Here is a 57,383-nt window from a genome sequence, read left to right as displayed (position 1 = left end):
CGAGCCACAGGGCTGCCCCGCCGGCGAACGCGAGTGCCCCCGCTCCGAGCACGATCGCCGCCGTCACACCGAACCCATCGGCGACGGCTCCTCCCGCCGCGGCACCGAACGGAGTGCCACCCATCGCGATCATCCGAGCTGTTGTGTTCACCCTTGATTGCAGATGATCGGGGGTGAGGGTCTGACGAACGACGATGCCGTTGACGACGATCATGGTGTTGGCCCCTTGATAGACGACCAACAGAACCAGAGACAGTGCCAGCACCCCAGCAAACGACCACGCAAGCATTGCGGCGAACGCCACCACGACACCCACGCAGGTGATCACACCGGTACCGACTACTCGCTGGATGCGTGCACTCACCAGGCTGATCAAGAACGCACCCAGAGCGGTTGCCGCATAAAGTGATCCGAGCCTCGCATCAGCGTCGTTCAACCCCAGCTTCCGCACCCCGACGACCACCATCAGACCCACCACCACCCCGTTGGCGACACTCACTCCCACACCTACCGCGGTCAGTGCCCGAACCACGCGATGCCGACGGATGAATGTCAGGCCCTCGAGGACAGACGTGCGCAACTTCGCGCACACCGGAGACGATGCCTGCCCGGGCAACGCGATTGTCGACGTGACCACTGTGGCCACCAAGAAGCACACTGCATCGATCGCAATCGCCCCCGGCGCACCCAACGTCGTTGCGGCTACACCCCCGAGCATCGGACCCGCGATTCCGATCACCGTGCCGACGCTCACCAGCCTGCCCGTCGCATCAGCGATCGCGTCACGACCTACCAAGGCCGGTACTACACCGAAGGATGCGGCATCGAAGAACACGAACAACGTCGAGACGGTGAACGCCACGATCATCAGATGCAACATCGTCACCGACCCGATCACGTGAGCCGCCGGGATCGTCGCCAGAGCCACAGAACTGGCGAGCTGGGTAGCGAGCAACACGGTTCGACGATCGAATCTGTCGGCAAGAGCGCCGGCGAGCAGTCCGAATAGCAGGTAGGGCAACGACTCCACTGCGAAAGTCACGCCGGAGAGCAACGGAGAACCGCTGAGTTGATACACCAGCATCGGCACCGCCACGGTGGACATCGCATTACCGACCCACGCAACGGCACGCGCGAGCACGAAGCGAGAGAACGGCGTCATAGGCTCGGAGGTGGAGCCAGCAGCAGGGTGCTCGGATCGCTCGGATCTCGAGCAGGTGCGTATGTTCGCGCAACATCACGCCACCGGGGCAGACCGAAGTACGGAAAGGCCGCCGGCGCGTTGGGTATCAGGCCCGAGGCACAGACTCTCGCCACCCGCAGCGGCGTCAGCGCCACGTCCGTGGTGGTGATGTCGCAGACGACCACCTCGTGGCCCGCTATCGCGAGCGCGCTCCGCATACCGTCGGCGGTGCCGCGGGGAAGCTCGTCGATCGCTACCGTCTCCGCCGGATTCGTGAAGCGGGGAAGATACGCGGCCTGAGTACGGGGATCGAGCCACACCTGGGCTTGCGCGCCCAGGTCGCGGATGTGTTCACTGCGCGCTCCGGCGGCATCGAGGTAGCTGCGATCGGCGCGGTGGTCCAGGTAGAGACCCGGCGACAGCACCCCGGCGCGCATCGACCCGAACACCCAGCCGTCTGCCTCGACCAGTCCTCGGGTGAAGACCCAACTGTGGATCGCTTCGAGAACGGCCTTGCGTGCCGTCTCGACCGGGTCCAGCTTCGCCGAGAAGCCACCCGCGACGATTCCGAGTTCGAGATCGTGAACAACGGCCGCTACCACCGGAACTCCGAAGTACGACGGCAACTCGAGGAGATGACACCGCAGTCGTGAGTCGCCGAGGTCTGCCGCGAGTCCGGGCACCGATGCCGGATCTATGCCCCGCGCAGGCAGGTTCAAGTGCCACCACAGCGACAGCGAATCTCGCTCCACGAGCTCGAGCAGTCCACGTGTGGCCGCGTCGTCGAGCCCCTGTCCGGTGGCGATGCCGGCGTAGTTCAGATGATGAATCCACGGGTCCTTCCTGCGAGATCCACCGCGCCAGTTGAGGTACACGTACGAGGCCGGAACCGCGACACGCACCCCGTCCCCCGATATCCCGTCGACCCAGGCAACTCGCAAGTTCTCGGTGAAACGCTCGAACGGAAAGCCTGCCGAGTTCAGCTGCCAGGGCGCGAAGAACTCGAATGTCTCGTTCCCCCAATGGCGGACACCCTCCGCGCGCAGTTCTGCAGGCGTTGCGTAGCGCAGCGTGTTCGGTACGTAGTTTCCGCAGTACCGCTCCACTGCTTCGCCGATCGCCGCAATCCGGGCCCCTGCGGGATCCGCGAAGGTGGTGCCGAGCGACACCAGGTCGCACGGCCACTGTCCGAGCGCACGGGTATCGGCGATCTCCGCCGTCAGTCCGACGTACCGTTCCGGCATCCCGTCGAGCCTCTCGACCGGATGCAGCGCACGGATCAATCCGGTGAAGGGGTCGACCAGATCGTCTGCGCGGAAGGAGACCTCGCTCATACGGGCATCTCCAACTCGATGCTGCGCACGGTACGTTGCATCGGCACCACTCGGGTTCCGTACAGATGGTCGTCGTCGGTGTGCAGATCGCGGGCATATCGTGGGAAGGCGTGGGCCGAGATCATCAGTGTCAGTTCCTCTCCCTCGTGAATGTGTGTGGACAGCGGCGCGAGATGCACGACGGCGTCGAGGGACATGCCATGAGTCAGTTGCTCCACCCCGCCGCCGCGCCGGTGGGCGACGAGCATCGCGCCCCAGTGCCGGTCGCAGTCGTCGCTGTCGACGCGCACCACGGGAGTTCCGACAACGGCTCCAGCGCGCCACGGCACCGGACGGACAAGGCAATCGGAGCGTGTCGCCAGGCCACGAACATCGGTGCCGGGCGTACAGGAAGGGAAGGGCTGCAGAGGATCTGCGACGAAGCTGCCACCGGGCAGCTCGATCGTCGCTTGGGCACTCGGCCAGGTCCCCAGCCGCAGCGGACCACCGGGGTGACCGTACAGCTGCGCTCCGGTCCACGGCCGACCGTCGAGCGCCGCACCCAGCCATGCGCTCATGCGCTCGGCGCGACCCGACCCCCGCATCGAGTGATCCCACGGTCCGAGGGCGAGTGCCGACGGGCCACCCCACGACGACCAGAGGTCGACGGTGTCCTGGCCGAACCAGTCCGCAGTCCCACCCTGCGCCAGCAGCGGACAGTGTTGTGCTGCAGTGTGTTTCCTGCGTTCTGCATCCGACCTGTCGGCCTCCAGGACGGAGCGCCACGAGGGTATCGGGGGGCTCGACGAGCCTCCGATGTCGGACACCGGCAGCGTCTCCAGCAGATCCGCCGATGCCGAACTCTCGCGAGAGTGGGCCGCATCGCCGTGCTCGGACCACCAGCCGAGGCGCGACTGCAGGTAGAAGGCCCGGTCTCGATTTCGCGCCGTCTCCCCCATCCCCAGAGCGGGCACGACGACCGATACGCCGGCTATTCCCTCGACTTCAGATGCAGCGAGAGCCGTTTCGGTGGCACAGTGCGCTCCGTAGGACGTGCCGTAGAGGAACAGAAAGGGGGCCTGCGACCACCACGCTTGTGCGGTGATCCACTCGACGCAGGCCAAGCCGTCGGCCCCTTCACCGTGATACGGGTGAAACGACCCGGTGGACCCGTATCGGCCGCGCACGTCCTGTACGACCGAGGTGAATCCGCGCGCGGCCCAGCCCGCAGCCTCGGCGAGGTGAGCTTCGCTGTTGTACGGAGTGCGAATCGACAGCACGGCACGCGGACTCCGCGCCTTCACGACGAAGGTACGAAGTCCCCCGATCTTGTACTCGCGCCCCGTCATCGAGGCGGTTCCGGTACAGGCAGAATCGGGTGCCGAGTCACCCGCAGCGTACGGAGGTCGATCGCCGTCACACAATGGTCGGCCGTGGGATCGATGACCTCCGCCAGAACCTGAGCCGCCACGAATTCGGCCGCCGCGTCGGACACCGGATGGATCGACGAGGTCAGACGCCGCCCGCCGGCGCGAGGGGCATAGCCGTCCTCGATTCGTTGCCTGTTCCGACGGGAGGCGGCGCGCCGCATCGTCACATCGGTCAGCCGCACCCCCTCGGGCACAACGACGTAACGATTGCCGTCACGGAAACAGGAGATCGACCCACCGGACCCCAGAGTCTCGACGCCGTTGTCACTCACGGTGATCGATCGAGTCGCCGCATGCCCTGTGAACATACCGACGCGTCCCAGCATTCCCACCAGCGCAGCAGCAACAGAGCCGCAGCCGAGCACCGCAACCTTCTCGACCGACGGATCGGGAACGACATGGCCTGCGGTGAGCAGCGCGGACAGCGCCGTCTTCGGTTTCGCAGACGCCGGTGCCGCGGAGCCGGCCAAAGCTTTTGCCAGTTGGTCGAATTCCTCGCGGTCGAGCGCGAGAGCGAAGTGTTCGTCGTCGGCGGTGCGGAGCACGAATCCCGAATTAGATTCGTACAGTTCGGTTCTGGGTGCAAGTTTCATGGCGACGGCCCGGCCGGGGCCTGCACATCGTGGTGTGCAGACCCCACCGAGATCAGTCCTCGGCTTCCTCGAAGGGATTCTCGACCAGGGCGTTGCTGTGGCCCGCGGAGTGCGTCGCCAGGGATACCGGTGACTGGATCGAACGGAACAGCTCGTTGTCGTTCATGGTTCTCCTTCTTCGATGGGCAAATCGGTTGCGGTGCAACCGATCGATGGACTCGACATCGTCGAGGTGTCCGACCCTACGTCAAGTGATAATGATTTTCAATAAGGGCTACGAACTTTGAAGCTCATCGGCCACAGTGGCGAGCACCATGCGCAACGAGATCGTTCCGCGCCCCGTTGCCCATACCCCGGCGTCGACCTCGATCACCCGATCGTTGCGGGCCGCCGCCACACCCGACCACAACGGATTGCTCGCCAGCCGGTCCGAGAGAGGCTCACTGTCGGAGCCCGACGAAAATGCCTGCGCGAAAACCACATCCGGATCCACCGACGCGACCTGCTCCACCGATACCGTCGCGAAGGCATCGGTTCCCGCCTGCCACGGATAGTCACTGACCTCCGCGAGAATCGAGCCGACAGGGGTGTCTACGGAATCGACTCCGAGACTGCCCGGTTCGCCGTACATCGACAGCGTCGTGAGACCACTCCACTTCCCCGCGGCCGCGTCGACCTCGGCGGTGAACGCCTCGGCAGCGGCGTCCGCCTCCTGCTGCCGATCCGTCACACGACCTATGGTCCGGAGGAATTCGACCGAATCCCGCCAGGATGTCGGGTTCACCAGGTACATCGGTGCCACTTCCTCGACGGCAGCACGCAACCCGTCCTGCACTCCCCCGAGTCCGATGACGAGGTCCGGTTCCGAGAGCGCGATGTCCTCGACGTTCTCTTCACCGAATCCGCCCGTGATCTTGCGCATGTCGGCATTCGGCCCGGCGTAGCGGGGATCGGCCGCAAGTTCCTCACGGTAGGCGACTGGGGTCATGCCCACCTCCTTCAACGCGTCGACGCACATGAGCGTCAGACACGCGATTCGCTCGACGGGTGCATCGAGTTCGATCACCGTTCCGCTGTCGTCGGTGACCGTGACCGCAGAAGCTGCGTCGACGTTGCCCGCATCGGCAGTACTACAGGCCGCGAGCGCGAACACCGAGAGTGCGAGTGCGCCGAACGATCGAGAAGAGCCGGACAACTTGCGCATGGGAACTCCTTTGCAGAATGATGTGTCCGAAATGATAACCATTACCGATAGAGGGGTTCACGCTGCGGGTATCTGCGCCTGCGTCGCCGTGATCGTGCTGGCCCTGTGCCTGGGTGAGCCGACTCTCGATCCGGCGCGCGCGCTCCACGCCGTGCTCGACCCGTCGAATCCCCTCCATCCGCACGTTGCGCTCGTTCGACTGCCGCGTGTGCTGTTGGGTCTGGTGAGCGGTGCGGCCCTCGGCCTGGCAGGAGCATTGATGCAGGATGTACTGCGCAACAGGATTGCCGGTCCGGAGATTCTCGGCGTGTCCTCCGGTGCAGCTGTCGCGATGACAGCCGTTGCCGTGTTTGCCATTCCGTTGCCGCTCACAGCTCTTCCCTATCTGGCATTGGGCGGCGCAGCTGTCGCCGGCATCGCGGTGATCACCACCGTCGGACCGACCAGCGACCCGCACCGGGTGGTACTGCTCGGCGCCGCGGTCAGCGCCCTCGCGTCGGGACTGGTCATTGCGCTGGTCAGCCTGGGCACCGAAGGGAACCTGCCACTGCTCTTTCGGTATCTGCTCGGCAGTCTGGGCGAGCGAGGGTGGAGCCATCTCGGTGTAGCTGCACCCTGGCTCGCCGTCTTCATCCCGTTCGCTCTGCTCATGCGGCATCGGGTCGCTGCCCTTGCACTCGGGGACGATGTGGCTGCGGGACTTGGCATCTCCGTGGTACCGACCCGGCTGACCGCACTGGTGTGCGCCGCTGCGCTCACCGCCGCGGTGGCCTCGGTGTGCGGTCCGGTTGCCTACGTCGCGTTGCTGTCCCCACATCTGGCTCGATGGGCTTTGCACACGACCAGTTCACGGCGGATATTCCTGCTCACGCCCGTCATCGGCGCATTCCTGCTCGCCGCAGCCGACCTGGCGTCGCGAATCGTGCTGTATCCGATCGAGATTCCCGTGGGTATCACGACAACGCTTCTGGGCGTTCCGGCACTGCTGATCGCTCTGCACAGACAGTCCGCCACGCGATGAAGGCTCGACACCTCGTGGCGATCGGGATGACCTGCATCGCCTGCCTGGTGATACTTCACCTCGTCTCGGGGCGCAGCGAGCTCGGAGCGGCCGAGGTGATCAGGGTACTGACCGGCACGTCGGAGGTGCGAGCACACGAGATCATCGTTCGGAACTACCGTCTTCCGCGAGTCCTCGTCGGATTGGTTGCCGGCGCACTCCTGGCACTGGCCGGAGTGTTGCTGCAGGCGGTCATGCGAAACCCACTGGCCGAACCGTCGACGACGGGCGTGGGATCCGGTGCGGCACTGGGCGTTGTGGTGTCGATTCTGGTGCTGCCCGCCCCCGGTACCGCACCCCTGGCGTCACTACTCGGTGCTGCAGGCGCCGGACTGGCTCTGTACCTCCTGGGCCGACGCTCACTGGCGGTCGCGGGAATCCTCATCGGCGCTGTACTGTCCGCGGTGACCTCACTGCTGCTCGTCGTCGATGCACAACCGATGGGCGTAGTCCTTCGATGGCTGATCGGCTCTCTCAATGCCAGGACTATCGACGATTGGAATCGATTGTGGCCCTGGGCAATCGTACTGATACCGGCCGGGCTGCTAAGTGCGTCACGCGCCAATGCACTCGTGCTGGGCGACGCGACGTCCACCGGCCTCGGGATTCGCCCCCACAGGACTCGAATCTTGCTGCTCGCCATCGCGGTACTGGCAACGGCAACGGCCGTCACGGCCACGGGTGCCGTCGCGTTCGTCGGCTTGATCGCACCTCACGCCGCGCGGGCCGCGCTCGGCGGCGACCACAGGGGACTGATTCCGGTCAGCGTGATCGGCGGTGCCGTGTTGCTGTCCTCCGCAGACCTACTCGCCTTCAGTGCGTCGATCGACATCCCAGGCAGCGGACCGGATGTATCAGGGCTTCCGGTCGGGGCCGTGACGGCACTCGTCGGCGCTCCCTATCTCATCTGGCTGATCAGAAAGGACACCCGATGACGGGGTACGTCACCACACCGATTCTCGAGGCCGTCGATCTCGGGCTCGGGTATCGCAATCGGACGGTCTCGGAGCACCTCGACATCGCCATCGAGAAGGGAACGGTCACCGCGCTGGTCGGCCCCAACGGATCCGGCAAGTCGACGTTGCTGATGGCCTTGGCCAGGGTCTTGGCCCCTCGGCACGGACAGATACGGCTGAACGGCACCCCTCTGCGTGATCGGTCGTCGATCGAGACGGCCCGACGACTCGCGATCCTGCCCCAGACCGCCAACGCACCGCAGGGACTGCGCGTCCGAGAGCTCGTCGAACAGGGGCGATATCCGAGGCTCGGGGCACTGTCGATGCTCAGACGGCACGACGACGAGGCCATGCACACAGCGATGTCCTCGACCGGAATCCTCCACCTCGCCGACCGCACTGTCGATTCACTCTCCGGCGGGGAGCGTCAACGCACCTGGATAGCAATGGCTTTGGCGCAGGAAACCGAAATTCTGCTACTGGACGAACCCACCACGTATCTCGACGTGCGTCATCAGATCGATGTGATGGAGTTGGTCGTCGATCTGGTCGCGAATCGCGGAAAGACCGTGGTGATGGTGCTGCACGATCTCAATCAAGCGGCGCGGTACTGCGATCGAATCGTGGCCATGCGGGATGGTGTCATCGTTGCCGACGGTCATCCCCGCGACATCGTGACACCGACGCTGCTCGACGACGTATTCGAGATCCGCGCCCGAGTAGTGGCAGATCCGGTTGTCGGTAGGCCGATGTTCATCGCCGAGTGAGCTGCGGGTTCAGAGCTTTCCCACGACGGCGATGATCAACTCGGCCAGTTCGCCTGTCGCTTCCTCGGGTGCGATTACGCCCGAAACCGCCGCTTGTGACAGCGCTTCCGCTGCACCGAAGATCGCGGTGATCGACGATGCCGAGATCCCGCCGGAGCCGCTGTACGGCTCGAGAATCGACCGGCATCGATCGGAGTACGCCCGTTCGGCCGTTCTCTTGACCTGTTCGAGTTCGGGCGAGCCCTCCAGTGCCGCCAGCACACCCGTCAGCTCACGCCCCTGTGCCAACGCGCAACCCACGTACGAGTTGGCGATGGCCTGTGCGCGTCCGTTCAACGAGGTGGGCGCGGAGCGGAGGGATTCCTCGAGCATGACCGTTTGCCGGTCGTCGAATTCGGTGAACAGGGCGGCCAGGAGTTCTGCACGCGAGGCGAAGTGGCTGTACACCACGGGTTTTGCGACGCCGGCATGTTCGGCGAGTCGGCCAAGTGTCAGAGCGTCGGCCCCTTCCGCTCGCACGAGAGCCCACGAGACCTCCACCAACTGGTCGTATCGGTCGGAGCGAGACAGTCGCGTCCGGGCCATCGGGCACCTCCTTGCGCTATATACGAATAGTAACCTACTCTTGGTACATAGCCGTTTTCACCTCACTCCAAGGAATCAGCCATGACCGCACTCGTCGTAGTCTCCCATTCCGACCCCGACTCCCTGACCCACCACGTCGCCCGATCCGTATCGGACGCGATCCGCACCGCAGGTGGCACCGTCGAGACGGCCGATCTCGCCGCGGAGAACTTCGATCCACGTTTCACCGGTGGCGACCTCGATCTGTTCCGGGGGAAGGGAAACACGCCCGCGGACGTGCGGGCCGAACAGGACAGAATCGACCGCGCCGATCACCTGGTTCTGGTCTTCCCGATGTACTGGTGGTCCATGCCTGCCCTGCTCAAAGGGTGGATCGATCGCGTCTTCGTCAGCGGATGGGCCTACGACCTCACTGCCGACTACGGCATCGTCAAGAAGCTGGATCGACTCACCATCCACCTGGTCTCTCTTGCCGGCGACGACGCCGACAGCTTCGAACGCCACGGCGTGTACGACGCGTTCCGGACGCAGATCGAACGGGGCATCGTCGAATACTGCGGTGCGACAGTCGGATCGACGACTTTCCTGCACGAAACCGATACCAGTAGTCGCGAGGCACTTGCTGCAGAGGTCGCCGATCTCGCTTCTGCCGTTGCCGCCCGAGTAGCCGACCGACAGCAGGCCCTCACGCACTGACAACCCCATCACCTCACGCGCCGCGAGTCATTCCCCCAACTTCGCGACCAACCATTCCACCGTCGACTTACGAACTGCCTCGGCGTGATCGGTGAACAGCTCGAAATGCGATTCGGGGTAGGACACGTACTCGACAGTGTCGACGTCAGCGAACGCTGTGCGCACTCGAGAGGGCGGAGTGATGGTGTCGGATTCGGCAAGTATCGCGAGAACCGGAACGGTGAGACGGGCTGCCGCCTTGCGGGTCGACCACCGCAACATGGCCGGTAGCGAAGCGACGGTCACCTCGTTGCGGTAGTTCTCCGCTCCGCGCGCCATCTCTCGAGACCATTCGTAGGCTCCGTCCGAGTTCATCGTTGCCACCTCCCCCGGCCGTCCGGCCGCCGGAACGGTCAGTCCCGGCCTGCGGAACAGACGTCGTAGTGCGTCCCGAACGACGACCGGTGCGAGCCCGAGATTGCCGGCGGGAGTGAGGTGAATGAACGGGATGATCGCGGCCACCGCCTTCACTCGCGGATTTCGCGCGGCCACAGCAATGGCGTGGCCTCCGGACATGCTGGTTCCCCACACAGCAATTCGCTCGGAGTCGATGCGTGGGTCGCGATCCAGTGCGTCGAGCGCGGCATGGAAAGAACGCAGTTGCTGAGGTGGATCGATGTGCTGACGTCTGTCGCCTCCGCTCGCGCCGAACCCCGGGTAGTCGAATGCAAGTGACGCCACCCCACGGGCGGCGAGGTCAGCGCTGTAGTCGGGTATCAGCATCTCCTTGACTCCGGCGAATCCCGGAGCCGTGAACACTGCCGGGAACGGCATCACCTGCTCGCCCTCGGGCAGACTCAATACTGCGGCTACCTCGAAACCGTCCACCGCGAAAGTCGTTCGTTCCTCGATCATCGTCCACCCCTCGGTCGGAGATCCCCCCGCCGAATTCGACGGAAACTACGATAGTAGTCCCTAAATTCAGTACGCGAACGACACTGGAGAAGATCCGAGAACAGAACACGGCATCGACGTCAGAGCTCGAGCAACCTACGAACTCCCTGATGGACGTCGGCACGCGTCGGTGCCCGAACCCCAGCGGTGACGTGCGCGAGAAGCACACCGTCCGCCCAGGCCACAAGCTGAACCGCCGGGTCGGTGGAGGTCTCTTCGGAACCGACACCAGCTGCAGCACAAAGCAACTCGGCCAGTTCCGTGAAGCGGCCGCGCGCGGCGATCAACAATGGTGCCAATTCGTCGGATCGCGACGACTCGAGAATCAGCGTGTAGCGCGCGACGAGTAACGTGTGGTTGGCCGGCAACAACCACGCGTCGATCACGTCGGCAAAGAGATCCGCGGCTGTGTCCACAGTCCACGGACCTGACTCACGATCGGCCATGACATCCTGCACGACCACCATTTCCCGCTCCACGAGCTCATCGAGCGCGGCCTTCAGCAGATCGATGCGCCGACGAAAGACATTGGAGGTCGAACCAGCAGGGATACCGAGCGCCTTGTCGAGACGACGGTGAGTCAAGCCGTGCACACCGTCGGTCGCCAGCAGTTCGATCGCCCCATCGGCCAGAAGCCGTCGACGATCGGAGCCTGGGGAACCGCTCACCCGAGTCACGAGCTCAGTGTATGGAGAGCCATCCTGATACCAGGATCCGCACCGGAACAGGGTCATCCTCACCTCCGGCTGATGCTATCTCAACGAAATCGAGTTCGTCGCCGTTCGTCGTCCGGCGTGGGCGCTCACAGACCAGGCGGTGTGACCCCATCGAGTTCTTTTGCCTTACTGGACGGAGCATTGTGCACCGACAGAAGCCGGTCGGCAGCGTCCGGTCCGGAGGTTTGAACCGATATCCGAAACCCGCGACCTCACCGCTATCGCGAACGACGCGGGACTTTTCGACTGAGGGCCGTAGCCGATCGGGAGCGCGGCGACGGGTCGGCACCGAGCCGACCTCGAGTCCCGTTGCGACGGATCAATTTTCGTTTGGACGCAATGCTTGTCGAAGCTGAAATGATGGACTCTCCGGAAGATCAGGTGGGAGTGAGGCGAAAGATCGGGAACCGTCGCCCCTCTGCTGTCTCGACGTACTTCGCGAAGCCCTCGGACGCGTCCAAGAATTTCTGCCAGTTCGCGTCCCACTCGTCGTCGGGGATTTCCGACACGGTCACCGAGATGGTGCGGACGGTACCGTCTCCGGGAACCTCGACGTCGATGGCGGGGTGGGCGCGGAGGTTGTGCACCCAGGCAGGATCCTTGGGTGAGCCGGCTGCCGACCCGACGATCAGCCAGGTTTCGCCCTCCGGGATCGCCATCAAGGGGTTCAACCGAACTTCGCCGCTCTTGGCACCTATGGAGTGCAGAACGACGAGCGCATCGCCGAACCCCGCCGTGGACACATGTCCGCCGTTGCTGCGGAACTCGTCGATGATCATCTGGTTGAAGTCGGCCATACAACGAGTATGACGCGCAGCACGTCGCACCGGACGTGATCGCATCCTGCGATTTCCATCGATGAGAACCAAAGGTTAGCCTGTGCTCATACGCACCTCGGTGCGCACCGCCGTCGGGCGATCCCCGACGGCTCGTTGCTGTCTGAACCCGAAGGACAATCTCACATGCTCGATGTTCGTCGCCGCGCAGGCACCCTCGCCGCCGCTGCCGCCCTGGTCGGATCGCTCGTCGCGTGCGGAGCATCCGAGGAGGTACCGGACGCGGCCGCGGAAGCCACCGATGGTGGGACGTCCTATCCGCTGACGATCGAGAACTGCGGCGAAACGGTCACCTTCGACTCCGCCCCGCAGCGCGTGGTCTCGCTCGACCAGAACTCCACCGAAATCCTTCTCTCACTCGGTGTGCAGGACCGTATGGTGGGCACCGCGTCCTGGACCGATCCGGTCCGCGAGAACCTCGCCGACGCGAACGCCTCGGTTCCCCGACTGGCCGACAACGCCCCCACCTACGAGGTCGTGGTCGATACCGAACCCGACCTCGTCACCGCATCGTTCGGACGCCACTTCGAGCAAGGTGGCGTCGCTCAGCGGTCACGCTTCACCGAAACCGGTGCCGCCACGTATCTTTCACCCACCGACTGCGACGCCGGCCGCAGTGTCAACGGAGGCAACACCCGAACGACGCCGCTCACGATGGAGTCGCTGTACCAGGAGATCACCGAACTCGCAGCGATCTTCGACGTCAACGAGCGCGGTGCCGAGTTCGTCGACGAACTGAAGACCCGCATGGCCGACGCCACCGCTACCACGGCCGAATCGGATGTCTCCGTGGCATTCTGGTTCGCGGACACCAAGAGTCCGTACATCGCAGGCGGACGGGGATCGGCAGATCTACTCGCCAGATCGGTCGGCATGACGAACGCCTTCGCCGATACGGACGACGACTGGCCTGCTGTCGGCTGGGAGACCATGGTGGATCGGGATCCGACCGTCCTGGTATTGGGCGACCTGGCGCGCAACCGCTTTCCCGGTGACCTGCTCGCCGACAAGATCGCATTCCTGGAGTCCGACCCCGTCACCAGCACGATGGCCGCCGTCCGAGACAAGCACTACATCTCCTTGCACGGTGCAGAGATGAACCCGTCGATTCGGGCCGTCGACGGCGTCGAAAAGGTGTCGGCCGGACTGCGCGACCTGGGACTGTCGTCCTGACCGCGACCATCACCCGCCCGCGCATCGCCCAGCGATCGCAGACCTCCCGCCACCTGTGGCGTTGGGTGGCTGCCCTGCTGGGCGGTGTCGTGCTGTGCGTGGTGTCGATCCTCGTCGCCATCACCCTCGGGCCGGCGAACATCTCACTGGTCAACGTGCGCGATGTGGTGCTCAACCATCTCGGCGTCACCGACATCCCGGTGAAGGTATCGAAGAACGCGATCATCTGGGAGGAGCGACTCCCCCGTGCGCTCGTTGCTGCAGCCAGTGGCGTCGGACTCGGCATCTGCGGTGTCATCATGCAGTCGCTCCTGCGTAATCCGCTGGCGGACCCGTTCGTGCTCGGTGTCTCCTCGGGTGCCTCGACGGGTGCCGTCGTGGTCGGCGTTCTCGGTATCGGCGGGGCCGCACTCGGGCTGTCCGGTGGTGCGTTCATCGGGGCGCTCGTCGCGTTCGGACTGGTGTTGTTTCTCGCCCGAATGTCCGGCAGTGGAAACGATCGCGTCATCCTCGCCGGTGTCGCGACCACTCAATTGTTCTCGGCCCTGACGTCTTTCGTGATCTTTGCGTTCGCGGACTCGGACGAGACGCGCGGCGTGATGTTCTGGCTCCTCGGTTCGTTCGAGGGTGTGCGATGGAACGACGTCGTGCTGTGTGTGAGCGTGGCCGGCATCGGCGCGGTGGTGTGCTGCTACTACGCGTATGTGCTCGACGCGTTCGCGTTCGGCAACTCGGTGGCGTCTTCGCTCGGCTTCGATGTCAAGAGGGTCCGCTCGGCTCTGCTCGTCGGCACCGCCCTGATCACCGCGACGTTGGTCAGCGTGGCCGGTGCCATCGGTTTCGTCGGCCTCATTCTTCCGCACGCAGCGCGACTGTTGGTGGGTCCCAACCACAGCCGCCTCGTGCCCACCACTGCCGTCATCGGCGCGATCTTCATGGTGTGGGTCGACGCCCTCTCCCGAGTCGCGTTCGCCCCGACCCCACTGCCCGTGGGCGTCGGGACCGCGCTGGTCGGCGTTCCCGCCTTCATCGCAATCATGGCCCGTAAGAGGGGAATTCGATGACACTGCACGCGTCGAACGTCTCCTGGAAACGCGGCGGCGCTCTGGTCGTCGACGGAGTGACGCTGCACCCCGCGCCCGGCCGAACGGTGGGGTTGTTGGGACCCAACGGTTCCGGAAAGTCCTCACTGCTCCACCTGCTGGCCGGGGCGGTATCGCCCACCTCAGGCGTCGTCGAACTGGACGGCACCGGGCTCGCTTCGCTCAAGCGCAAACACATTGCCCGCGCCGTCGCGGTCGTCGGACAGCACGCGCACACCGACGTCGACGTGACGGTCGGCGATGTCGTGCGTCTGGGACGCATCCCGCATCGGGGGGCGTTCGGTGGATGCGACCTGGACGACTTCGCCGTGGACGATGCGCTCGCGCAGACCGGACTCACCGACAAAGCGGATCGATTGTGGCGCACGCTCTCCGGCGGTGAGCAGCAGCGGGCGCATATCGCACGCGCTCTCGCCCAGCAGCCCCGCGAGATGTTGCTGGACGAGCCGACCAACCACCTCGACATCCATCACCAGCTCGAATTACTGGCCCTCGTCGCTCGTCTGCCGATCACCAGCATCGTTGCGCTGCACGACCTGAACCTGGCCGCGATGTTCTGCGACGAGGTGTTGGTGCTCCACGACGGCAAGGTCGTCGCAGGAGGCACACCTGCGGACGTGCTGACCGAAGAACTCATCGCCGAGGTGTATCGAGTGCGGGCGCGCGTTTCGGTGGACGGCGACGACGGACGAGTGCACATCCGCTTCGATGCAGCGGCCCGGTACGAGACCGTCGATGGGAAGCAGGACACCAGCGTGACAGCGGTTTCTCGCCTCTGATCGGCATCGGATTGCAGTCCCCCGGGGATTGGGTGCCACGATTCGTGGTACCCCTGAACCATGAGCGAATCCATCAGGCCTGAAGTGTCGACCACGAGCCTGCCCGCATTCGGGTTCGAGTCGACGTTGGCCGACGAGGTTCCCGGCGTCACCCTGCCGTGGCAGGGGGCCCACGCACCTGACCCTCGCGTGCTGATTCTCAACGACGGCCTGGCCCGGTCACTCGCACTCGACCCGGCGTCCTTGGCCACCGCCGAGGGGGCAGGCGTGCTGTCCGGATCCATTCCTCCGGCCGGGACCGCCACCGTGGCGATGGCGTACGCGGGTCATCAGTTCGGCAGCTTCCAACCACTGCTGGGCGACGGCCGAGCACTGCTGCTCGGCGAGCTTCGCGACGATCAGGGGCGTCGAGTCGATCTGCATCTCAAAGGGTCCGGAGCAACGCCGTTCTCACGTGGTGGCGACGGACGGGCTGTGGTCGCAGCCATGCTGCGCGAGTACCTGATCAGCGAGGCAATGCATGCCTTGCACATCCCCACCACCCGCTCACTCGCGGTGGTCACGACCGGGGAACAGGTGGTGCGCGAAGGAGGTCCGCAACCCGGAGCGGTACTCGCCAGGGTCGCGTCCAGCCATCTGCGGGTGGGCACGTTCGAGTTCGCTGCCCGGCGTGAGGGGCTCACACAGCCCCTCGCCGACCATGCCATCGCCCGCCACTACCCCGCACTCGTCGAGCTGCCTGCCGAGGATCGCTACCTCGCATTCTTCGAGGCCGTCGTCGAAGCCCAAGCATCGCTTGTCGCGCAATGGATGTCGGTCGGATTCGTACACGGTGTCATGAACACCGACAACACGACCATCTCCGGCGAGACCATCGACTACGGGCCGTGCGCTTTCCTGGACGCCTACGATCCGGCTACGGTGTTCAGCTCCATCGACCACGGCGGACGCTACGCCTACGGCAATCAACCCGCAGTGCTCGGCTGGAATCTGGCCAGATTCGGCGAAACGCTACTGCCACTGGTCGATTCGACGCCCGATACCGCAATCACAGCTCTCACAGCGGTCCTGGACACGTACGGGGAACGCTACCGCCGGCACTACGCGGCCGCGATGTCCGCCAAACTCGGACTGGGAGACGGGGTCGTCGACGCGGAGTTGGTCGACGACCTGCACCGGGTGCTCACGGACCACCGCGTCGACTGGACCCTGGCCTTCCGCGCGCTCGCGGACAACCTGCGCGGGCACTCGTCACCGTTCGACTCCCTCGTTTCGCCGGACGCGTCCTCGACGTGGCTGAACCGTTGGCGAACTTCGGTTTCGGCACGGGAACAGGACTTCTCGTCGATCGCCGACGCCATGGACCGCGTGAACCCCGCGTACATTCCTCGTAACCATCTGGTGGACGCCGCACTCGGATCCGCCACAGCGGGCGATCTCGAGCCGTTCGAGCGTCTGCTCGACGTCGTCACGTCACCGTTCGACCGACGCGAGGACCGGTCGGACTACGCCCTGCCTGCGCCCGAGAACTTCAGTGCAGGATTTCAGACATTCTGCGGTACCTGAATCAGATCGTCGACCACTACTTCAACACGCCTGCCGAGGCCGAGTTCCGTTGTGCGAGTACTGCAAAAGCGTCGCTCAACTCCGCAGGGCCGACCACGTCGACATCGGCGTCGAAATGATTCAGAGTTGCCGCGAGAGCTATCCACGACCATGACCCGCCCGTCAGACCACATCGGTCGGGCCCCAGATCCTCGACGACACTCTCGCCGGCGAACGGCAGAACCTCGCGGGCCGGTCGGTGCAGAATCACGGTACCGACGCACGGCCATCGGTTCACCGAATCGGAGCCCTTGAACCTGGCCGAGACGAATTCCGCCGCATCGCCGCCCGGGATCGGTCGCGGCTCGAACCGTGGGCCGTCGGGCGTTCGTAAGGTGATGCGATCGGCACGGAAGACGCGCCAATCGGCGCGATCGCGACTCCACGCGACCAGATACCACCGTCCGAGCGAGGTGACGAGGTGGTGCGGTTCCACTGTGCGGGGCGGTTGCGCCTCGGCGTCGCTCCGGCCCCCGTAATCGAATCTGAGCACTACGCGAGACCGCACCGCGGCAGACAACGCAACGAGTACGTCCGTCGACACCGGGGCCGGATCGGTACCGCCCGGTGGATGAGTGATCGACGTGAATTGGAGTGCATCCACGCGATGCCTCAGCCGGGAAGGCAGCACCTGCCGGACCGTGGACAGGGCGCGCACTGCCGGTTCTTCCAATGCCGCGCCGACCGATCGCAGCGCCACCGTGAGCGCTACCACCTGGTCGTCATCGAAGAGCAACGGCGGCAACTGGTTTCCCGCGTCGAGGCGGTAGCCGCCCTCGGGACCCATCGACGCAGCGATGTTGTATCCCAGCTCGCGGAGGCGGTCGACGTCGCGTCGAACCGTGCGTGGGCTGACCTCCAAGCGCTCGGCGAGCACGCTGCCCGGCCAGTCCCGAGTGGTCTGCAGCAACGACAACAGGGTCAGCAGTCGGGAGGTGGTCGCCGTCATCTTTCCGATCGTAGGCGGAGTGGAGGACAGAAACTGACCTACATGACTGCCACAGTCGAATCACCGGGGAACGCCCCCGCACGTCGACAGCAGCAGGAGTACACGATGAGCATCCTCACCACCACCCACTTGAACTTTCGCGGTGACGCCCGAGCGGCCCTGGAGTTCTATGCGTCGGTATTCGGTGGACAGACGGCAATCTCGACCTACGGCGATTTCGGGATGCCCAAGGACCTTCCTGGGGCCGACAAGGTCGTTTTCGGTCAGGTGGAGAACCGGGACGGCTTTCGGATCATGGCCTACGACATTCCCGGCCGGACCGCCGATTCGACCGAGGTCACCGGCCACACCTACCGTGAACACGGCACCACCGTCACCGATCAGCCCTTCTTCGTCTCGGTCCGGGGCCACACCATCGACGAGGTACAGGGCTACTGGGACGCTCTCTGCACCGAGGGAGAGATCATCGAACCTTTCGCCGCGTCATCGTGGAGCCCCGGCTTCGGGATGGTCACCGACCGGTTCGGTGTGACCTGGTCCCTCGACGTGGCGCCCGCGCACGCCGAATGACGCGCTGGGCTGCGACGTGAATTACATTTCGTCGCAGCCCAACTCGTGCGTTCCGATGCTCACGAGGTCCGCTTCTGTTCCGCTCTGATCAAGCCACCGCCGACGATCAACCGCTGAATTTCGCTCGTGCCCTCGTACAACCGAAGCAGCCGTACATCCCGGTAGATGCGCTCGACCGGAACCTCCCGCATGTACCCGGCACCGCCGTGAATCTGGACCGCCAGATCGGCGACCCTGCCGACCATCTCGGTGCAGAACAACTTCACCGCAGACGGCGCGATACGTCGATCGGTCTCCTGCACCCATGCCCGCGCAGCCTCACGCACCATCGCCCGTCCCGCCATCACACCGACCTGCTGATCGGCGATCATCGCCTGCACCAACTGGAAGTTACCGATCGGCTCACCGCCCTGAGTGGACGCCGCGGCATAGGACACCGACTCGTCCAACGCACGCTGCGCCTGACCGACGGCCAGCGCCGCGATATGCACCCGCCCCCGCGCCAACGACGTCATCGCCGCCTTGTAGCCGATGTCGCCATTGCCGCCGACCAGTGCGTCGGCCTCGACCCGTACGTCGGCGAAGTTCACATCGGCCGTGCCGGAGCCCTGCTGCCCCATCTTCGCGTCCTTGACGCCCACGTCGATCCCGGCGGTGTCGGCAGGGACCAGGAATACCGCGATACCGTTGCCACTCTGCGGTTTCGGATCCAACTTGGCAAACACGACGAACATGTTCGCAATCGGCGCATTGGTGATGTATCGCTTGCTGCCGTCGATGACCCACCCGGTGCCGTCGACCGTCGCCGTCGTCTTCAAGCCCGCCGGATTCGACCCGGCCCCGTCCTCGGTCAACGCAAAGGACGCCACGATGTCGCCCGATGCCATGCCCGGCAACCACGTCGCTTTCTGCTCCTCGGTACCGAACCCCACGAGCACCTGCCCGGCGATCCCGTTGTTGGTGCCGAACATCGATCGCAGCGACAACGAGGTGTACCCGAGCTCCATCGCGAACTCGACGTCCTGAATCAGGTTCAGGCCCAGCCCACCCCACTCCTGCGGAAGCGCGTAGCCGAACAGTCCCATCTCCGCGGCCTGCTTCCGCAGATCCTCGGGAATCGAATCGGTGTTCATGATCTCGAGCTCGCGAGGCACGACACGCGATCGCACGAACTGCGAGATCTGCTTCAACACGTCCGCGAAGACGTCATCCGGTACATCGGGATTCAGCGTGTCCATAGGACCACTATCGAGGAGGGCGAGCTCCTGCGTCCACTACGTGGAACGCACTTCCTGCTAGGCGGGGCGTATTTCCCCCCGTCGGCGGAGTTGCCGGACGTTGTCGGCTCCGGCACCGAGCAGGTCCTTCGCGGCCCGCTCTCCTGCCAGCAGTGCCGCCTCGATGCCCGAGTGGGTGAGGAAGTCGCCCGCGAGTCGGAGGTTCGCAGGCATCGAATCCCTGGCGGTCCGCATTGCGGCGTAGTGCCCGGGAACCGGAGCGATCAGCGCTACATCCATCGGGAAGATGCGCGTGAAATCAGGCTCGACATCCGAGAATGCCATGGCCACTGCCAGACGGGCTCTGGCGACCACCTCGACCTCCGACAGGCCGTCCGTCTGAGCCGCGTCGAGCCACACGCTGGCCGTTTGAGCACCCGTCGGCACCGATCGTGGAGCGCGTCTGCCGTTCAGCAGAACTCCGTAGTTGTGGTGCACTCCCGGAGCGCCGTGCACGACGAGGTCGTAGGGCACGTCCGGCCACGGATCCCGGTGATATCCGAACACGACGTGATGGGCCGTCACCGGAACCACGGCGGACAGGGCATCGGTGATGGCGGAATCGACGACCCCGTCGAGCAGGGCCGCGGCGGTTCGAACATCGGTGGCGAGTACGGCTGCGTCTGCGTGGACCGGACCGTCCGCAGTGAGCACGGTGATCCCGTCGGTGTTGCGTTCGAGCGAGAGTGCGCGCGTACCGATCCGTACATCGTCGACGCCGTCGAGCAGCCACTCGGCAATGCGTCCGAGGCCACCATCGGGAACGGTCAACTGGGTCCGATGCACCTGAGCCAGCAGGGTTTTGACGAATCCGGCCGAGATCTTCCTCGGATCGGCTCCGGTCAACGGGTCCATCAAGGGTCGCACGACGTACTCGAACGTTCGATCACCGAGCGAATCCCGTGACCATCTGTCCAGTGTGCGGCCGTCGTCGGCCGCGGCAAGGTCGTCGATATCGAAGGGCCCCTGGTCGCGGCCCAGCGCCAAGCGTCCGATCTGTCGTACGGCGCGCAGACGATCGCCGATGGTGAGTTGCGGCAACCTCAACAAGGTCCATGGACGATCGAGCCGCACTCGGTGTTTGCGACCTGCGCCGTCCAGCACTGCGGTTCGCGCATGCCATCTCCGCATCATCGACATTCGCCCCTGCTCCCGCAGGACGGCGCGGGTCCGTGCGTACGAACCCATGACGAAGATGGCCCCGGAATCGATCTCGAAGCCGTTGTGCTCGACGGTCCGCACCCGGCCACCGATTCCGTCGGCCGCTTCCAGTACGACGGGCTCGTGCCCTTCGCGCTTCAGGATTCTGGCGGCGGCAGCGCCCGCGACACCCGCACCGATGACGGCAACGCGCATCTCAGCCCCTCACCATCCCGAATTCCTGTGTGTCCTCGTCGAGACTGCGCATGACTGCCGCCCTGGCATCGGCCGGGAGGGTGTCGACGATGAGCCGTACCCGTTCCCTGCGTCGATCGACCGCCTGTCTGCGCGGCATTCCCGGCGTCGGCTCCATCTGCGGCATGATCCCCTCGATGTCGTCGACGCCGCCGAGGTGATGACCGGCCTCCATCAGTGCGATCTCCTCGCGCATCTGCGAAGAGTCCTTCTCCTCGCTCATTCCGATCGGACCCATCATCGTTCCGTTGAGGAACTGCTTGACCGCGGGCTCGTCCGACGTCAAGAGCACCTCTCGAGGCCCGAACATCACCAACTCCTTGCGGAACAACATGCCGATGTTGTCCGGCACCGTTCGAGCGAGATTGATGTTGTGCGTGACGATCAGCGTGGTCGCATCGATCTGGGCATTGATGTTGAGTAGCAACTGACTGATGTAGGTGGTGCGGACCGGATCGAGCCCCGAATCGGGCTCGTCGACCAGAATGATCTTCGGGTCGAGAACGAGCGCTCTCGCCAATCCGGCCCGCTTGCGCATGCCGCCCGAGATCTCACCGGGCAGCTTGTCCTCCGCACCGAGCAGACCCGTCAGTTCGAGCTTCTCCATCACGATCGCGCGGATGTCGGACTCGGACTTCTTGGTGTGCTCGCGCAGCGGAAAGGCGACGTTGTCGAACAGGTTCATCGAGCCGAACAATGCGCCGTCCTGGAACAGCACGCCGAACAGCTTTCGAATCTCGTAGAGCTCCCGCGAGGAACACTGCATGATGTCGGTGCCGTCGACGACGATCGAACCCTCTTCGGGGCGTAGCAGTCCGATCAACGATTTCAAGAACACCGATTTACCTGTGCCCGAGGGCCCCAACAGTGCACTCACCTCACCCGCCGGCAATGTCAGAGACACGTCTTTCCAGATGCTCTGCGATCCGAACGATTTGGTGAGTCCACTCACCGAGACCTCGACGCCCATCCAGTGCTCCTTCGTTGTCCAGTGAAACCGTCTGTACCACTTGCATTCGAGCGTCAGAAGATCCTTCGCATGATCTTCTTGGCCCGCTCGGTGTAGGGCGGATAGATGACTCGAATGTCCGGCTTGAGGGTCTTCGACAGCACGGACTTGCGGTGACTCAAGGTATGGAAACCCCATTCACCGTGGTACGCACCCATACCGCTGGCACCGACACCGCCGAACGGAAGCGCGGCCACGAGGCAATGCAGCGCAACGTGATTGATGACGACTCCGCCCGCGGGAATTCTGTCGGTCATGTCTCGGGCGGCCTTCTTCGACGAGCTGAAGATGTACAGCCCCAACGGCTTCGGTCTCCGGTTGACGAATGCGATCGCATCCTCGGTCGTACGGTAGCCGACAACCGGAAGAATCGGACCGAAGATCTCGTCCGACATCGCCGGTTCCGCCACATCGGGATCGACGATGATGGTCGGCTCGATGGTCAGAGCACCCTCGTCGACGCCACCGCCCGTTACGATTCTGCCCTTCGTTTCCGCGATGTACCCGGCAAGTCTGTCGAACTGTCGTTTGTTGACGATGCGCTGGCCACCGACCTGATCGGACCTGAACTGCGCCACGGTCGCAACCAACTTCTCGACCAATCGGTCGCGCACCTTCTCGTCGACCAGAACGTAGTCGGGTGAAATACACGTCTGCCCGGAGTTGAGCAGCTTGACCCACGCGATCCGCCGTGCGACCACGTCGAGATCCGCATCGGCGGTCACGATGGCCGGACTCTTCCCTCCGAGCTCGAGAGTGACCGGCGTCAAAGTCGGTGCCGCCGCTGCCATGATCTTGCGGCCGACCTCGGTGCCACCGGTGAACAACGCGTGGTCGAATCCGAGCGCGAGCAGTTCCTGAGTTGTCGCTCCGTCGCCCTCGACGACGATGACGGCGTCGGGATCGACGTACTGCGGCAACAGTGTCGCCAACAGTGCCGAGGTTGCGGGTGCAAGCTCGGAGGGCTTGACCACGGCGCAGTTGCCTGCGGCAACCGCCGCGATCAGCGGTCCCAGCGTGAGGTAGACCGGGTAGTTCCACGGTCCGATGACGAGAACGACTCCGAGCGGCTCGTCCTGAACCCACGCCGAGCCCGGAAGTTGGTTGAGCGGCAAACGAACTCGCTCGGGCTTCATCCATCGGCGCAGGTGCTTGATCGCGTACTCGGCCTCACCCTTGGTCGACGTCAGGTCACCGAGCCAGGCCTCGACGGGACTGCGACCCAGGTCCTTCGCCAACGCCGCGGCGACATCGGCCTCCCGTTCGGTGACGAGGCGAACGATGCCCTCGAGCTGCTTCAGTCGCCATTCGATCGGCCGAGTCCGGCCCGATGCATGTACTGCCCGCAACGCCTGTACACGTCGTTCCAGTGCAGGCGAGGACATTTCGCGAGTCTCTGTCGTTGTCATGTCGGCTCAGAACTCCGGTACCGGCACCGAGCCGGACAGAACCGCGCCACCGGTTCCGCCGTCGACCGTGATCGTCTCGCCGTTGACCCACCTCGCGGAGTCGGAGGCGAGGAACAGAACGACATCCGCAATGTCTTCCGGGTTCGCGTGCCTGCCGAGCATCGTTTCGAGTCCGTCGATCGTGTCGTCTCCCATGGTCTCGCGGAAGTCCTTCAGGATCGGCGTGTTCACCGGGCCCGGCAGGACGGCGTTGATACGAAATCCCATCTCGTGCAATGCCAGTCCCATGGACATGACGTAGACCGTGGTGACTTCCTTCGACCAGTTGTAAGCATTGCCCTGCTGCGGATTGCTCTTGAACCACTGAGCACCCTCCTCGAAGGTGTCGGTGGCGAGAACCTCACGAATGGTCTCGAGACGCTGTGGCCAACCGAAGCCCGCCGTGGACGAGACCACGACCACGTTGCCCTGCTCGCCCAGCCGATCGAGGAACGATTCCGTGAGGTGCCGGACCGCGAGCGAGTTGACCGCGAAAACCGTGTCGGCAGGCGCGGTTCCGGGGACGCCGGCCACGCTGAGCAGCGCGTCGAAGGTACCGTCGAGCTGTTCGATGGCCGCATCGATGCTGGATGGATTCGCCAGATCCACCTCGATGTGCCCGGTGACCGCTGCGGTCGGGGTGTTGCGATCGAGGCTGAACACCTCGGCACCTTCGGCAAGAAGCTTCTCGGCCACGCAATGGCCGATCCCTGATGCGGCACCGGTGACGACGTAGCGCTTTCCCGCGAATTCTGACATGTCTTGACCTTCCGAAAAGCTAGAGGGAGTACGGCAGTGACTTCACTGCGTGAACGAAGTTGCCGGCCAAATACGTCGGTTCGCCGACGGTGAGGCCGGGAGCGCGATGCAGCAGCTGATCGAAGATCTCGCGCAGTTGCATCTTCGCCACGAAATTTCCCATGCAGAAGTGCGGGCCACCACCGCCGAACCCTTGGTGCGGGTTGGGGTTTCGCGACAGATCGAACAGGTCCGGACGATCGAATACCTTCTCGTCTCGATTGCCCGACGAGTAGATCATCGCGACCCAGTCCCCTGCCCGAATGTTCTCTCCACCGAGCACGGTGTCCTGGGTGGCGGTACGCCGGAATGTCATGACCGGAGAGTTGTAGCGAACGAATTCCTCGATCGCAGTGCCGATTCGGCCGTCGAAATCTCCGAGCAGGAAGTCTCTCTGGTCCGGATTCAGTTGCAATGCGCGCTGAGTGAGGCTGATCGTGTTGCGCGTCGTGTCGTTTCCTGCGACCGACAACAACACGAAGAACGATCCGATCTCTTCGTCCGTCAACTTCTTGCCATCGACCTCGGCGTTGACCAGGTTGGTCATCAGGTCGCTGCGCGGGTGCGCCCGACGCTCCGCGGCGAGATCCATTCCCAACATCAACAGACTGACGAGGGCGTCGTTGAGTACCTCACCCGGTTCTCTTCCGGCAGCGACGTCCTCGTCCGCCCACGAGACCATTCCGTCGGCATGGTGCGCAGCCTCGTTGCGTTTGTCTTCGTCGTCGAGACCCATCATTTCGTAGATGGTCCACATCGGCAGACGCTTGGACACCTGCGTGACGAAGTCTCCCGACGGTGTCTGCAGAACGTCGTCGACGATGCTGGCGGCCTGACGCTTGATCTGATCGTGGATCTTCGAGACCTGCTTCGGGGTGAACGCTGCGCTGACCAGTTTGCGCAGAGCGCCGTGGCGCGGCGAGTCCATCCCGAGGAACGACCCTGCTGCCTCCAGGATGTCGTCCGGGACTTCCTCGAACTGGAAGCCCTGTCCCGAGCAGAACAACTCCGGATGCTTGCTGACCTCGGCGATCAACTCGTGTGAGGTACACACCCACACACCGTCGTTCTCCGGCGGCATGAGGCCACCCTCGAGCGGAGGGTGCCAGCTGATGGGTCGTTCCCGACGGAGCACCGAGAACGTCTTCTCGCGTTCGTCGGCAGTCGACGCCCAGAAACCGAGGTGCGAGACGGACAGCGGATCGTACGACCTACGAGGACTTTCGACGACAGACGTCATGACGACACCGCTCCTTGCACCTGGTAGGACTTTTCCAATTCACGCTTGACCAATTTGCCGGTGGGTGTGCGAGGCAGTTCGTCGACGAAATCGACCGAACGTGGTGCCTTGAATCGCGCGATGCGGGCGCGCACGTACTCGATGATCTCCTGCCCCAACTCGTCCGACGGCTCGACGCCCGGCTTGAGTTGAACGACGGCCTTGACCGACTGGCCCATCTCCGCATCCGGGACCCCGATGACCGCGATATCGAAGATCTTGTCGTGCATCGCCAATACGTTCTCGATTTCCTGCGGGTAGATGTTGACCCCGCCGGAGATGATCACGAACGACTTCCGATCCGTGAGGAACAGGTAGCCATCCTCGTCGACGTATCCGAGGTCGCCGACGCTCGTCCACGTCGGATGATTCGGGTGGCGTGCTTCGTCGGTCTTCTTCTCGTCCTTGTGATAGACGAACGGCATGGTCTCTCGCCCGAAATAGACCGTTCCGATGTCACCCGGATTCGACTCGTTGCCTTCCTCGTCGCAGATGTGGAGATCGCCGACGACCGCCTTACCGACCGATCCGGGCTTGCGCAGCCACTCGGCCGAGGACACGAACGTCATGCCGTTCTGCTCGGTGGATCCGTAGTACTCGAACAGCACCGGGCCCCACCAATCGATCATCGCTTGCTTCACTTCGGGTGGACACGGTGCCGCGGCGTGAACGGCCAGCCGAAGACTGGAATGGCCGTAGCGGTTCCGCACGTCCTCGGGGAGCTGCAACATGCGAACGAACATCGTGGGAACGAATTGCGCGATCGTCGCGCCGTACTTCTCGATGGCCGCGAGCGCGCCCTCCGCATCGAACTTCTCCATCATCACGACCGTGCCGCCGAGCGCGTGGACGGCACCGGACCACTTCAGCGGAGCTGCGTGATAGATCGGTGCCGGTTGCAGGTACACGTCGTCGGGGCCGACCTTGAACATGTGGCCCAGCAGTCCCACGATCGGGTCGCCCGGCTGATCGACCTGGATCGGAAGCATCGCCGAGCGGATGCCCTTGGGCCGACCGGTGGTGCCGGAGGAGTACATCATGTCTGCGCCGCGTGGACGATCGACGAGCGGAATGCCGCCCTCGCTCAGCAGGTCCGAGTAGGACTCGTAACCCTCGATCGCGTCACCGAATGCGTAGGCGTGCGTCAGCGTCGGCAACAGTGCGCGAACGTCTGCGCCCAATCCGGAGAGAGCACCGGACACGAACAGCACCTTGGCATCACAATCGGTGACGATGTACGCCACCTCGTCGGCTGCGAGATTCTTGTTGACCGGCGTGATGTAGAAACCGGATTGCATTCCAGCCCAGTAGATCTCGAATACTTCTGCGGCGTTGTCGGCAAGGATCGCGATGCCGTCACCCTTCCGAAGACCGAGGCGATGCATAGCGGAGGCGAGGACGGTCGAACGCCGGTCGAGTTCGCCGTAGGTGACGGTCTGCCCGCTGCCTGCGAGGATGACCGCCGGCTTGTCCGGGTTGGACTTGGCATGGATGCCGGGATACATGTCTGTTCTCAGCCCCTTCAGACCAGCAGGTCGTCGCGGCCGTCGGCCTGAAGGGCCGCGACGTAGCTCGGATACAACTTCTTGCCCAGCGGTGCCAACTTCAGCAGGGACGCGACGTTGCCCTCGACCTTGATCTTGCTCTTGGCCATGGCCAGCGGCAGGTTGACCTTCCCCTGCCAGTACGCGTTGCCGGTGTCTGCGGACATCCGCATTGTCGCGGTCGAGGCGGACGATTCGTCGCCGCCCGTGACCTCTCCGGTCGTGGTGTCGATGACCAGGATCGACTCCGGATCGGTGTAGATCGTCTTGAGCACGATGCCGGTGTCCCTCAGCTTGGGACCGATCTCCGCGTCTGCGAACGCAGCCTCGAAGATTCCTCCGAGATACTTCTTGACCTCGTTCGAGTCTGTGAAGCTCACTGCTAAACCTCCTGGTAGACCGCCAGAATCATCTCTTTTAATCTTTGTTCGATTAGAAACAGATTCTGGACAAGCGAGTCGGAAACCCTCACACCTTGGCGCACCTGTGCGGTGCGTCACACGAACATAACTCGACTTACGGAATTACGCAAGCCTCGGACGGCCGAGGTTCCGGCAGGACGATGCCTGCCCCGTATCATCGAACGGTGAACGAACGAACATCCGTCCCGGAGCACCGGCCCGGGCCACCGCCCCGAGCCGGTGGCGACCTGAAGCGGCCGTTCTTCGAACATGCCCTCGTGCTGTTGGCCACGGTCGGCTACGGAGGCTTCAAGCAAGCCGCCCTGTGCAAATCCCTCGGTGTCACGACCGGCGCGTTCTACCACAGCTTCGGAGGGTGGAAGGATTTCTGCACCGAATTCCTCGACTTCTGGTATCAGGAACGAACCGTGCGGATCGCCGAAACCGCTCAGGCGCACAGCGATCCGGTCGAACGGTTGGGAATGCTCGTAGAGGCAGTCGGAAATCTCCCGCACCGTGCCGAGGCCGCCATCCGCGCCTGGGCCGCAGTCGATCCCACCGCGGCGCGCGTTCAACGAACGGTCGACCTGCAGCGGTACGACGTCGCCGAAGAAGCGTTCGAGCACGTCGTGTCGGACCCGCAGCTCGCGCGCCGCTACGCGCTCGCCGGGGTCGCGATGCTCACCGGGTTCGAACAATCGGTGTTGCACGACGAGGATGCCGCGGACCTCGAATGGTCACTGCGACTTCTGCTCGACGCCGCCCGCCGGGATGCGCCGTCGACTCCTCAGCCCTGAAAGGCCGCTCCGGACTCGAGCAACGGCTCAGGATCGACACCCCACTGCAGTAGTACGTCCTCGGTATGCTGCCCGACCGCGGGCGGCCCCGCCGTGACGGCCGGTTCGATGCCCGAGAATCTCGGCGCAGGCATCGGCTGCACCAGGCCGTTGTCCCGCACCACAGAACCACGGCCGCGGATGTGCGGATGATCGAGCGCCTCCAGCATGCTCAGCACAGGTGACACGCACGCGTCGGTACCGCCGAACACCGCCGTCCATTCCCGTTGCGTCCGAGTCATGAACGCAGACGCGATCACCGATGCCGTTGCCGCCCAGGTGCTCCTGTCGTTCTGAGCACCTGGGTCCAGTGCCGTCACGCCGAGTCCGTCGAGCAGCAGCGCATAGAACTTCGGCTCGATGGCTCCGACTGCCATGTGTCGGCCGTCCCGGGTCTCGTACACCCCGTAGTACGGCGCTCCGCCGTCGAGCATGTTCACTCCGCGGGTATCGGACCACGTACCGGTGTTCATCAGCGCGTGGGTACCCGCCAGCAGGTGCGCAGTGCCGTCGACGATCGCCGCGTCCACCACGCGACCACGCCCGGTCACCCTCGATTCCAGCAGTGCCGCCAGGACGCCCATCACCAGATAGGTACTGCCGCCACCGAAGTCGCCGACGAGGTTCAGCGGAATCTGCGGAGGGCCGCCCGCATCACCGATGGCGTGGAGCGCGCCGGTGATGGCGATGTAGCCGATGTCGTGTCCGGCGCTGGTGGCCAGCGGACCGTCCTGACCCCAACCGGTCATCCGGCCGTAGACCAGCGCGGGATTACGCGCGTGACACTCGTTCGGTCCGATTCCCAGCCGCTCGGAGACACCCGGACGCCCACCTTCGATCAGAATGTCGGCACGCTCCACCATCGTCAGCACGGCATCGACCGCATCGCGAGACTTCAGGTCCAGACCGACCGAGCGTTTGCCTCGATTGAGGATGTCCTGCTCCGGCTTTCCCGGGAAAACTCCGAGTCCGCCGGGACGTTCCACCCGAACGACCTCGGCACCCATGTCCGCCAGAGTCATTCCGGCGAACGGGGTAGGTCCCATTCCCCCGATCTCGAGAACCCGGATGCCCGAGAGGGGTCCGGGATGCTCAGCCAAGAGGGTTCGATCCCACGCGCGCGCCGCTCAGATCGGTGATCTCCGACCACCGTTCGGCGACGACACCGACCGACGGGGGCGTCTCGAACCTGACGCCGTCGTTCTGGAACTGAGCAACCCGATACACCGCTCCGCCGCCCGCGACGAAAACCGAGCCCGTGGTGGTCGACTCCTCGGTCAGCAGATATCCGACCACCGGTGCCACGAAGGCGGGCGGAAGCGTGTCCAGAAGGTCCTGCGGAGCGATGCCTTCGGTCATCCTGGTTGCGGCCATCGGCGCGACAGCGTTGACGAGAATGTTGCTTCGCTCCCCTTCGATCGCCAGCGTGTTGAGCAACCCGACCAGCCCTGCTTTGGCGGCGCCGTAGTTGGCCTGACCGAAGTTCCCGAACAAGCCACTCGTCGAGGTGGCCATCACGATTCGCCCGAATCCCTGTTCCTTCAGGTGCGGCCACGCTGCGCGAGTGATGTTGAAGCTGCCGTACAGGTGCACCTTCATCACGGCGTCCCACGATTCGGGGGTCATCTTGGCAAAGGACCCGTCACGGAGGATTCCGGCGTTGTTGACGATCCCGTGGACCGCTCCGAAAGTCGATATCGCAGTATCGATCACCCGCTGGGCACCGTCGGTGGTCGAGATGTCGTCGTAGTTGGCGACCGCCTCACCGCCCGCGTCGCGGATTTCGGCGACCACGTCGTCCGCCATCGCCGAACCGCGTCCCGAACCGTCCTTGGATCCGCCGAGGTCGTTGACGACGACCCGAGCGCCTTCCGCGGCCGACAGCAATGCGTACTCGCGGCCCAGTCCGCCGCCGCTTCCCGTGACGACCACGACGCGGTCCTTGACTCCTGGCATGTCGATTCTCCTTGGCATTCGAGTTGATGTTCGAGATCACCGGCCGATCGACGGCGTCCATCGATGCGAACCTCGCATCGTCGACACTTTTTATCACATGTTAAATTCGATGAGAATGCCCGACCCGTTTCACCAGCGAGGGAGTACCGGCCGTGAATGGATCCACTCGAGCACCGGAGTGCACCACCACCACACCTCCGATCGAGGTGGGCCAGTGGGAATTCGTGGCCGACAACGTCCTGCGAATACCTCTGCCCCTTCCGATACCGGAACTGAAGAGCGTCAACTGCTACGCCCTGTTGGGCACCGACGGAGTCACCCTGATCGACCCGGGTTGGGTGTCCGAGGACACCGAGAAGTCGCTGAACACCGCTTTGACAGAGGCCGGCTCCTCGATGGACGAGGTCTCGACAATGCTTGTCACGCACTCGCATTGGGACCACTACACCCAGGCATACGCACTGCACCGAGAGCGTAGAACCACCCTGCTGCTCGGACGGAACGAGCAACACAGCATTCGCGCGTGGGCCGAACTCGACGGGGCATTCCCGAACCAGGTCGGATTGCTCGACGGGGCAGGCGCGGACGACCATGCGAGACGACTCGAAGCCACGCCGGTTGCCGACACCGAGAAACACACGGCGTACGGGCATCCGACCCAGTACCTCGACGGGGACGAGAACCTTCGACTGTCCGGAACCGTCGTCAAAGTACTGTCCACACCGGGACATACACGCGGACACCTGGTGTTTCACGACAAGACGAGCAACCTGTTGTTCAGCGGCGATCACGTACTGCCCCGGATCACCCCGTCGATCGCTTACGAGCGCTCCCCGGACCGGATGGCCCTACGGTCCTATCTGACGTCACTTCGACTGCTCGTCGATCATGCTCCGGCCGAGATGATGCCGGCCCACGGAATCCCGCAGCCGGTCGTTCACGAGCGAGCTCAGGAATTGATCGACCATCACGAAGCCCGACTACGTGAAGTACACGAACTGATCGACGCCGGAGCATCGACCGGACTCGCCATCGCGTCGGCCATGAAGTGGACACGACGCAACATCGGTTTGGCCGAACTGGCCCCGAACCAGCAGTGGACGGCGATCCTCGAAGCCGTCGCGCACGCAGACCTCCTCGAATGGCGCGGCTACGTCTCCCGAACCACCGACGGCCTGACGGACTCGTACCGCCCACTCTGACTCACACCGGGTGCAGGTCCGAGATCTTCCATCCCTGATCGGTATCGACCAGTGCCACGACGACTCTGCTGCCGGCAAGAGCGGGTGCCGGATCCGCGGTGGTGGTCGTCGTCTGGTTGACGAACATGAGCAGGGTCGCGGAATCGACGTCGACGTCGACGATCGAGGTCTCCACCACGGTGGCGTCGGTCGTCACGCCCTTGTCCTTGGAGGTCGGAGCGATCACCGTCGTCGAGAGCTCACCGAACTGGTCCTTGAACTCCCCGGTGAGAGCATCGGACGCGTCGGTCAAGGCAGTATCGACCGTGTCGGGTGTGTAGGAGAGCAGACGCGGAACCTGTTCGCCTGCAACCGCCGTCGCCGCTGTCCGTGCGGCACTGATCTGCTCGTCCGTACGGGCCTCGGACCAGGTCCAGGCCGCTCCTGCGATCGCTCCGACCGTCAGCACTCCGAGAATCGACGCGGTGACCTTCGCGGTTCGCCGCGACCACCGTCCAGGACGCCTCATGCGACGAACTCCACGTTCGACACGAGCCAGGACTCGTCGATGTGTTCCAGGCTGATCTTCATGCGATACGTCCTTTCCTCCCCATCGGGAGCTTCCGTGTTCTTCACGGTGGACGTCACTGCCGCCAACACCGTCGCCGCGTTCTCGTCCGACGTGACGACGCCTGCCTCGTTCACCTGTCCCGTCGAGTCGACCTGCCCGTCACCGAGTACCTGCTCGAAACTGCCGGACACATCGGAGAATTGGTTCCGGAAATCACCCGTCGTCGATGCCAGAATGCGGTCCAGGTCGTCACGAGCGGACGAATATCGCAGCGTGACGAGATTGACCGCAGCGGCGCGGGCAGTGCTGAGCACCGCGTCGTTACGAGCGGTGACCTCGCGACCGTCGCGGCTCTGGACCGTGAACACCGTCGCCGCGGCCACTGCACTCACGAACAGTACGAGCAACACCGCGCACAGCGCGGTCAGCCGTCGGCCGGCGCCGTTGCCTGCGGTGGACGTGCTCTCTGCACTCGAATCCTCCACCGGCTCATCCTGTGTCGCTACTTCCTCAGTGGGGTCAACCACAGATCCTGCCATGTTCGAAGCTCCTTTCCATTGTTCGTGTCGTCGACGTCGGAGAGCGTGTACATCTTTCCGTCGGGAGCGAAGAAGTTGCCCGTGGACGGGTCGTACGGCACCGATTCACCCGTGTCACGGAACCCCAACATTCCCTCCTCCGCTTCGGTCGTGGGTTCCGTTGCGGCCGGCACCGACTCGGCGACGGGCGCAGCCGGAGCGATCGGAGCGACCACGGGCGCAGGCACGGTCTGGCCGGGGCCCGTGGCACCGTTGGGGCGTGCCAACATCTCGGCCCAGGTCGAGGGCAGCCCGCGGGGGCAGTTGGCCACCTCTGCTGTCCGCACCGACCGATCGGTTGCACACGGCTGGTTTCGCGCACTGCGCACCGCACGTGGATCATCCTGAGGAAGTGTGCAATACGCATTGGTGTCGGGATCCATGGGCGAGGTGTCGGACGGGTCGCGACGCTCGATACCGCCGAACCCCTCCGTGCAGGGTGCAGGCCGCTGTGTACTGCCGAGCTTGACATCCAGTGGACCCTGCCCTCGATCGGGATCTCCCCCGAGCGGGAATTCGCGGAACACGTTGCCCACAGCCGAGGACAGTGCCGGGTAGACGACCAGAACGTGTTCGATCCCGGGGAGATTGACCTGTGCAACCTGACCGACGGTCTGCAGGTTCGCCAGCACCATCGGTAGGGCCGGCTGGAGTTGGGTGAACGCAGAGCTCACCGTGTCGGCAAAGCCGGGACCGACGTCGAGGGTGTCGCGGATCTGCGCGTCGTTCGCCACCAACTGCTCGGAGAACCCGTTCAGATCCGACACCGAGGACAGCGTCTGTGGGCGAACGTCGATGCCTGTGTCCAGCAACGGTTCCGAGTCCTCGATCAGGCGAACCGTGGGATCGACGTTCGCCAACGCGAGTGAGACCAACGACTGGGACGAGTCGAGCAGCCGCGCCAGATCCGGCCCGAGACCGTTGAAGGCGTCGAACGATTCGTCGATCGTCGTACGCAGGTCTTCGCCGGGAACCGACGCCAGTAGAGCCTGGGCGTTGGACAGCAGCGTTCCCGTCGAGGTCGGCACCGACGTCGAGTCGACCGAGACTTCGGATCCGTCCACCAGGAACGGGCCGTCCTCCGATTCCGGTGTGAAATCCACATACTGCTCGCCGATGGCGGAGACGCTCTTGACGGCGGCTGCAGACGACGCCGGGATCGAATACTCCGAGTCGATCTGGAGCTCGGCAACCACATCGGTCGACGTGACCGAGACGCTGCGGACCAACCCGACGTCGATGCCGCGATACGTCACGATCGCGTTCTCGTACAGCCCCGCCGCATCGACGAAATGGGCCTCGACGGTATAGGTCCCGATCCCGGTGACCCGTTTGAGTCCGAGGTAGTTGTAGGTGACGTACGACAGGCTCACCACGGTCAGGACCAGAAACACCACCAACTGGGCACGAACGAACTTGGTCATCGCGGTTCCCCTCCGCCCACGGGAGCGAGCAACGGGTCGACGGCACCGGTGGCCGTTCGTATTCCGAGCAACGAGGCCGGGTCGGGAATGCTGCCGAGTACGTCGTTCTGCAGAGTCGGAATCGAGATGTCGAGATTCATGAACAGGTTGATGTAGTCACCGCGAATCGTGTTGGCGGCCGTCGTGACCGGGAACGGAATCGTGCCTGCAATGATCAACGAATTGGCCAGTGTGGAGCCGGTCGCAGCCAGTTCGGTCAACGTGGGAGCCAGGTTCGCCAGGTTGGCGGTCAGATCGTCCTTGCTCGCGTCGAGTGCCTCGTTCGCCACTGCGGCCGCCGATCCCACCGACCCGAGCATGTCGCGCAGCAACTGCTGCTGGTCGTCGAGCACCTCGAGCGCCGGTTGTATCGACGTCACCGCCCGGTCGATGGTGCCCGTCTGAGAAGCGAGTTCACCGCTGAGCCGGTCGAGTGAGTCGATCGCTCTGACGATGTCCTGACGCTGCGAATCGAGACCGTCGACGAAGGTGGCCACCCGGCCGAAGAGAGCGTTGATCTCTTCCTCGTTGCCACCGAGCGCAGCGTTGGATTCTCGGGTGATCGTTCTGATCTGCTGCAGTCCACCACCGTTGAGCAACAGCGAGAGCGTGGACAGCACCGCTTCGGTTTCTGGAAAGCGGCTGGTCCGCGACAGCGGGATGACGTCACCGTCGCGCAGCTGCCCGACGGTCTCCTGCCCCGCAGGCGTGGCGAGTTCCAGGTACTGCGCACCGAGCAGGCTCTTCTGCGCCAGCGTCGCCGTGGAGTTCGAGCCGAGGTGCGCATCCTGCCGAAGATCGACGGTCAGTACTGCGATCGAGGAATCGACCCGAACCGATCGAACGGTTCCGATCGTGACGTTGCCCGCCTTCACCTCGGAGTTACCGACCAGGTTCTGCACGTCCGCCATCTCGACCTCGATCGTGAACACCGGCTCTCCCCCGGTCGAGTTGCCGGGAAGCGCAAAGGAATTGAGGCCGTCGAACGAGCATCCCGTGACCGCCCCCATGGCAGCCAGTGTTGCCGCAGCGGCGACGCCGCGTACACGCCTGTTCATCAGCGTTCACCTTCTTCGGGGCTGTCCGCGGCCGGTGCCGGTGGAGCCGCGTACGCAGCCACAGCACCGAGTTGAGCTGCGATGTCGGCACATTGATTCTGGGGTGCTCCCACGGTCGTGAGCAGTCCGCAGATGAAGTTGAGCGGGTCGACCCGATCCGGCACCGCCAATGCTCCGGTCAGTGAATTGGCCGACGGATCCCAGATGTTGTACAGGTTGGACAATGCTGTCGGTGCCACGTGCAGCAGCTCGGCGATGTCGTCCTCACGATTGACCAGAAGCTGTGTGATGTCGACCAACTGGGTGACATCGGTACTCAACTGGTCCTTGTTGTCCGCCACGAACGTGCGCACCTGCTCCATCGCCGGAACCAGCTCCTGCAGTGCTGCATCGAATTCGGTTCTGTTGTTGTTCAACAGAGTCGACAGGTCCGCCAACTGCCGAACGAAACGATCGACTTGTTCGTCGTTGGCCGAGAGCGCGGAGACGAAAGCCTGCAGATTGCGGACCGTAGCGAAGATGTCCTCGCCGCTGTCGTTCAACGTGGTCGTCGCCTCGGACAGGCTTCGCACCGTTTCTCCCAGTGTGGAGCCGTTGCCGGACAGCGCGTCTGCCGACGAGGCCAGCAGCTCGTTGACCGAACCGTCCGCGTTGAGACCTTCCGGGCCGAGATCTGCCGTCAACTGCGAGAGCTGGTCCTTCAGTTGGTCGAACTCCACCGGAACCGCGGTGCGCTCGACGGGAATGGCGGCGCCGTCGCTCAACGTCGGCCCACCCGAATACGTCGGAGCCAGTTGAACGTAACGTCCTGTCACGAGCGTCGGGGCGACGATCGCTGCGCTCGCATCGGCGGGCACGTCGTACGCGCTGTCGAACGTCAGGTGCACACGAACGGTTGCGCCCTGGGGAGTGATCGCGTCGACGGTTCCGACCGGGACACCGGCTATGGTGACCGGGTCTCCCTCGTACAGCCCGACCGAGTTGGTGAAATCGGCGGTGACGCTGATCTTCGACATATGTCCCACGGCCACGATCGCCACCGATGCGAGTAGAGCGCACACGACCAGACCTATCACGAGAGGTCCCGTGGCGGGCATCCATCGACTCGCGCGCTTCATCGCTCTCCTCCGAAGCTGTTGGGGAGCTGACCACGTAGATCGGTGGGGACGACGTTCTGGATGATCACCTGGAAGTAGGGACCGGACGCCACCGACTCGCCCAGTTGCCGTACGAACGGGGCAGCCCTGGTCAAGCTCTGGTTCAGGTTGTCGTAGTTGTTCTGCAGCAGCTGCGCGATCTTGTTCAGCTGGTCGAGTGTCGGCCCGATCTGCTCACGGTTCTCCGACACGGTCGCCGTCAACTGTGCCGATACCGATCGAATGTTCAGTAGCAGCGAGTGCACGGTGTCCGACCGCTCGTTCAACGAGGTGAACAATGCTTGGCCATCGGTGACGAGTTGCGAGAGTTGGGTATTGCGCTCGGCGAGTACGCCGGTCACTCCGTCGGCGTGCTCGAACAGTGAGTGCAACTCGTCGTTTCGGGACGAGACCGTCTGCGAGAGCCGGTTCACGCCCTCGAGTGATCCGCGCAGATCGGCGGGCAATCGATCGAAGACCTGACCGGCGGTGTCCAAGGTTCCCGACAGGTCCGGCACATCGGTGTCCGTGACCGTTCGGGTCAGATCCGACAACGAGGTACTGACGTCGAAGCTGGCGCGCGTGCGCTCACGTGGAATGGTCGAGCCCGGCCGCAGCACGTCGGAACCGGCCGGCTCCAGATCGAGATAGCGTCGTCCCAGCGCGGTCTGGACCTTGATGGCGGCCTCGGTTCGGTCGCCGAGAACCACGTCGGTCGTCGTCGCCGAGAACTCCACCTCGACGACGCCGTCGTCGAGTCCGATGTCGGCTACCTTTCCGACCTTGACACCGCTGATCTGCACGTCGTCTCCCGTGTGCAGACCCGAGGCATCGACGAACTCCGCTGTGTAGGTGTTGCTTCCGTTCAGGAACTGAAGCGAGTCGAAGTTGAAGGCAACGACGAGCGCGAGAACTATGCCCACTGTTCCTGCGATCCCGATGGGGACCGGGTTCCTGTCTCGGAACGGCTTCATTTCTGGTACCCCTCGATCATTGCTGGCACCTCTGCGTCGGCGATACGGCCATGGGGGTGGTGAGCTGGTCACTGAACTTGATTGCCACACCGCAGAGGTAGAAGTTGAAGAAGCTGCCGTAGGTGCCACGGCCGAGCAACTTGTACGCCTGGGGAAGCTGGCCGAGCACCATGTTCAACGTGTCGCTACTGGCGTTCAAGTTCGACGACAATGCGCCCAGCTGCGTGATGTCCTGTTGCAGAGAGGGTCTGGATTCACTCAGGACGGACGACAGCGTCGCGGTCACCGCATCGACGTTCGTGATCGCGTCTGTCACGCGCACCCGGTCATCGGACAGTCCTGTGACTATCTTCTGCAGTCGATCGATCATCGACGAGAACTGTCCGCGCCTGCTGTCGACGGTGACCAACACGTTGTTCAGGTTCGTGATCACTCGGCCGATCACCTCGTCCTTGTCCGCCAAGGTTCCGGTGAGCGAACCGATCTGCTGCACCAACGAACCGATGACCTGCGACTGTCCGTTGAGCACTTGGACGAGTGAGGACGTGAACATGTTCGTGTCCTCGGGACTGAGCCCCTGCAGCAGCGGCTTGAAGCCGTTGACGAGTTCGTCCAGATCGAGGGCCGCCTGGGTCTTGTCCAGGGGCACCGTCGATTCGTCGGGAAGGGCGTCGAGACTGCCTGGGCCCTGGGACACTTCGAGGTATCGATCACCGATGAGATTCTTGAACTTGATCGCCAGTGTGGTGCCCGAGGTCAAGACGATCGCGCGGTCCACCGTGAACGAGACCTTGCTGACGACGTTCGAGCCGTCCATCGCCAGGTCGACCGAATTCACCTTGCCCACCGGGACCCCGGCGAGCTTGACGTCCTCGCCCGACACGATTCCCGACGCGTCCGCGAACACCCCCACGAACGTCCGAGTCGGTCCGAATCTCATGTTTCCGACCACCGTTGCCAGAAGCGCGGTAGTGAGCGCCGTGATGATCATGAACACGATCAACTTCAGGCCCGGAGCTCTGGCGGTCATCGGCCGAAGATGAAGGTCGGCCCGTACAACAGTTTCAGCAACGGGGAGTCGGCGAGTTCACCGGCGGTGAACTCTCGTGTGTAGGCCTCACTGCCGTCGTGGAATTGCACGTGCGGAGGCAGTGGATCGCTGTAGTCGACGGGAGTGCTCCGGCAGTTGGGTCCGTCGTCGAGACCTACCAGAGGCAGGTTGTTCGGGTAGGTGTACTCGGGCTGGCCGACGATGATGGTGGACTGCACGTTCAGTCCCGGCTTCGTTCCACCGATCACCTGCTCGAGCCGCGGAACGTTCTGGCTCATACCTTGGAAGAAGCACACGGTCTGTGGTGAGTACCGCGCCAACAGAGCCGTGGTCGGCCTCAGTGCGGACAGTGCTGAGATCATCGGTTCCTTTACGTTCCGGAAGAAGTCCTCGCCCGTGTTGCCCAATGCGGTGAAGCTGACCAGGAACGCAGTGAGCTGCGCCTGCTTGTCGACCACGGTGTCGCTGGTCGTGCTGACATTTGCAGCGAGAGAGAGGAATTCGGGTGTTGCATCGGCGAAGGTATCGAGGTTGTCGGCAGTTTTCGGGATGTCACGTTGCAGCGTGGGGATGCTGCCGTTGAACTGTGCGAGGTACCGGTCGAGATCGGTGAGCAGGGTGCCTGCCTGCTCGCCCCTACCGGCGAGGGCGGTCGCCACTGCACTCAGAGTCGCATTGACCTTCTGCGGGTCCACGACGTCGAGCAACGACACCAGTTTCGCGAACACGTCGTTGACTTCGACGGTGACGGAGCCGCCGTCGATGGTCGACCCCGGACGCAGCGAGGACGGCGACGGGTCGGCCGGCATCTCGAGTGTGACGAATTTGCGACCGAAGACCGTGGTCGGTTCGAGATGCACAGCGACGTTCGACGGGACCTTGCGAAGTTCGTCGGGCGTGATCGCGAGGGTGAGAACGGCGCTCCCGTCCCGATATTCGACTGTGTCGACGGAGCCGATCACCACCCCTCGCAGCTTCACATCCGACCCTGGATCCATGAGAAGGCCGGATCGGTCGAGTTCGAGCGTGATCGCCTCGGTTGTGGTGAACAGACCACGGTAGAACGCAGTGGACAGCCAGGCCAACGCCACCACGGCCACGATCAGCACCGCCCCGAGTACCAGATACACGGACGGGGACACCTGGCCCGCTGGGCGCGTCCGCGTGCGCGTCATCCCGAAATCCGAACGTTGGACGCAGGGCCGCCGAACACGGCGATACCGATCAGGAGGTCGACGAGCATGATGGCGATCAGCGACGTTCGGACCGCGCGCCCCACTGCCACACCGACGCCTGCCGGGCCGCCGCTGGCGTTGTACCCGTGGTAGCAGTGGACCGACATCACGATGAGCGCCATGGCAAGGACTTTCAGCAGCGACCAGAGCACGTCGCTGGGCACGAGGAAGACGTTGAAGTAGTGGGCGTAGGTTCCACTCGACTCACCTGCCAGCACCACGGTGACCAATTGTGTTGCGAGATAACCCATGATGAGCGCGATCGCGTAGAGCGGGATTACCGCCACGAAGCCGGCGATGATGCGCGTCGTCACCAGATACGGCATGGACGGCACCGACATCGATTCGAGTGCGTCGATCTCCTCGCTGACTCGCATGGCACCCAGTTGTGCGGTGAATCCGGCACCGACCGTGGCAGTCAACGCCACTCCGGTCACCACGGGAATGGCCTCGCGGGTATTGATGAATGCCGAGACGAACCCGGCGAGCGCGGCGATACCCACGTTGCCGAGAGTCTTCGTTCCCTGCTGACCGACCTCGTATCCCGCTGCCGCAGTGAGGAAACCGATGACCACGACGCTCCCACCGATCACGGCCAGAGCGCCTGTCCCGAGTGAGACCTCGGCGATGAGTCGGACGACTTCCTTGCGATAGTGCACGATGGTGCGTCGGATCCACAGGAAACTGCGGAGATGAAAATGCACCTGCTGACCCAGTCCGACCAACGCATCCTGGGGCTTTCGCGTCGTGCGCAGTACTCCGCGAGCAAAACGGGATCCGCCTGCTCCGGATTTCGTCAACGAATCGAACACGCTCGGCCTTCCTGACTACTTCAACTGAAGTGAGATGGTCGTGATGATCGAGTTCGCGAGGAACAGCAGCACGAAGCTGAACACGACCGTTTGGTTGACAGCGTCACCGACGCCCTTCGGTCCGCCTTTGGCACGAAGACCCAGGTGGCAGGCAACCAACCCGGCGAGTAGTCCGAACACTGCAGCCTTGAGTTCACTGACGATCAGATCGCCGAAACTGGTGAGCACCGGAATGCTGGTGATGAATTGTCCTGGTGTCGCACCCTGCAGGAACACCGCGAACGTGTAGCCGCCGACCAGTCCGACAGTGGTCACCAGTCCGTTCAGGAAGAGAGCCACGACCATGGAGGCGAGCACCCGTGGAACGACGAGGCGATGAACGGGATCGATGCCGAGCACTTCCATCGCGTCGAGTTCCTCGCGAATCTTCCGCGATCCCAGGTCGGCGCAGATCGCGGTTGCACCGGCTCCGGCCACCACCAGCACGGTCACAACCGGTCCGATCTCGCGTACCACAGCCAATCCTGCTCCTGCACCGGAGAAGTCGACAGCGCCGATCTCGGTGAGCAGGAGGTTGATCTGGAAGACCACGATGACGCAGAAGGGAATCGCCATCAACAGAGTCGGGACGATCGAGACACTGGCGATGAACCACGCCTGCTGCACGAATTCACGAAAGTGGAACGGCGGCTTGAACATCAAGCGAAACACGTCGAGCGCGGTCGCGTAGAAGTTACCGATCTGACGTGGGGCTCCGACGGCAGCCTGTTCTATCACGTTTTTTACTTTGCGTTCAGAACTCACGACAAGCCGGTCCCCTCTCGATTCCTACGTCGGTTGTCCGCGGACGCATTTCGCTTCCTGACCGCAGCGCACCCTGCCTGTCCGGCAGCGGCGACGAACCGGCTTCCCCGCGGGCCGCTCGCGCCTGTGAAGCCTGTCACAAGCGTCGGCCGATGTGCAAGGCCTAACGCTCATTAACTTTATTCTTGGATAAATTAAACCTTCGGTCGGTTTCAGGACTCCTGAAGAACGGTGAGCGCCAGCAACTCGGTGACGTGGGCCAGACGATCCTCGTCGGTTCGCTCGAGCCGGACCATGTCGGTCACCACGCGACGGGCCGCGAAGACACGCACGCGTGCGTCGTTCACGTCGAGTCCCGGCCTCGATCGCATGACTGCCTCGACCCACCGATCGACATCTCGTGCCATCGACTCACGGAGCCGACGAGCGTCTCCGAGAGGCACGTTTCCGGCTTCGGTGATGTAGACCCCGAACAACTCTCGGTTCGCGGCAGCGACTGCGCAATAGCTGCGCACCAGCACCCGCAGCTTCTCGTCGGGCGTCCCAGCCTGCGCCAGAGCCGTGCGCGCACCATCGGCCACCATCGTCACCGCCCTGAACAGGACGTCGACCAGCAGCTCCGATTTGGACGAGACGTAGTGGTAGACACTCGGACCCGTGATTCCGGCCGCGGCTCCGATGTCGTCCACGGTCACCGCGGCGTAACCGACCCGGTAGAACAGTCCGACGGCCGCGTCCTCGACGGCCGTGACCCTCGACCCGGTCCTGCCCTCATCGGAGCCAGGGCGCGCACCATCGCCGAGAGCCCCGACACCGTCACGGCGCGCCGGAGTCCGGCGAAGGTCGAAGGACAGCAGTGCGAGTTCGATGTTCTCCAGGGCCGCTCTGTAGCGGCACAGGTCCATGTCCACCGGATCGGTCGACGGACTGCCCGCAACCGAGAGCATCGCGCATGCGATCAGATGGCAGTTCTCGTCGGACAGGTCAGCGTGCGAGGCGGCGACCGATGCGGTCACGCTGTGCACGATCGCGGCATACCTTCCTTCGATCACACGTCTGTCGTCTGCATCCAGATGTCGGACCTCTCGCTGCACCAGAGTCCAGATCTCGCGTCGCTCGAGCGCCACCTCGACCATCGGCGCGACGAGGTACGAGACGTCACGATCGGCGTACTGCCGCAACACCGACTCGGCGGGCGCAAGGGTGGTCGCCACGGTCGCCATCAACAACTGTTCCTTGGACGAGAAGTGCCGGTACAGAGCAGGTGCCGTGAGATCCACTCGTCGAGCAACTTCCGCGAGTGTCACGTCCTCGTAGCCACGCTGATGGAACAGCTCGGCCGCGACGGCGGTGATCTGTTCTCGTCGCGCCCGCCCGCGTGCTGTGACGGGCCGGGTAGCAGCGTCGTTCCGCGGAGGCATTCTTCTCGTTCCGTGCTTTCGAAGTCAGGTTCGAACAGTGCACCATATCCAGTGCTGCAACATCGGTCGGAACCGTGAATTGTGCCCGGCACATCTATAGTCGGACCATGGCACGAAAAGCGACCGCGAAGCTCACCGACGAGGGCGAACTGCCCGAATCGAAATCCGCACGGACTCGCGGCCGCATTCTGGACGCGGCTGCTCATGTGCTCAGCATCAAGGGGTATGCGGGAACGCGGCTGACCGATGTCGCGGAATACGCGGAACTTCAGGCACCGGCCATCTACTACTACTTCCCCTCACGCGAAGAACTCATCGAGGAAGTGATGTGGGTCGGCATTGCCGACATGCGCCAGCACGTGCTCGCGGTATTGGACGCGGTCGATCCGGCGTCGAGCCCGATGGACCGCATTCTGGTGGCGGTGGAGGCACACCTGCGACACGAACTCGAGATCTCGGATTACACGACCGCGTCCATTCGCAATGCCGGTCAGCTTCCGGAGTCGATCCGAGCGCGGCAGGTGGCCGAAGAGGCCAAGTACGGCAAGATCTGGCAGAAGCTGTTCAAGGATGCTGCAGACGAGGGCCAGATTCGCGACGACCTCGATGTGAAGATGGCGCGGATGCTCGTCATCGGAGCGTTGAACTGGGCGGCCGAGTGGTGGAACCCACGCCGGGGCTCCCTCGACACCGTGGTCGCCACCGCCCAGTCCATCGTCTCGGCCGGCTTGTCTCCCAAGCCCACGTCGACTGTTGCTGCGGCGCCGCGCAAGACAGCGGCACCGGCACGGCCTCGTCGCCGCTCCGGTCAGACCGCGATCTGACCGGAGCGAGACGCCGGCCTCGTCACGGTCAGACTTTCGCCGCCGCGATCAGTTTGCGCTTCTCCGCGAACTCCAACGCTGCCGACCAGTCCGTCTTCTTCGAGATGAGCACGCGGTACTTCATGATGTCCGCCTGTCCGTTGACGGTGAGTGCGCCGACGACGGTCTCGCCTTTGCGGTAGAGCGCCACCCACTTGCCGGGGACGTCGACATCACCCTCCACCAGGACGACCTCGTCGGCATCGGTGATTCCGACGAATTGGATGCGGCTGTCGTACCAGTCCGACCAGAAGTACGGGACCGTCGAGTACGGCTTGGCCGCCGCCGGATCCAGTGCGTTTCTGGCCGCAGCAGCACCCTGCTCCGCCGCGCTGGTCCAGTGTTCGAGCCGCTGGTGGCGGTCGAAGAGTGGGTTGCGCCAGTTGGCCACGTCACCGGCTGCGTAGATGCCGGGAATTCCGGTGAACAGCGTCTCGTCGCACAGGACCCCGTTGTCCAGGGTCAATCCCGAGCCTTCGAGCCACCCGGTGGCAGGCACGGTGCCGATGCCGACGATCACCAGTTCTGCTGGGAGCACGGTTCCGTCGGCCAACACGACCCGCTCGACCCGGCCGTTCCCTTCGACGCGGTCCACTCCGACTCCACACCGCAATTCGGTGCCGTTACGGTTGTGCAGCGACGCGATCGCCGGACCCATCGACGGTCCGATCGCGCGCACGAGCGGAGTCGCCAGCGCCTCGACGACGGTGACGGGGATGCCACGCTTGTTGGCGTTGGAGGCCACCTCGGACCCGATGAATCCCGCGCCGATGACGACTGTCCGAGCACCCGAATCCAGTGCAGCCCGAACGGCGATCGCATCGTCGATGGTGCGTAGTCCGTGCACTCCGTCGAGATGTTCGGTACCGGACAGAGCTCGCGCCTTGGCCCCGGTCGCGATGATCAGCAGATCGAACGGGATATCCGAATCCCCCACCTGCACAGTTCTTTCCTCGATACTCAACCCGGTGGCCGGGTTGCCGAGCAGCATCGTCACGTCGAGTTCGTCGGCGAAGGTCTCGGGAGTACGAAAGAAGGGGACGTCCGGGCTCGACCCGTCGACACCGGGTTCGAGATATGCCTTGGACAGCGGCGGCCGGTCGTACGGAAGATGTTTCTCGGCACCGATCAGGGTGATCGTGCCTTCGAATCCGGCTTTCCGCGCACTCTCGACCGCTCTGAGTCCGGCCAGCGAGGCACCGACGACAACCAGACGCCTGCTGTCGGCCGACACACCGGTCATGTGACGGTGACCTTGCCGGGGGTGTCCAACACGGTCAGTGCTCGATTCGCAAGGCTTCGGTGGGGCAGCCGGCAATGGCTTCCTCGACCTCGGCCAACTCGTCGGGCTCGATGTCCTCCTTGAGCGCAAGCAGATCACCGGAATCATCCACCTCGAAAAAGGCAGGTGCCAGGGATTCGCAGATGCCCAATCCGGTGCACTTCGTTCGATCGACGACGACCTTCATCGTATTTCCTTTCACTCGGCTCACCGCCCCTCTTCGGGTACGGTCAGCGACCTTCGAATTGTGGTGCTTGCTTACCGACGAACGCGGCAATGGCACCTCGCGCATCGGACGTCCCGCCGGTAATCGCAAGAGCGTCGATCTCGTCGAGCAAGTGCTCGGACAGGGTATTGGTCGACGATTCGCGAAGAAGTCGGCGCATCTTCCCGAAGGCTCGAGTGGGGCCCGACGCAAGCGATACTGCAAGCGAGAAGGCCGTGTCGGCCAGCCGGTCGGCGTCGACGACCTCGGTCACCAGCCCCCACTCCACCGCCTCTTCGGCGCCTACCCGGTAGTTCTGGAAGAACATCTTCGCGGCACGCCGTGGTCCGACGAGGCGGGGCAGGTACCAGCTTCCGCCCCCGTCGCCGGACAATCCGATCGCTGCGAACGCCGTCGAGAAATGTGCGTTCGGAGCCGCCAGCACGAAGTCGGCGGCGAACACGAAGCCGAGACCGCCGCCGGCAACGGCACCCTGCGCAGCAGTCACGATGGGTACATCGAGCATGCTGAACAGCCGGAACGCTTCGTGGAACGGGCCGGTCATCCGCCGCAGCAGCGGTCCGATCTGCTCGGGGTCGCCGTCGACGAAGTAGGTGATGTCGCCGCCGACAGTGAGGTTGGTTCCCGATCCTTCGATGAGCACCGCTCGCACGGTCGGATCCGCCGCGCACCGTCGGGCCACTTCGAGCGTGTCCTCGGCCAGGGCGAGATCGATGGCGTTGCGCTGTTCGGGCCGATCGAGGGTGATGCGCGCAACGCCCTGTTCGACGCGATATCGGATGGTCGTCAGCTGCCGTTCGCCCCGCGCTGTTCGATCGACTGCCTCGTGCCAGCGTTGTGAGTCGGTCAGCTGCACCAGTTTCGAGACTTTGCCGTCGACGAAGGTCAGCACGTGTACGAACTCCGCGTCCAGGGTGGCACCCGTCGACCTACCGGTGCCGACATACCTTCCCGCCACGTAGAGCCGTCCGTCCTCGAGCCCGACGAATTCTTCCGGGCGGGCCGCCGCCGAATATTCCTTGGCGATGCCACCCCAGAAATTCCGCCGCATGTCTGCCGCGTCGGAGTAGTCTCCGCCGAGGCCGAACGGGAGCCCCTCCGTTGCGTGACCACGAAAGCTGGGATGCAAGACGTTCTTCAGCACCTCACGGTCACCACTGGCCAACGCCGCATACAGCGCGCGAGCGGTCTCGATCGGTCCGGCCTCCGCCATGATGCCCCTTCCTCGTGGTTGTCGAATTTAATATAAATAAAAATAGCCTAGCCCGTCAAGGCGCTGCTCGACTATCGACTCGGCGCGTTGCCGACGACCGAGACGAAGGAGACGCAACCGCCGGGACGACCACCCAGATTGTGCGTCAGCGCCAGCCTTGGGTCGTCCAATTGGCGACGCCCTGCGCGCCCGGAGAACTGCAACCAGCACTCGTAGAGCATCCGCAGCCCGCTGGCACCGACCGGATGCCCGAAGGACTTCAGGCCGCCGTCCGGGTTGACGGGAAGGCTGCCGTCGGAGTCGAAATCGCCGGCCAGCATCTCCTTCCAGGCCTGTCCCCGGTCACTGAAACCGAGGTCCTCCATCAGGACGATCTCGGTCGGAGTGAAGCAGTCGTGCACCTCCGCCAGCGACAATTCTCGGCGCGGATCCTCGATACCTGCCTGCGCGTAGGCGTCGCGTGCACTGTGGACCACCTCGGGGAAGGTCGTGAAGTCGTAGGCCGGATCCACCGCACCTCGCATCGGCCCCGCAGCCAGCGAGAGGCCTTTGACGTACATCGGTGTGTCCGTGTAGTTCAGCGCGTCCTCGGCCCGGACGATCAGCGCGCAGGCAGCCCCGTCGGACACTCCCGAGCAGTCGAAGACACCGAGTCTTCCTGCCACCTTGGCGGCACCTTCGATCTTCGAGCGTTCGACTTCCTTCCGGAACTGAGCCTTGTCGTTCTTCGACCCGTTGACGTGGTTCTTCCACGCCACGTGCGTCATCGCGCTGCGCATGTCGTTCGGATCGACGCCGTACTTCGCGCAGTAGGCAGGATCGAGCAACGAGAAGGCCGCCGGTGCCGTGAGTGACAACTCACTGGCTGTGCCGTCCGCAGGCGGATCCGCACGCAGCAACCCCGAGAAGCCCGAGTCCTTGAGCTTCTCGACGCCGACGGCCATCACCGTGTCGTAGGCACCGGAGGCGACCGCGTAACACGCATTGCGGAAGGCCTCGGAGCCGGTGGCGCAATAGTTCTCGACCCGGGTGACGGGTTTGTAGTCGATGCCCAACGGCCTGCTCAACGCCAGTCCGGACTGTCCGGATCCGAGAGTGCCGAGCCAGTACGCGTCGACGTCCGCCAGGCTCAGCCGTCCGTCGGCCGGCAGACATTCCTGCACGGCATCGATCACGAGATCGTCGGCGGATTTGTCCCACCGCTCACCGAAGGCGGTGCAGCCCATCCCGACCACCGCAACACGGTCTCGAATCCCATTGCTGGTCATACCGACTCCTCCACTGCGGAACGATCCTCGCTCACCGGTCGCGCCTTCCAGAAATAGTTGTGCACTCCACCCGCGGTGAACAGCCGTCGAAACGACAGCTCGACGCGACTTCCCACCGTCACCGAGGACGCCGCGCCGTCGGCGACCTCCAGTGAGTACCGGCCACCCCCGTCGAAGTCGACGACGGCCTCCACCACCGGAGGCGACGGCGAGAACGCCAGGCGATCGATCGTCGACGTAGCCACCGTCCCGCGCGCACCGCGCCGAGATTCCGGGTGCATGGAGTCGACGCTGCCGCAACCGCGACACACTCTCGCGGGCGGAAGGTGGACGAATCCGCAGCGATCACAACCGGATCCGACGAATGCGAACTTCCATGCCGTCGCGCGCCCCGAGGGCGGCGCGGCCGGTCGATCGGGTTCGGGCCGTCGCGGCGGCTCACGGTCGAGGAGCCCACGCCACGACAGGTAGGTCAGATACGAGATCCGGTGTCCCCCGCTGCGTTGTTCGGCAACAGGACGTCTCGCACGATGGTTCACGATGCCGGGAAGGACGCGCAGAACCAGAGCATCGCATCCGTCGACCGCGGACAGGACCAGAACGGTCTCCCCCGGCGCAGCCGAGTCCAATACCTCCGCCAGCGCGATCCCGACGTCGGCAGCACCACTGAACCCCAACGTCGACGTGACCGTCGAGACGGTTCCGGAGGCCAACGCGGTCAGCCGCTTTCGAATTCCACTGTTCGGCGAGGTGAGTACGACGTGGTCCGGTGCATCGACACCCGCGGCAGCGAGCGCCCGGCGCTGCACCTCCGCGATCAACGGGGTGTACTCCTCCTGGCCGTAGCGCTCTTCCCACTGGCTCCCGCCGATCGACGCCGGATCCCGCCAGCGATCGAGGAATTCGAGCGTCGACGACGCCGTGGACAGCAATGCTGCGATTCCGGTGCCCTGTTCGGTGGTCTCGGCGAAGACGAACGCAGCTCCGCCGTCGCCGCCCGACCGTTCGTCCGAGGAACCGGGTCGTCCGGTCCGCACGTCGGACATGACGGCCATACCGCCGGATTCGGCCGCGCACCTGATGGCGGCCATCGACGACTTTCCGGTGCCACCGAAATCCGCGCAGAACACGTCGGAGGGCAAACCCAAGGCAGCATGAACTGCAACGGCATTGGTCTTGTCCGCGTATGCGTGAGACGAGCTCGCGAAGTACACCGTTGCCGGTACGTACTCCGCCGCCGACGCGGCGGAGGCTGCCTCCACGGCGATGGTCGTGCTGTCCTCGTCGAACGAGGCCACCACCCGATCTGCTCCGCCCACTCGGCCACCGATGTCCTCGGGTGCCAGTCGGTAGGTGGGGAGGTAGGCGGCGTAGGACACCAACTCGGCAGTCATGTCAGGCCCTCTCGAACATGGCGGCGATTCCCTGGCCGCCGCCGATGCACATGGTCTCGAGTGCGTACCGCCCCCGGCGACGCTGCAGTTCGTTGAGCATCGTCGTCATGATGCGTCCGCCGGTGGCACCGATCGGGTGCCCGAGGGAAATACCGGAACCGTTGACGTTGAGTCTGGAATCGACGTCGTCGAGTGTCAGACCCCAGCCGGACAGCACCGCCAGAACCTGTACAGCGAAGGCCTCGTTGATCTCGATCAGATCCAGATCCGCGAAACCCAGGCCGTTCTTGGCGAACAACTTCTGCACTGCGCCGACCGGTCCGATCCCCATCATCGACGGCTCGCATCCGACGGCCGCCCAACTGTGCAGGAAGCCGATGGGCTCGAGACCCAACTCGTCCAACCTGTCCTCGGCCACGACCAGACAGGCACTCGACGCGTCGTTCTGCTGGGCCGCGTTTCCCGCGGTGACCGTTCCCCCGGCGATGAGGGGACGCAGGCGAGAGAGAGTCTCCATCGACGAGTCGGGTCGAACCCCCTCGTCCCGGGTGACCGTGATCGGATCACCCTTGCGCTGGGGAACATTCACCGGGACGATCTCGGCGTCGAACGAACCGTCCGCCCACGCTCGAGCGGCGGCGCGGTGACTGCGCACCGCGAACTCGTCTGCCCGCTCTCGGGATATCTCGTACTTCTGCGCCAGATTCTCGGCCGTTTCGATCATTCCGCTGATACGCCCGAACCGCCATTCCGGCTGCGACCGCTCCCGCCCGCGATCGAGCCGGTCGTACAGTGCGAGGTTTCCCGACCGAGAACCCCAGCGAGCCGAGGTGGTGTAGTGCTCGATGTTGCTCATCGACTCCACCCCACCCGCAAGGACGACGTCCGCCGCGCCCGTCTGGATCATCATCGACGCGGTGACCACAGCTTGCAGCCCGCCCCCGCATCGCCGGTCGGTCTGAAAGCCAGGAACTGCCACCGGGAGTCCGGCATCGAGCGCAGCCCATCGTCCGATACACGGGGCTTCGGAGTTGGCATACGACTGCGCGAACGCCACGTCCTCGATCCGTTCGGGATCGACTCCCGACGCAGCCACCACGGCCTGGATCACCGCCGAGGCCAAATTTTCGGCCGGAACCGGGCGCAGGGCACCGCCGAAGGCACCCACCGGGGTTCTCAGTGGTGCCACGATTGCTGCGCGTCTCATCTGACAGTTCCTCTCGTCAACTGATGTTCTCCTCGAAGAATCGGCTCGGCCGCGACCGCGAGTTCGCCGCGGTGCACCGGGTCGGCCAGCCTCAGCATTTCCTCGACCCGGCGTTCGAGCGACAACCCCCGAAGGTCGGCAATGCCGTTCTCTGTCACTATGATTGCCGCGTCGGCCCGCGGTGTGCTGACCGGACCGCCGAGTGCGGCCACGATTCTGCTCCGCCCGCGGGCCGACGATGGCAGAGCCACGATCGGTAGTCCGCCACGTGATGCGGCCGCACCGCGCAGGAAGTCCATGGCCCCGCCGACTGCACCGACGTACTTCCCCGCCGCGACCTCGGCATTGACCGCTCCGAACACGTCGACCTCGATGGCCGAGTTGATCGCGGCAAGAGCATGCTGCGCGGACAGTATCGCCGAATCATGGGTGTAGCCGGTCGATCTGACGTTCACGGCGGGGTTTCGATCCACGAAGTCGAAGAGTCGACGCGTACCGGTGACGAACCCCGCGACGGCAATGCCGCGGTCGAGCGACTTGCGTGCTCCGGTGGCCGCCCCCGACTCCATCAATTCCATGGCGGCTTCGTTGAGAACGCCACTGTGGATACCGAGATCGCGTCGACCGTTCAGCTCACGCAACACTGCCTCGGGTACGGCACCGATCCCGAATTGAAGGGTCGCTCCGTCCTCGATCAACGACGCCACGTTCCGCGCCACTGCGTGCACGACGTCGCTCGCGTGAGCCGACTCCATCTGCGCCGGCTCACGCGAGCTGCGAACGGCCGCGGTCCACTCCCCTGGGCCGAGAGTCCTGGCACCCGCAACCACCGGTGCCCTGTCGTTGATCTCGACGATCACGACGGCGGCCGAATCGATGACGGCCGAGAGGTAGTCGTCGGTCAAGCTCATCGAATGTCGACCGGTCTCGTCGGCAGCCGAGACCTGAACGAACACCACATCGGCCCGCGCCGGACCGGACGTCAACAAGTCCGGAATGCGCGAGTAGTGCACCGGTGCGATCTCGAGCAATCCTGCTTGGTGCAGTGCGGCATTGCTGCCGGTCCCGCAGTACGAGGACAACGAGAGTCCGTCGACCGACTCCGGCTGCAGGATCGACCGAGCCGGAATTCCGACAAAACACCGAACCGGTCCGATCTGATGGCTTTGTGCAACAAGAAGTTCGGTCAAGGTCTGCGGCTCACCGCACGCCTGACCCCATACGATGCTGTCGCCGGGCCGAACGAATCGCGTGAGATCGAGTGACTGTTCTGCGCCGATCACGCTACCCGGCACTGTTGTTGTTCCATCTGTCGGACGACGGATCGAGCAACTGATTCAGATGGCCGTCGCTGAGCCATACGATGGTCTCCAGTTCCAACGCATCGAGAAACCGAACCCGCCCGGTCCGCAGATCCTCCAGGCGAAGCCGAATGCCGTTGCCGGAGCGGTCGAACGTCACCTCGACTTCGGCGAACTCGCTGCCGACGATGTCGCCGGGCGAGGTATCGCCTGCGTCGGAACTGCCTGCCCCCACCACCGTCATATCAAGAAACCCAGTGTGGCAACGGCTTTGTCGTGATCGACGAGCACGACCTTCTTGTAGGCCAGCGCGAAGCCGGTCTCCGTTCGTCGCAGCCGATACGTGGTGCGTCCGCCCCAGATCTCGTTGCCTCGCGTCCTGGACTCGAAGACGATGAAGTTGCACCCTACTTCGACGTCCACCCCGCCCGCCGGATTCCGTCGACCGCCCAGAATCTCGACGTTGGACAGCAGGCGACGCATGTGCGACGGCGGTGCCTGGGCATACCGCTTTCCGGTACGAACCTGCTTCAGCCGGGTCGAAATTCGATTCCTGTTGTCGTAGATGATCGACACACAGGTCAGCGGGTCCGAGTCCATGTCCGAGGCGGGAACCCAGTAGATGGCGTCGTCGGTCCACAGCGCCTCCCACGAGTCGTAATCGTTCTCGTCGGCGAATCGTGCTTCCCGATAGAGGAACTGCTCGACCTCACGAAGATCGGTTCCTGCCGGCACATCGACGAGTCCGTCGGCGATCTCTGCTGTTTTCACTGGTCGGCCTCCATCAGTTTCTTGTAGTGAGCCCAGAAGCCGCGCATCCCGACCTCGTCCGTGGCCGTGCCGATCGTGAACCCGTTCTCGTCGGTCTGCTCGCGATGGATACCGCGACGCACGTCGAGCCACTCCGGTGCGAGCATGCCGACGCCGCGCTGGTTTCGCTCGTACATCTCGGTGTCGTCCGCGAGCAGCATTCCGGCCGGTCCGACGGATCCGATCGACTGAGAGATCATGCGCTTGTTCAGTTCCGGCGCTCCGGCGAGCTGCACCGCGGTTGCATACTGCACGCACTCGTCCGCGGCGACAGGCTGAATGTTGAAGACCTGGATCTCGGCGATGAACAGGTTGGGGAACACCATGACGTGGGGTGCGCCCTCGACGAGAATTCGTTCGGCATCCTCACCGTGACGGGCCCGGATCGCCTCGACGTAATCCGGTACGCGAGATTCCGTGGTACCGAACCAGCGCATCGGTTCGTCGAACTTGCGGAACTCCGGTCGAAGGTCGTTCTCGCTGTGGCCGTTTCCGAGGTTTCGCGTCACGGCCGTCGACGCATCGCTGTACAGCGCGCCGATCGGCGAGCCGGTCACGCCGAATATCGATCCGTGGACGAATTGCGGGTGATAGCCGTCGGTCTCGTTCTCGGTCAGCAGCTTCCAGTTGGCCTTGGTCTTGTGTTGCAGCCACCCTGCGGTGAGTTCGACCTTTCCCTCGGGCGAGAGATTCGCGAGCCGATCGATCTCACCGGCGGCTCCGCCCAGGTGCTCGACGAGGCTGGGTCCGTCCTGCGCGAAGCTGCCGAACACGAAGCCCTGGTAGGACGCGACTCGTGGGACCTTGCCCATGGTCAGGTCGAGGTTGTTCTTACCGCCGTACCCCTTGTTGTACGGATACCCCAGCAGCTCACCGGTGTTGCGGTACGTCCAACCGTGGTACGGGCAACGGAACGAACTCGAGTTGCCGCGCGCGTCGTCGCACACCAGATTCGCTCGGTGTGCACACCGGTTCAGCAACAGATGCACCTCGCCGTCGCGGTCACGGGTCATGACCACGTCCTGCAGGCCGAGCTTCTTGCGGATGTAGTCGTTGGGCTCGGGGATCTCACTTTCGTGCCCCACGAACACCCATGTGGTGTACCAGATCTTGGCAAGTTCCTCGGCGAAGATCTGGTCATCGGTGTAGAGCGATCCGTGCACGCGGGTCGGCTCGATCAATCGGGAGTACTTCGACTCCCCGGACGGACTTCCGGCACCGGTGGTGTCCATCCCTGCGGGGACGACTGCGGTCATACTCCACTTCCTTCCATGGATTGGGCTGCTGCCGCTGTCGCCAGCTGCACCAGTCGAAACTTCTGCACTTTGCCGGTCGGGGTTGTCGGAAGCTCCTCGGCGTCGAGGAAGACGACCTTCTTCGGTACTTTGAATCGCGCCAGATTCGATCGGCACAGCTCGATCAGCTCGGCTGCTGTGACGGTCGAGCCGGGTGCACGAACCACGACGGCACAACCGATCTCGCCCCATCGGTCGTCCAACAGGCCTATCGCGAAGACCTGGCTGATGCCCTCGTGTGCCGCGAGCAGATCCTCGATCTCCTTCGGCATGACCAGCTCGCCGCCGCTCTTGTAGAGCTCCTTGCTGCGCCCGGTCACCTGGAGGTACCCGTCGTCTCGGACCAGGCCGAGGTCGCCCGAGTGGAGCCACCCGCCCCGCAGCGCCGCCGCAGTTTCCTCGGGCTTGTTCCAGTAGCCCATCATTGTCGACGGCCCCGAGGACACCAGTTCGCCTTCGGAGCCGTTCGGCTGCAGTTCACCGGTGAGCGGATCGACGGTGCGATAGACCACCAACGAGTCCGATCCTTCGATGCTGGCCGCGCCGGCGAGTTTGGGCCGGCCGACGGTATCGGATGTGAGGGAGAGCGGGTCCTCGGGCAGCGTGAGTGTCATTGCCCCGCCGCACTCGGTCATGCCGTATCCGGTCACGATCTCGGAGACGCCGAATTCACGTTCGACCTTCTCCCACAGCCACACCGGGGCCGGGGCCGATCCGCACAGGATCGCGGTCAGTGACCGGAGATCGTACTTGTGCCGGTCGGGATGTTCGACGATCGCCACAGCCATCGTCGGCACGCAGAGAATGTCCGTTGCCCCGAATCGTTCGATTCCCGCGAGATAGCCGACGGGGCTGAACGAGGTCTGGGGAACGATGGCACCGCCGACGAACATGACCGACAGCAGACCCTCGACGTAGCCGAACATGTGATAGCACGGTAGCGAGAACAGGATTCGACGTCCGTCCTCGTACGCTCTGGTCAGGGCGGACGCGTACCCGGTGCGCAGCACCGCATCGTGGGTGACGAGTACACCTTTGGGCGAACCTGTGGTCCCCGAGGTGTAGAGCATGTCGCCGATGTCGGTCGGATCCGCACCGTGGCCCGCGGCCGCGTCGGCATTCTCGATGCCGAGGCCCGACAGGTCGGCCACGGTCATGGCACTCACGCGTCGAGTACCGCCGGTTTCGAGCACGACGACCGAACGCAGAGCGGGCACCGCGTCGGCGGCCGAATCGGGCCGTGTCGCGAACGACAGGGAATCCCACCCCGGCGCGATCTCGTCGAGCATGGCCACGTAATCGAGCGTCGAGTACGCGTTCATCGTGATCAGCACCCGGCACTCGGACTGCTGCAGAACGTATTCCAGTTCGTTCTGGCGGTACAGATAATTGAAGGGGATGGCGATCGCTCCAACGCGGGCGATGGCGAACTTGAGCGGAACGAACTCGGGGTGGTTGGCCATGAGCAGGCCGACCCGATCACCTCGCTGGACCCCGAGCGAGGCCAGGCCGTCCGCAAGGCGGCGTGACTGTTCGGCCACGTCGGAGTACGAGTACGTGACCTCCTCCGTCAGCACCAACGGACGGTGCCGATAGCGATCGGCGCACTCGTCGAGCCAGCCGTCCAGAGTGCGCGGTGTCCACTCGGGATGCTCGCTCATCAGCGCACTGCGCCGATCCTCGATACCGGTAGTCATGCCAGCCTCACTTTATTCTCCGTTAGATTAATAAATGTACCCGAGCGCAGAGAACCGTTCATCCCTCACCGACCCACGAATTGCGGTCGACGTCTCGCATGAAATGCCTGCACACCCTCGGCGAAGTCCTCGGTGTCGAACAGAACCGCTTGGTTCTCCACTTCCAGATCGAGCCGCGCATCGCGGTCGACGATCCCGCTCGCCAATGTCGCCTTGATCGCCGCCAACGCTAATGGGGGACCTGCTGCCGCAGCGGCCGCATCGGCCAGCGCGGCGTCGAGAGCGGCACCTGGTTCGACGACGGAATCGACCAGACCGAGTTCTCCCGCTTCCGATCCCGAGATGCGCCGCGGGAACATCAGCAACTGCTTCGCTGCTGCGACTCCGATGCGATCGGGCAGGCTGGTGAAGATTCCCATGTCCCCTGCCAGCCCCACCCCGGTGAACGTGGTGCCGAACAGGCTGTCTCGCGCGGCGACCACACGATCGCAGGCCAGCGCCAGCGCCGTGCCCGCCCCGAATGCCGGGCCCTCCACGGCCGCGATCACCGGCTTACCTCGCCAGAGTGCACGAATCACTCGCTGCGCCGCCTGCGCTCGCGGGCGGGTCAGCTCGGGAGCTTGCCGCGCCATCGTCGAGATGTCACCACCCGAGCAGAACGCCCCGCCTGCACCGGTCAACACGATCGCTCGCACCGAGTCGTCGTCCATCGCCGCTTCCACTGCCTCGGCAAGGACTACGCGCAGTGGCATGTCGATCGCGTTCTTCACCTGCGGACGGTTGAGTGTGAGAACTCGGACGCTGTCTCGATCCTCGACCGTCACCAGGGTGTGTTCGTCCGTCGTCACAGTTCGACTCACCGCCCGACGAACGTGGGGGCACGACGCTCGAGCACGGCCGCCAGTCCTTCGAGCGCGTCTGCCGTTCCGGACAGCTCCGATACCGTTCGCGCTTCTTCGGGAAGCTGACCTGTCACGCCTGCACCGATACCGGCCCACACCAGCCGCTTGGTCGCGGCCAGCGCGAGAGGGGGCAGCTGGGCCAGACCGAGCGCGAGTTCGTCTACTGCGCTGGCCAACTCGGCATCGGGGACGACCGACGTCACGATTCCGCAGTCCTTGGCTTCCGCCGCCGACAACACCGAGTTGGTGAGCAAGATTTCCATCGCCTTGCGCAGTCCGACGAGCTGGGTCAGCGTCACCGTCACGCCCGCATCCGGTGCCATCCCGACGCGGACCGCGCCGGAGAAGAACTTCGCCGACTCCGTTGCTATCACCAGGTCGGCTGCGCACACCAGGCCGAAACCCCCGCCGCCTGCGGCGTATCCGTGGACCGCGGCGATGACCGGGACTTTCAGCTGAATCAGTGCAGACGTGGCGATCTGCAGCCACGCCGTGGCTTCCCGAAGATATTCCGGTAGGTCGGCTCCCTTGGACTGGAAGGTCTTCACGTCACCGCCGGTGCAGAAGTTCCGGCCTTCCCCGGAGATGACGACGACCTTCACGGTGGGCTCGGAGTGGCATCGGAGAATCGCTGTGTGCAGCGCGACCAGGAACTCGACGTTCATTCCGTTGGACGATTCCGGGCGATTGAGCCGCAGTCGCGCGACGCCCGAATCCTCGACCTCCAGCAGTACCGGACCGGTCTCGATCAATGTGTTGCTCACTGTCATCGAATTCCTCTTCCTCGGGGATGCGTTGGACTACCTGCTGTTGAAGCTGGATACACCGGAGCCCCCGGCCTCGCCGGATATGTGGGAGACAACGGCCTCGCGTTCCATGGCGAGGCCCTCGCTCAGAGATGTCGCGGACCCATCGCACACCAACCGTTTGATGCCCACGAGGGCATCCCTGCGCTTTTCGGTGAGTCTCCGAACGAAACCATCCACACCGGAATCGAATTCGTCGGGCTCGAACCCGCGATAGGCAATTCCCCACTCGACTGCATCCCGGCCCGAGAGACGATCGCCGGAGAGGATATGCCCCAGTGCCCGTTGCCTTCCGACAAGTCGAGGTAGCCGCTGCGACCCGCCACCACCGGGTACCTGGCCGAAATTCGAGTGGTTGTCCGCGATCTTGGCGTCGTTGCGTACCAGCACTATGTCGGCGGCCTGCATGAACTCGAATCCGCCTGCCATGGCGTAGCCCTC

58 protein-coding genes (2 of these 58 only partly in view) are annotated in these 57,383 nt (G+C 64.1%); 12 read left to right on the top strand and 46 right to left on the bottom strand.

Annotated elements, in window-relative coordinates:
- From CH271_RS05405 to CH271_RS05385, 6 genes are all read right to left on the bottom strand, one after another.
- Positions 1–1,162, bottom strand: partial view of an MFS transporter gene (locus CH271_RS05405; RefSeq protein WP_094632934.1) — the 5' portion only. It extends 62 nt beyond the left edge of the window; 1,162 of the gene's 1,224 nt are visible here — the first part of the coding sequence; it begins with the start codon at positions 1,160–1,162; its stop codon lies off the left edge, out of view.
- On the bottom strand, positions 1,159–2,517 hold the full coding sequence (locus CH271_RS05400; protein ID WP_094632933.1) for a YcaO-like family protein: 1,359 nt from the start codon (positions 2,515–2,517) through the stop codon (positions 1,159–1,161). The genes CH271_RS05405 and CH271_RS05400 overlap by 4 nt, the downstream gene beginning before the upstream one ends.
- Entirely contained in the window at positions 2,514–3,845 is a 1,332-nt protein-coding gene (locus CH271_RS05395; RefSeq protein ID WP_094632932.1) for a CocE/NonD family hydrolase, read from the bottom strand. The genes CH271_RS05400 and CH271_RS05395 overlap by 4 nt, the downstream gene beginning before the upstream one ends.
- Positions 3,842–4,519, bottom strand: a complete 678-nt coding sequence (locus CH271_RS05390; protein ID WP_094632931.1) for a hypothetical protein — start codon at positions 4,517–4,519, stop codon at positions 3,842–3,844. The genes CH271_RS05395 and CH271_RS05390 overlap by 4 nt, the downstream gene beginning before the upstream one ends.
- Positions 4,520–4,571: 52 nt before the next feature.
- Positions 4,572–4,685, bottom strand: a complete 114-nt coding sequence (gene amiA, locus CH271_RS29185; protein ID WP_254924168.1) for a streptamidine family RiPP — start codon at positions 4,683–4,685, stop codon at positions 4,572–4,574.
- 108 nt (positions 4,686–4,793) lie between these two features.
- Positions 4,794–5,723 (bottom strand): ABC transporter substrate-binding protein, encoded by a 930-nt coding sequence (locus CH271_RS05385; RefSeq protein WP_179274810.1) that lies wholly within the window; start codon positions 5,721–5,723, stop codon positions 4,794–4,796.
- Positions 5,724–5,754: 31 nt separating this feature from the next.
- On the opposite strand from CH271_RS05385, the gene CH271_RS05380 reads away from it, so the two are divergent.
- Genes CH271_RS05380 through CH271_RS05370 form a run of 3 tightly spaced genes read left to right on the top strand, consistent with a single transcriptional unit; the run spans position 5,755 to position 8,506 of the window.
- Positions 5,755–6,744, top strand: coding sequence for a FecCD family ABC transporter permease (locus tag CH271_RS05380; RefSeq protein ID WP_179274811.1), 990 nt, complete (start codon positions 5,755–5,757; stop codon positions 6,742–6,744).
- Positions 6,741–7,718, top strand: a complete 978-nt coding sequence (locus tag CH271_RS05375) for a FecCD family ABC transporter permease (protein WP_094632929.1) — start codon at positions 6,741–6,743, stop codon at positions 7,716–7,718. The genes CH271_RS05380 and CH271_RS05375 overlap by 4 nt, the downstream gene beginning before the upstream one ends.
- Positions 7,715–8,506, top strand: a complete 792-nt coding sequence (locus CH271_RS05370) for an ABC transporter ATP-binding protein (RefSeq protein WP_094632928.1) — start codon at positions 7,715–7,717, stop codon at positions 8,504–8,506. Before CH271_RS05375 ends, CH271_RS05370 begins: the two co-directional genes overlap by 4 nt.
- 9 nt (positions 8,507–8,515) lie before the next feature.
- Here the strand turns inward: CH271_RS05370 and CH271_RS05365 are convergent, their stop codons facing one another.
- A complete protein-coding gene (locus CH271_RS05365; RefSeq protein ID WP_094632927.1) occupies positions 8,516–9,091 on the bottom strand; it encodes a TetR/AcrR family transcriptional regulator in 576 nt (191 codons plus the stop codon).
- A gap of 81 nt (positions 9,092–9,172) precedes the next feature.
- Between CH271_RS05365 and CH271_RS05360 the strand changes: the two genes are divergently transcribed.
- Entirely contained in the window at positions 9,173–9,787 is a 615-nt protein-coding gene (locus CH271_RS05360; RefSeq protein WP_094632926.1) for an NAD(P)H-dependent oxidoreductase, read from the top strand.
- Positions 9,788–9,814: 27 nt separating this feature from the next.
- Here the strand turns inward: CH271_RS05360 and CH271_RS05355 are convergent, their stop codons facing one another.
- From CH271_RS05355 to CH271_RS05345, 3 genes are all read right to left on the bottom strand, one after another.
- Positions 9,815–10,681 carry an alpha/beta hydrolase gene (locus CH271_RS05355; protein ID WP_094632925.1) on the bottom strand — a complete coding sequence of 289 codons (867 nt, stop codon included), beginning with the start codon at positions 10,679–10,681 and terminating at the stop codon, positions 9,815–9,817.
- Between the two features lie 119 nt (positions 10,682–10,800).
- Positions 10,801–11,397, bottom strand: coding sequence for a TetR/AcrR family transcriptional regulator (locus CH271_RS05350; RefSeq protein WP_143546010.1), 597 nt, complete (start codon positions 11,395–11,397; stop codon positions 10,801–10,803).
- A 416-nt stretch (positions 11,398–11,813) separates the two neighbouring features.
- Complete coding sequence (locus tag CH271_RS05345) at positions 11,814–12,233, bottom strand: nitroreductase/quinone reductase family protein (protein WP_094632923.1); 420 nt, start codon at positions 12,231–12,233, stop codon at positions 11,814–11,816.
- A 165-nt stretch (positions 12,234–12,398) separates the two neighbouring features.
- On the opposite strand from CH271_RS05345, the gene CH271_RS05340 reads away from it, so the two are divergent.
- From CH271_RS05340 to CH271_RS05325, 4 genes are all read left to right on the top strand, one after another.
- On the top strand, positions 12,399–13,445 hold the full coding sequence (locus CH271_RS05340) for an ABC transporter substrate-binding protein (RefSeq protein ID WP_094632922.1): 1,047 nt from the start codon (positions 12,399–12,401) through the stop codon (positions 13,443–13,445).
- A 65-nt stretch (positions 13,446–13,510) separates the two neighbouring features.
- Positions 13,511–14,509: a FecCD family ABC transporter permease gene (locus CH271_RS05335; RefSeq protein WP_373453600.1), complete on the top strand. Its 999-nt coding sequence runs from the start codon at positions 13,511–13,513 to the stop codon at positions 14,507–14,509.
- Positions 14,506–15,327, top strand: coding sequence for an ABC transporter ATP-binding protein (locus tag CH271_RS05330; RefSeq protein WP_094632921.1), 822 nt, complete (start codon positions 14,506–14,508; stop codon positions 15,325–15,327). Before CH271_RS05335 ends, CH271_RS05330 begins: the two co-directional genes overlap by 4 nt.
- A gap of 60 nt (positions 15,328–15,387) precedes the next feature.
- Positions 15,388–16,893 (top strand): protein adenylyltransferase SelO, encoded by a 1,506-nt coding sequence (locus CH271_RS05325; protein WP_094632920.1) that lies wholly within the window; start codon positions 15,388–15,390, stop codon positions 16,891–16,893.
- A 16-nt stretch (positions 16,894–16,909) separates the two neighbouring features.
- On the opposite strand, the gene CH271_RS05320 is transcribed toward CH271_RS05325, so the two are convergent.
- On the bottom strand, positions 16,910–17,881 hold the full coding sequence (locus CH271_RS05320) for a helix-turn-helix transcriptional regulator (RefSeq protein WP_094632919.1): 972 nt from the start codon (positions 17,879–17,881) through the stop codon (positions 16,910–16,912).
- A gap of 105 nt (positions 17,882–17,986) precedes the next feature.
- On the opposite strand from CH271_RS05320, the gene CH271_RS05315 reads away from it, so the two are divergent.
- Positions 17,987–18,451: a VOC family protein gene (locus tag CH271_RS05315; protein ID WP_094633176.1), complete on the top strand. Its 465-nt coding sequence runs from the start codon at positions 17,987–17,989 to the stop codon at positions 18,449–18,451.
- A 59-nt stretch (positions 18,452–18,510) separates the two neighbouring features.
- Here CH271_RS05315 and CH271_RS05310 read toward each other — a convergent pair whose 3' ends face one another.
- From CH271_RS05310 to CH271_RS05275, 8 genes are read right to left on the bottom strand one after another with little or no spacing between them, the layout of a single operon-like run.
- A complete protein-coding gene (locus CH271_RS05310; RefSeq protein WP_094632918.1) occupies positions 18,511–19,689 on the bottom strand; it encodes an acyl-CoA dehydrogenase family protein in 1,179 nt (392 codons plus the stop codon).
- Positions 19,690–19,746: 57 nt separating this feature from the next.
- The gene (locus CH271_RS05305; RefSeq protein WP_094632917.1) at positions 19,747–21,084 is read right to left on the bottom strand and encodes an FAD-dependent oxidoreductase; all 1,338 of its coding nucleotides are present in this window, start codon (positions 21,082–21,084) and stop codon (positions 19,747–19,749) included.
- 1 nt (position 21,085) lies between these two features.
- Complete coding sequence (locus CH271_RS05300) at positions 21,086–22,093, bottom strand: ABC transporter ATP-binding protein (RefSeq protein WP_037194373.1); 1,008 nt, start codon at positions 22,091–22,093, stop codon at positions 21,086–21,088.
- Between the two features lie 53 nt (positions 22,094–22,146).
- Positions 22,147–23,541 carry an aldehyde dehydrogenase family protein gene (locus tag CH271_RS05295; RefSeq protein WP_094632916.1) on the bottom strand — a complete coding sequence of 465 codons (1,395 nt, stop codon included), beginning with the start codon at positions 23,539–23,541 and terminating at the stop codon, positions 22,147–22,149.
- A 6-nt stretch (positions 23,542–23,547) separates the two neighbouring features.
- The gene (locus tag CH271_RS05290) at positions 23,548–24,339 is read right to left on the bottom strand and encodes a coniferyl-alcohol dehydrogenase (protein WP_032367168.1); all 792 of its coding nucleotides are present in this window, start codon (positions 24,337–24,339) and stop codon (positions 23,548–23,550) included.
- Positions 24,340–24,358: 19 nt separating this feature from the next.
- Positions 24,359–25,618 (bottom strand): cytochrome P450, encoded by a 1,260-nt coding sequence (locus CH271_RS05285; RefSeq protein ID WP_032367169.1) that lies wholly within the window; start codon positions 25,616–25,618, stop codon positions 24,359–24,361.
- Positions 25,615–27,162 (bottom strand): acyl-CoA synthetase, encoded by a 1,548-nt coding sequence (locus CH271_RS05280; protein WP_094632915.1) that lies wholly within the window; start codon positions 27,160–27,162, stop codon positions 25,615–25,617. Before CH271_RS05280 ends, CH271_RS05285 begins: the two co-directional genes overlap by 4 nt.
- 17 nt (positions 27,163–27,179) lie before the next feature.
- On the bottom strand, positions 27,180–27,581 hold the full coding sequence (locus tag CH271_RS05275) for an SCP2 sterol-binding domain-containing protein (RefSeq protein WP_032367170.1): 402 nt from the start codon (positions 27,579–27,581) through the stop codon (positions 27,180–27,182).
- Positions 27,582–27,787: 206 nt separating this feature from the next.
- Here CH271_RS05275 and CH271_RS05270 point away from each other — a divergent pair, with 206 nt between their 5' ends.
- Positions 27,788–28,399, top strand: coding sequence for a TetR/AcrR family transcriptional regulator (locus tag CH271_RS05270; RefSeq protein WP_052047992.1), 612 nt, complete (start codon positions 27,788–27,790; stop codon positions 28,397–28,399).
- On the opposite strand, the gene CH271_RS05265 is transcribed toward CH271_RS05270, so the two are convergent.
- Complete coding sequence (locus CH271_RS05265) at positions 28,390–29,538, bottom strand: CaiB/BaiF CoA transferase family protein (RefSeq protein WP_256986282.1); 1,149 nt, start codon at positions 29,536–29,538, stop codon at positions 28,390–28,392. The two genes, CH271_RS05270 and CH271_RS05265, sit on opposite strands and share 10 nt — an antisense overlap.
- Positions 29,531–30,394 (bottom strand): SDR family NAD(P)-dependent oxidoreductase, encoded by an 864-nt coding sequence (locus tag CH271_RS05260; RefSeq protein WP_037194368.1) that lies wholly within the window; start codon positions 30,392–30,394, stop codon positions 29,531–29,533. The genes CH271_RS05265 and CH271_RS05260 overlap by 8 nt, the downstream gene beginning before the upstream one ends.
- A 152-nt stretch (positions 30,395–30,546) precedes the next feature.
- On the opposite strand from CH271_RS05260, the gene CH271_RS05255 reads away from it, so the two are divergent.
- Positions 30,547–31,596 (top strand): MBL fold metallo-hydrolase, encoded by a 1,050-nt coding sequence (locus CH271_RS05255; protein WP_094632914.1) that lies wholly within the window; start codon positions 30,547–30,549, stop codon positions 31,594–31,596.
- A 1-nt stretch (position 31,597) separates the two neighbouring features.
- On the opposite strand, the gene CH271_RS05250 is transcribed toward CH271_RS05255, so the two are convergent.
- The 11 genes from CH271_RS05250 to CH271_RS05200 form a co-directional block, all read right to left on the bottom strand.
- Positions 31,598–32,104, bottom strand: coding sequence for a hypothetical protein (locus CH271_RS05250; protein ID WP_094632913.1), 507 nt, complete (start codon positions 32,102–32,104; stop codon positions 31,598–31,600).
- Positions 32,101–32,631 (bottom strand): hypothetical protein, encoded by a 531-nt coding sequence (locus tag CH271_RS05245; protein WP_094632912.1) that lies wholly within the window; start codon positions 32,629–32,631, stop codon positions 32,101–32,103. Before CH271_RS05245 ends, CH271_RS05250 begins: the two co-directional genes overlap by 4 nt.
- Before the next feature lie 17 nt (positions 32,632–32,648).
- Entirely contained in the window at positions 32,649–34,148 is a 1,500-nt protein-coding gene (locus tag CH271_RS05240; protein ID WP_094632911.1) for an MCE family protein, read from the bottom strand.
- Complete coding sequence (locus CH271_RS05235) at positions 34,145–35,245, bottom strand: MCE family protein (RefSeq protein WP_094632910.1); 1,101 nt, start codon at positions 35,243–35,245, stop codon at positions 34,145–34,147. Before CH271_RS05235 ends, CH271_RS05240 begins: the two co-directional genes overlap by 4 nt.
- On the bottom strand, positions 35,245–36,363 hold the full coding sequence (locus CH271_RS05230; protein WP_094632909.1) for an MCE family protein: 1,119 nt from the start codon (positions 36,361–36,363) through the stop codon (positions 35,245–35,247). Before CH271_RS05230 ends, CH271_RS05235 begins: the two co-directional genes overlap by 1 nt.
- Complete coding sequence (locus CH271_RS05225) at positions 36,360–37,355, bottom strand: MCE family protein (protein WP_094632908.1); 996 nt, start codon at positions 37,353–37,355, stop codon at positions 36,360–36,362. The genes CH271_RS05230 and CH271_RS05225 overlap by 4 nt, the downstream gene beginning before the upstream one ends.
- Positions 37,356–37,371: 16 nt before the next feature.
- Positions 37,372–38,385: an MCE family protein gene (locus CH271_RS05220; protein ID WP_252341907.1), complete on the bottom strand. Its 1,014-nt coding sequence runs from the start codon at positions 38,383–38,385 to the stop codon at positions 37,372–37,374.
- The gene (locus tag CH271_RS05215; RefSeq protein ID WP_094632907.1) at positions 38,382–39,581 is read right to left on the bottom strand and encodes an MCE family protein; all 1,200 of its coding nucleotides are present in this window, start codon (positions 39,579–39,581) and stop codon (positions 38,382–38,384) included. The genes CH271_RS05220 and CH271_RS05215 overlap by 4 nt, the downstream gene beginning before the upstream one ends.
- Positions 39,578–40,441, bottom strand: a complete 864-nt coding sequence (locus CH271_RS05210; protein WP_371828148.1) for an MlaE family ABC transporter permease — start codon at positions 40,439–40,441, stop codon at positions 39,578–39,580. The genes CH271_RS05215 and CH271_RS05210 overlap by 4 nt, the downstream gene beginning before the upstream one ends.
- A 27-nt stretch (positions 40,442–40,468) precedes the next feature.
- A complete protein-coding gene (locus tag CH271_RS05205) occupies positions 40,469–41,152 on the bottom strand; it encodes an MlaE family ABC transporter permease (protein ID WP_094633173.1) in 684 nt (227 codons plus the stop codon).
- 317 nt (positions 41,153–41,469) lie between these two features.
- Positions 41,470–42,678 (bottom strand): TetR/AcrR family transcriptional regulator, encoded by a 1,209-nt coding sequence (locus CH271_RS05200; RefSeq protein WP_094632906.1) that lies wholly within the window; start codon positions 42,676–42,678, stop codon positions 41,470–41,472.
- A gap of 107 nt (positions 42,679–42,785) precedes the next feature.
- Between CH271_RS05200 and CH271_RS05195 the strand changes: the two genes are divergently transcribed.
- Positions 42,786–43,502 (top strand): TetR/AcrR family transcriptional regulator, encoded by a 717-nt coding sequence (locus CH271_RS05195; protein WP_094632905.1) that lies wholly within the window; start codon positions 42,786–42,788, stop codon positions 43,500–43,502.
- Positions 43,503–43,530: 28 nt separating this feature from the next.
- Here CH271_RS05195 and CH271_RS05190 read toward each other — a convergent pair whose 3' ends face one another.
- The 14 genes from CH271_RS05190 to CH271_RS05125 all read right to left on the bottom strand — a co-directional run.
- A complete protein-coding gene (locus CH271_RS05190) occupies positions 43,531–44,784 on the bottom strand; it encodes an NAD(P)/FAD-dependent oxidoreductase (protein WP_094632904.1) in 1,254 nt (417 codons plus the stop codon).
- Positions 44,785–44,818: 34 nt separating this feature from the next.
- Complete coding sequence (locus CH271_RS05185; protein ID WP_032367183.1) at positions 44,819–45,010, bottom strand: ferredoxin; 192 nt, start codon at positions 45,008–45,010, stop codon at positions 44,819–44,821.
- Positions 45,011–45,053: 43 nt separating this feature from the next.
- On the bottom strand, positions 45,054–46,262 hold the full coding sequence (locus CH271_RS05180; RefSeq protein WP_094632903.1) for an enoyl-CoA hydratase-related protein: 1,209 nt from the start codon (positions 46,260–46,262) through the stop codon (positions 45,054–45,056).
- A gap of 71 nt (positions 46,263–46,333) precedes the next feature.
- A complete protein-coding gene (locus CH271_RS05175; RefSeq protein WP_094632902.1) occupies positions 46,334–47,530 on the bottom strand; it encodes an acetyl-CoA acetyltransferase in 1,197 nt (398 codons plus the stop codon).
- Positions 47,527–48,924: an OB-fold domain-containing protein gene (locus CH271_RS05170; RefSeq protein ID WP_094632901.1), complete on the bottom strand. Its 1,398-nt coding sequence runs from the start codon at positions 48,922–48,924 to the stop codon at positions 47,527–47,529. The genes CH271_RS05175 and CH271_RS05170 overlap by 4 nt, the downstream gene beginning before the upstream one ends.
- A 1-nt stretch (position 48,925) precedes the next feature.
- Positions 48,926–50,131, bottom strand: a complete 1,206-nt coding sequence (locus CH271_RS05165) for an acetyl-CoA C-acetyltransferase (RefSeq protein ID WP_032367187.1) — start codon at positions 50,129–50,131, stop codon at positions 48,926–48,928.
- Positions 50,128–51,426, bottom strand: a complete 1,299-nt coding sequence (locus tag CH271_RS05160) for an acetyl-CoA hydrolase/transferase family protein (RefSeq protein WP_256986281.1) — start codon at positions 51,424–51,426, stop codon at positions 50,128–50,130. The genes CH271_RS05165 and CH271_RS05160 overlap by 4 nt, the downstream gene beginning before the upstream one ends.
- Positions 51,416–51,622, bottom strand: coding sequence for a hypothetical protein (locus CH271_RS05155; protein ID WP_032367469.1), 207 nt, complete (start codon positions 51,620–51,622; stop codon positions 51,416–51,418). The genes CH271_RS05160 and CH271_RS05155 overlap by 11 nt, the downstream gene beginning before the upstream one ends.
- A gap of 50 nt (positions 51,623–51,672) precedes the next feature.
- The gene (locus CH271_RS05150; RefSeq protein ID WP_032367188.1) at positions 51,673–52,203 is read right to left on the bottom strand and encodes an aromatic-ring-hydroxylating dioxygenase subunit beta; all 531 of its coding nucleotides are present in this window, start codon (positions 52,201–52,203) and stop codon (positions 51,673–51,675) included.
- Positions 52,200–53,474 (bottom strand): aromatic ring-hydroxylating oxygenase subunit alpha, encoded by a 1,275-nt coding sequence (locus CH271_RS05145; RefSeq protein ID WP_094633171.1) that lies wholly within the window; start codon positions 53,472–53,474, stop codon positions 52,200–52,202. The genes CH271_RS05150 and CH271_RS05145 overlap by 4 nt, the downstream gene beginning before the upstream one ends.
- A gap of 20 nt (positions 53,475–53,494) precedes the next feature.
- Positions 53,495–55,234, bottom strand: a complete 1,740-nt coding sequence (locus tag CH271_RS05140; RefSeq protein ID WP_094632899.1) for a class I adenylate-forming enzyme family protein — start codon at positions 55,232–55,234, stop codon at positions 53,495–53,497.
- 65 nt (positions 55,235–55,299) lie between these two features.
- A complete protein-coding gene (locus CH271_RS05135; protein ID WP_256986280.1) occupies positions 55,300–56,082 on the bottom strand; it encodes an enoyl-CoA hydratase/isomerase family protein in 783 nt (260 codons plus the stop codon).
- An 8-nt stretch (positions 56,083–56,090) separates the two neighbouring features.
- Complete coding sequence (locus tag CH271_RS05130) at positions 56,091–56,906, bottom strand: enoyl-CoA hydratase/isomerase family protein (RefSeq protein ID WP_094632898.1); 816 nt, start codon at positions 56,904–56,906, stop codon at positions 56,091–56,093.
- A gap of 30 nt (positions 56,907–56,936) precedes the next feature.
- Positions 56,937–57,383, bottom strand: the 3' portion of a protein-coding gene (locus CH271_RS05125; RefSeq protein ID WP_094632897.1) for an enoyl-CoA hydratase/isomerase family protein. Its footprint extends 312 nt past the window's final position; the window shows 447 of its 759 coding nt (coding positions 313–759); its start codon lies off the right edge, out of view; its stop codon occupies positions 56,937–56,939.

Origin of the sequence: Rhodococcus sp. 05-340-2 (assembly GCF_002258915.1) — a bacterium.
GTDB lineage: Bacteria > Actinomycetota > Actinomycetes > Mycobacteriales > Mycobacteriaceae > Rhodococcoides.
This window is presented reverse-complemented; position numbering and strand designations above follow the sequence as displayed.

Coding starts and splice junctions, on each gene's coding strand:
- CH271_RS05140 (WP_094632899.1), bottom strand. CDS start 55,234: ATGACTACCGGTATCGAGGATCGGCGCAGTGCGCTGATGAGCGAGCAT.
- CH271_RS05285 (WP_032367169.1), bottom strand. CDS start 25,618: ATGACGTCTGTCGTCGAAAGTCCTCGTAGGTCGTACGATCCGCTGTCC.
- CH271_RS05385 (WP_179274810.1), bottom strand. CDS start 5,723: ATGCGCAAGTTGTCCGGCTCTTCTCGATCGTTCGGCGCACTCGCACTC.
- CH271_RS05180 (WP_094632903.1), bottom strand. CDS start 46,262: ATGGCGGAGGCCGGACCGATCGAGACCGCTCGCGCGCTGTATGCGGCG.
- CH271_RS05365 (WP_094632927.1), bottom strand. CDS start 9,091: ATGGCCCGGACGCGACTGTCTCGCTCCGACCGATACGACCAGTTGGTG.
- CH271_RS05315 (WP_094633176.1), top strand. CDS start 17,987: ATGAGCATCCTCACCACCACCCACTTGAACTTTCGCGGTGACGCCCGA.
- CH271_RS05215 (WP_094632907.1), bottom strand. CDS start 39,581: ATGACGCGCACGCGGACGCGCCCAGCGGGCCAGGTGTCCCCGTCCGTG.
- CH271_RS05330 (WP_094632921.1), top strand. CDS start 14,506: ATGACACTGCACGCGTCGAACGTCTCCTGGAAACGCGGCGGCGCTCTG.
- CH271_RS05310 (WP_094632918.1), bottom strand. CDS start 19,689: ATGGACACGCTGAATCCCGATGTACCGGATGACGTCTTCGCGGACGTG.
- CH271_RS05235 (WP_094632910.1), bottom strand. CDS start 35,245: ATGAACAGGCGTGTACGCGGCGTCGCCGCTGCGGCAACACTGGCTGCC.
- CH271_RS05185 (WP_032367183.1), bottom strand. CDS start 45,010: ATGAAGGTCGTCGTCGATCGAACGAAGTGCACCGGATTGGGCATCTGC.
- CH271_RS05340 (WP_094632922.1), top strand. CDS start 12,399: ATGCTCGATGTTCGTCGCCGCGCAGGCACCCTCGCCGCCGCTGCCGCC.
- CH271_RS05200 (WP_094632906.1), bottom strand. CDS start 42,678: ATGCCTCCGCGGAACGACGCTGCTACCCGGCCCGTCACAGCACGCGGG.
- CH271_RS05290 (WP_032367168.1), bottom strand. CDS start 24,339: ATGTCAGAATTCGCGGGAAAGCGCTACGTCGTCACCGGTGCCGCATCA.
- CH271_RS05300 (WP_037194373.1), bottom strand. CDS start 22,093: ATGGGCGTCGAGGTCTCGGTGAGTGGACTCACCAAATCGTTCGGATCG.
- CH271_RS05375 (WP_094632929.1), top strand. CDS start 6,741: ATGAAGGCTCGACACCTCGTGGCGATCGGGATGACCTGCATCGCCTGC.
- CH271_RS05250 (WP_094632913.1), bottom strand. CDS start 32,104: ATGAGGCGTCCTGGACGGTGGTCGCGGCGAACCGCGAAGGTCACCGCG.
- CH271_RS05220 (WP_252341907.1), bottom strand. CDS start 38,385: ATGACCGCCAGAGCTCCGGGCCTGAAGTTGATCGTGTTCATGATCATC.
- CH271_RS05230 (WP_094632909.1), bottom strand. CDS start 36,363: ATGAAGCGCGCGAGTCGATGGATGCCCGCCACGGGACCTCTCGTGATA.
- CH271_RS05325 (WP_094632920.1), top strand. CDS start 15,388: ATGAGCGAATCCATCAGGCCTGAAGTGTCGACCACGAGCCTGCCCGCA.
- CH271_RS05395 (WP_094632932.1), bottom strand. CDS start 3,845: ATGACGGGGCGCGAGTACAAGATCGGGGGACTTCGTACCTTCGTCGTG.
- CH271_RS05190 (WP_094632904.1), bottom strand. CDS start 44,784: ATGACCGGTGTGTCGGCCGACAGCAGGCGTCTGGTTGTCGTCGGTGCC.
- CH271_RS05240 (WP_094632911.1), bottom strand. CDS start 34,148: ATGACCAAGTTCGTTCGTGCCCAGTTGGTGGTGTTTCTGGTCCTGACC.
- CH271_RS05360 (WP_094632926.1), top strand. CDS start 9,173: ATGACCGCACTCGTCGTAGTCTCCCATTCCGACCCCGACTCCCTGACC.
- CH271_RS05225 (WP_094632908.1), bottom strand. CDS start 37,355: ATGAAGCCGTTCCGAGACAGGAACCCGGTCCCCATCGGGATCGCAGGA.
- CH271_RS05355 (WP_094632925.1), bottom strand. CDS start 10,681: ATGATCGAGGAACGAACGACTTTCGCGGTGGACGGTTTCGAGGTAGCC.
- CH271_RS05380 (WP_179274811.1), top strand. CDS start 5,755: ATGATAACCATTACCGATAGAGGGGTTCACGCTGCGGGTATCTGCGCC.
- CH271_RS05400 (WP_094632933.1), bottom strand. CDS start 2,517: ATGAGCGAGGTCTCCTTCCGCGCAGACGATCTGGTCGACCCCTTCACC.
- CH271_RS05205 (WP_094633173.1), bottom strand. CDS start 41,152: ATGTTCAAGCCGCCGTTCCACTTTCGTGAATTCGTGCAGCAGGCGTGG.
- CH271_RS05390 (WP_094632931.1), bottom strand. CDS start 4,519: ATGAAACTTGCACCCAGAACCGAACTGTACGAATCTAATTCGGGATTC.
- CH271_RS05345 (WP_094632923.1), bottom strand. CDS start 12,233: ATGGCCGACTTCAACCAGATGATCATCGACGAGTTCCGCAGCAACGGC.
- CH271_RS05175 (WP_094632902.1), bottom strand. CDS start 47,530: ATGACCAGCAATGGGATTCGAGACCGTGTTGCGGTGGTCGGGATGGGC.
- CH271_RS05195 (WP_094632905.1), top strand. CDS start 42,786: ATGGCACGAAAAGCGACCGCGAAGCTCACCGACGAGGGCGAACTGCCC.
- CH271_RS05305 (WP_094632917.1), bottom strand. CDS start 21,084: ATGCGCGTTGCCGTCATCGGTGCGGGTGTCGCGGGCGCTGCCGCCGCC.
- CH271_RS05170 (WP_094632901.1), bottom strand. CDS start 48,924: ATGACTGCCGAGTTGGTGTCCTACGCCGCCTACCTCCCCACCTACCGA.
- CH271_RS05145 (WP_094633171.1), bottom strand. CDS start 53,474: ATGGACACCACCGGTGCCGGAAGTCCGTCCGGGGAGTCGAAGTACTCC.
- CH271_RS05260 (WP_037194368.1), bottom strand. CDS start 30,394: ATGCCAGGAGTCAAGGACCGCGTCGTGGTCGTCACGGGAAGCGGCGGC.
- CH271_RS05165 (WP_032367187.1), bottom strand. CDS start 50,131: ATGAGACGCGCAGCAATCGTGGCACCACTGAGAACCCCGGTGGGTGCC.
- CH271_RS05280 (WP_094632915.1), bottom strand. CDS start 27,162: ATGTATCCCGGCATCCATGCCAAGTCCAACCCGGACAAGCCGGCGGTC.
- CH271_RS05295 (WP_094632916.1), bottom strand. CDS start 23,541: ATGACAACGACAGAGACTCGCGAAATGTCCTCGCCTGCACTGGAACGA.
- CH271_RS05370 (WP_094632928.1), top strand. CDS start 7,715: ATGACGGGGTACGTCACCACACCGATTCTCGAGGCCGTCGATCTCGGG.
- amiA (WP_254924168.1), bottom strand. CDS start 4,685: ATGAACGACAACGAGCTGTTCCGTTCGATCCAGTCACCGGTATCCCTG.
- CH271_RS05320 (WP_094632919.1), bottom strand. CDS start 17,881: ATGACGGCGACCACCTCCCGACTGCTGACCCTGTTGTCGTTGCTGCAG.
- CH271_RS05130 (WP_094632898.1), bottom strand. CDS start 56,906: ATGACAGTGAGCAACACATTGATCGAGACCGGTCCGGTACTGCTGGAG.